Here is a 55192-nt window from a genome sequence, read left to right as displayed (position 1 = left end):
CCGACAGATCCGAGAGTCTGGATCAGCCGGAAATACAGCACGAACGCGAAGGCCGTCGAAAAGACCGCAAGGCCGATCAGGGCCCCGACGGAGCGGATCGAGGGCGACAGCGTCCAGGGCTGATCCACGATCAGGCTGACCGGAATCAAGATGAGAGCCCCCGAAATAAGGGATCCGGCGGCAGGCGCCATCGGGTCCAACCCTTTGAAATTGCGCCCGAAGATCGCGGCTCCCGCATAACAGATCGTCGCCAGAACCACCGCAAGCTGGCCCAAAAGCTCCTGCCCGACTTGCTGAAAGGCTTGCATGCCGACGATGACGCAGGTTCCGGAGAGGCCGATGATCACGCCTGCCATCTTGCGGAACGGGGTCGGTTCGTGGCGGGTCCAGAGCACGGTGATCAGGAAGGTGAAGACCGGGGTCATGGAATTCAGGATGACCGCGAGCCCCGCATCCACCGACTTCTCCGCCCAGGCAATGAGGGTAAAGGGGATGACGCTGTTCAGGCAGGCCTGGAAGGCGAATTTCCGCCAGGTCGCCGCATCTCGCGGCAGTTCGATCCCGCGCAAACGCAGAATGACGACGAGGACCGTGCTCGCGATGATCGTACGTGCGGCGATCAGCGTCACCGGCGGAATGGTCTCGATCCCGAGCTTGATGAACGTGTAGGACGCACCCCAAAGGGTCGCCAGGGCGGCGAGAAGGCATAGTTCGACGGCATAGTTGGGTGTTCGGGTCTCGCTCATGGCGATGGTGTCTCTCGTGACGGGATATGATGCCGCACACTCGCATGGCATGTCCGGTCGGTCCCATGCGAATGCTTCGGTCCCGGCCGAAGCGTCTCCTGCTGATTGTCCCATCCAACTCCGCTAGGATCGCGCCATGACGAATATGGTCTCCGGCATTACGCTCGCGGAAATCGCCTCCCTCATGGGCGACGTAGCGCGAGCGAACATCCTGTCCGCCCTCATGGACGGCCGGGCTCTCACCGCGAGCGAGCTCGCCTGGCACAGCGGCGTCAGCGCCTCGACCGCGAGCGGGCATCTGGCGAAGCTTTCGGAAGCGAGACTCATTTCCATGGCCCGCCAGGGCCGGCATCGGTACTATCGGCTGGCCTCGTCCGAGGTGGCTCAGGCCATCGAAGCGCTGATGGCCGTCGCGTCCGTCGGACCCAAGCGTCACCGCCCCGTCGGTCCGAAGGACGAGGCCCTGCGTCGCGCCCGCACCTGCTACGATCATTTGGCGGGCCGCCTCGGCATCGCCCTGGCCGACACGCTGACGGAGCGCCACTACATCGTGCTTTCCGACAGCGCAGGCGCCGTGACGGACGAGGGACGCCGGTTCTTCTGCGATTTCGGAATCGATCCTGATGCGGGAAGCGGACGCGGACGAGCCCTCTGCCGAACCTGTCTCGACTGGAGCGAGCGTCGCCCTCACCTAGCTGGGCGTCTCGGTGCAGCTTTGTGCGATCGGCTTTTCGAACTGGGTTGGGTCGAGCGGATCAAGGACAGCCGCGCGCTCGCCATTACAGCGTCCGGACAGCGCGGCCTCGCGGAAACCTTCGGTGTGAGGGAACCAAGCCAAGTTTCCGGCGATTGAGCTTTCGGCGGACTCTGCCGCCAGGCTTCGGCGAGGGGAAGATCATGGCCACCAAAGCAACCTTCACACCCGATGAATGGGCACGGATCATGGCCAGCCCGATCGTTGCCGGCATCGCCATCACGGCCGCAGACCCGGGCGGCCTGTGGAGCATGCTGAAGGAAGCCCTTGCGAGCGGCTGGGCCCTGCTTGATGTGAAGAAGGATCCGAATGCCGACCCGCTCGTGAAGGCCGTGGCGGACGATCTCGGCGATCCGACGACGCGGGACGCCCTGCGCCACTCCTTCGAGGGGCGATTCAAGGGCAGCGAGCTGAGCAGCGTGCCCCAAAAGGCAATCGAGGAGTTGCGTGCCGTCGCGGGCCTTCTCGACGCCAAGGCCCCTGAGGACGCGCCGGCTTTCAAGGCCTGGCTGCGCCAAGTAGCGCAGCAGACTGCCGAAGCCGGTAAGGAGGGAGGCTTCTTCGGGTTCGGCGGCGTCAAGGTCAGCGATGCCGAGAAGGCGACGCTCTCGGAGATCGACGCAGCGCTCTCGGCAAGCGGAGTGCCCGCCGGAATCGCGGAGACCTGAGCGGGATTCGATCCAAAACTCGTCACTCCGGGACAGCGCGCAGCGCTGGGCTCGGAATGACGACGGACGGCGACCGTCTTCCTAACGCCCCGCCACCCGACGCGCCGCATAGGCGCCTCCGGCCCAGAGCAGTGCGGCAATGGCGCGGACCGGCAGAAGCGTCGGCGTGTCGTGGCTGACCGGAGCGAACCACGGGATGTCGAGCCCCGTGACGAGCCACGAGAACAGCACGGCGACGCCGAGCGCCGCGATGGCAGCGATGAAAACCTTGCCGAACTGGTCGGCCTTCCAACCGAGCAGGACCGCCGCGATCACCAGAACCGGATCGAACGCACCCCAGAGCCAGACCGCAAGGGGAATGGCGGGAGGCGTCACGCGCCTGCCCACCAGGCGCCAGGCAGCGTCACGCGGCCTGCGGAATCCTCGATGACCTGACCTGCCGCGAAGAGCGTCTCTTCATCGAAAGCGCGGCCGATGAGCTGGAGGCCCAGCGGCAGTCCCTGCGCATCGAGACCGGCCGGAACTGCGATGCCCGGCAGGCCCGCCATGTTCACCGTCACGGTGAAGATGTCGTTGAGATACATCTCGACGGGGTCCCCCGAACCCTTCTCGCCGATGCCGAAGGCAGCGGAGGGCGTCGCCGGCGTCAGGATCGCATGAACGCCCTTCGCATAGACCTCTTCGAAGTCGCGCTTGATCAGGGTGCGAATCTTCTGGGCGCGCACGTAATAAGCGTCGTAATAGCCCGCCGAGAGCACATAGGTCCCGATCATGATGCGGCGCTTGACCTCGCGGCCGAAACCGGCTGCGCGGGTCTTCTCGTACATGGCGACGATGTCCTTGCCGTTCTCGCGGATACCGTAGCGGACGCCGTCATAGCGGGCGAGATTCGACGAGGCTTCGGCGGGAGCGACGATGTAGTAGGCCGGCAGTGCGTATTTCGTGTGTGGCAGCGAGACCTCAACAATCTCGGCGCCGGCCGCGCGCAGCCATTCCGTTCCCTGCTGCCAGAGCTTCTCGATCTCCGGCGACATGCCGTCGATCCGATATTCCTTCGGAATGCCGATCTTCAGGCCCTTCACGCCGCGCGACACCGCCGCCTCGAAATCCGGCACCGGCAGGTCGACGCAGGTGGTGTCCTTCGGGTCGGCGCCCGACATGGAGCGCAGCATAATGGCCGAATCCCGCACTGTGCGGGTGATCGGCCCCGCCTGGTCCAAGGACGAGGCGAAAGCCACCGTGCCCCAGCGCGAGACGCGGCCATAGGTCGGCTTGATGCCGACGGTGCCGGTGAAGGCGGCCGGCTGGCGGATCGAACCGCCAGTATCGGTTGCAGTTGCGCCGAGGCAGAGATGCGCCGCTACCGCCGCAGCAGAACCACCCGAGGAACCGCCAGGAACGAGATGGGTGCCCTCGATGGCACCGGCCGCGCCCGCCGAGACGTTCGAACCCTGTCGGCGCCAGGGAGACACGACCGGGCCGAAGGCGCTGGTCTCGTTGGACGAGCCCATGGCGAACTCGTCCATGTTGAGCTTGCCCAGCATCACGGCGCCGTCGTTCCAGAGATTCTGCGTGACAGTCGACTCGTAAGGCGGCTTGAAGCCCTTGAGGATCTTGGAACCGGCGGTCGATTCCACACCGTCGGTGCAGAACAGGTCCTTGATTCCCAGCGGGATTCCCTCGAGAGCCCCGCCTTCGCTCTTGGCGAGCCGCTCATCCGAAGCTTTGGCCATGGAAAGCGCCTTCTCAGGCGTTTCCAGCACATAGGCGTTGAGCGCCCTCGCCTTCTCGATGGCGTCGATATGGGCCTTCGCGAGTTCGGTCGCCGAGAAGCTCTTGGCCTTCAGCCCGTCGCGGGCCTCTGCGATGGTGAGATGGGTCAGTTCTGTCACGGGACTTGATCTCTTGTGAGCGCCATGGCCGGGCTCTTTCGGCCTTTGACGCCTTGAATCTGGCGGAAATCGGGGGCGAGAAGGCCTTGCGCCTACTCGATCACCTTCGGCACGACGAAGAAGTCATCCTCCCGCGCGGGCGCGTTCATGAGCACCTTCGCAGCATTCTCGCCGTCGGTGATCCCGTCCTGGCGCTTCTTCATGACCATGGGTGTCACGGACGTCATCGGCTCTACGCCTTCGACATTCACTTCGTTGAGTTGCTCCACGAAGGACAGGATGGCGTTGAGCTCGCCCTGAAGATGCGGAACATCTTCCTCCTGGACCGCAATGCGCGCCAGATGCGCGATCCGGCGAACCGTTTTCTGATCGACCGACATGAATGGGCAACCCTTTGATGCAATGGGGCGGGCTATAACACCCGCCCGCCTCGGGCCGCAATGTCGGATATGATCCGAGGGCCAGTGCTCAGATTCTCACGCCCACGGTCTTGTGCGGCACCACCACCTGCGTGCCCTTCCCGTCCAGGGCCGCCACGAACTTGTCCGCTGTCTGGTCGATGATCGGGAATGAGCCGTAATGGCAGGGAATCGCCGCCTTGAGCTTGAAGAAGCGCTCGACCGCGAGCGCCGCGACATCCCCACCCATGGTGAAGCGGTCGCCGATCGGCACCATGGCCACGTCGGGCCGGTGGATCTCGGCGATCAGCTCCATGTCGTTGAAAATATCCGTGTCGCCCATGTGATAGATCGTCGGCTCGCCCGGCGCCTTGACGATGAGCCCGTTGGCGCTTCCGAGCGGGAAATTCACGCCCATCTCTACCAGACCGGCCGAATGGTCCGCCCGGACCATGCTCACCGAGAACCCGTCCTGCTGGATCGTGCCGCCCGTATTCATCGGGTCGAAATTCTCCACGCCCTGCGACACGAGGTACATGCACAGGTCGAAATTCGTGACCACTTTGGCGCCCGTGGCCCTCGCGATCGTGACGGTATCGCCCACATGATCTCCATGGCCGTGGGTGATGAGGATGTGAGTCGCCCCCTCATAGGCCCTCTCCTTGCTGCCCTCGAAGGCCGGGTTTCCGGAAAAGAACGGATCGATCAGCAGGACGCTGTTCGCGAAATCGAGACGGAAGGCGGAATGCCCGAACCAGGTGATTTTCATGACGAGACCCTTCAGGTGACGGGAAAGAGATGGAGCAGCCGCGGCATCCGGCCACGGTCCATCGGACGCGACTCGCTGCGAGATCGGCCCGAAGCTAGGCAATAACCGCGCTGCCGGGAAGGGAGCGTCGGCTGCGGGGGACTTCCCGCCCGTCTTCCTGTAAGGTGAGCCGCAAGAAGGAGGCCGCATTGCTCGCCACGGACCAGGAGCTCATCGCCCTTATGGAGGGGCTTGCCCCGCGCGCTCGCCTGATCGGGATCGACCTCGGCACCAAGACGATCGGCGTTGCCCTGTCGGACGTGGAGCGGCGGATCGCAACCCCCCTCGAGACGATCAAGCGCGTGAAATTCACGCCCGATGCGCAGCGCCTGAAAGCCCTGATCGACCGCTACGAGGTCGGAGGGCTGGTCGTCGGATTGCCGCTCAACATGGATGGGAGCGAGGGACCGCGCTCCCAGGCGACCCGCGCCTTCATCCGCAATCTGAAACCGATCTATCCGGGACCGGTCCTGTTCTGGGACGAGCGGCTTTCCACCATGGCCGTGACCCGCACCCTCCTCGATGCCGACGCCTCGCGGGCGACGCGCGCCGACGTGGTCGACAAGATGGCAGCTGCGTACATCCTGCAGGGCGCGCTCGACCGTTACGAGCGTATTGCAGCGCTGAAAGAGGATGAGGAAGACGAAGCCCGTCTTCGGTCCGAGCTCGACATGGACACGCCGCCCGAAGGCGGCGCGCTGGACGACTAGAATACCAAACACAAGCGTGGAACCCGCTTGCGCAAACAAGTCTTTAAAATCAAAACCTTAAAGCATCGGACGCGAATTCGCGCTCACGTCCGATGCGTAGAGCACCGTCTCGTCAGAAGCCGTTGCGGCGGTTCCAGGAGCGAATCTGCTCCTTGGTCATCTCTTTCTCGGCTCGCTTGTAATCCTTCATGTATTCCTTCGCGGCCTCGCGGTTGTAGTAGCCGCGCGGCGGACCGTAATAGCCCGGAGGCGGCGGCGGAGGCGGCCGGCGATAACCGGGCGGCGGACCGTAATAGCGTGGCGGCGGCGGCGGATCGTAATAATCGGGCCCATCGTAGAAAAACTGAGCTTTGTGCACGATTGCCGGAGAATCACCGGCTCCGAATGGAATCGGTGCCGCCTGTGCGCTCACGGCGCCAAGGCACAGGGCTCCTGCAATTGCCCCCAAGGTCCACCGAGGAACCCTTTGACCTAACGTCATTTTTTGTCTCCTGCCCGGCCAGCGCCATGCACCGACCGCGATAGGAGTCACAATGGTACAGCTTGTTTGAACAATTCCTGAATCGGGTTCAAGCGCGTCAGGCCGTCGTTTCGCCAACCGCCGAAGATCGCTGCAGGCGAGCGAGCCGTGCGCGATGACTCCGGTTCGCGGACGATGAGGCGGGCATTTCCTAAGGATGTTTGGAAGGGTGCTGTGCGTGCAGCATCTCGCTGCCATCTGTGCGGACGGCGACAAATCAGCCAAACATGTGAGAACCGCATGCCCTCACCCGCGTAAATATATGCCGCGGACGCACAGATGGCCGGACTTCGGCCTTTTCGACTGACTGTCAGTATTTCCCGAGAAGAAAGATTGGCTGGGGGACCTGGATTCGAACCAAGACTAACGGAGTCAGAGTCCGCTGTTCTACCATTAAACTATCCCCCACCGTAACCACCTGAAAAACCTGAACTTCTGGCGTTCGGTCCACAAGATTACGGGCGATCCTCAGCAAGGCGCCCTCGGCGGTGACGGTCAGATAGGTCCTTTTCCGTTCTCGGTCAAGCGGTTTGAAGGATGCTTCTCGGCGCAGTTTTGGACAACGACATCTCAAGTAGACCTTGGCCTTCAAAGGCTCAGTTCCAGCCTCTCGCACGGCAAAGGCATTGTCGCCTGCGCTCCTTGGACATCCGCCTGTCATTCGCAATCTGATCAGGGCGCAAGGTCCGCCTCGTGCCGAGGATGATCTTGCGCGCGTTTGCGTCGGGTGGATCAGAGCCAAGCCAGCTCCAGAACGGTGCTCAAAATGGCATTTGCCGCCGCCAAGACTGCAAGAGCGGCCAGGAAACGTGGAAGGAACCTACTTGCACGGTTCGAGCGCGTAGCCCTTATCCATTGCGGCAACGGAACTTCCCCGCTGTTGGAATGGCCTGGCTCCCGTGGGCCCTCGACAGCTGGAATCACGGACGTGGAGGACACATGCCGCACGGCAGCACCGTGAGAGTTGCGACCCGATCTCGTTGAGACCATAGCGAACGAGATCATCCGCGCGACGCGAGTTCCGCCCTCAAAAGGCCCCCGCTCATCGGCATCGGCAAACCAACGCATTTTCTTGTTCGTCATCATGATAAGCCTCCAAGGAAGACAGGACTCCGAAACACCTTCCATTCGAAACGATGGCCTGGGCGCTCGATCACTACGCCGCGTGCCGCTGATGATCTGCGTCGGTCTCGGTTGGCGAACCGTGGCCAGTTCTGATGATCTCGCGGATGATCCCTAGCACCGCGGCTGGACTCGGATGAGCGAGGACGATGTCGCCTTGATGGGCTGGCCGGGCGGCCGGCGCCGCGATCACGGCAGGACGTGTCGGATGAGCATCGTGATACTCGTCGGCCAGAATCCAGCCGTCGATCAGGACAGGCAGGCCGGCTCTGGCGTAGAGCCAATCAACGGGCGACTGCCAATCCCGCAGAATGATGAAGGCACCCTCTCCCGTGGCTGCGGTAATCGCGTCGTATCCTTCGGCGCGGAGCCGCTGGGCAACGGTTTCACGGAAGATTGGATTGCTGTCGGCGACAAGAATGCGCACGCGACGGTTCCCGCCCATGTCAGCCTCCCAGGCACATGCCTCTTTGAAGAATTCCGGTGCTACTCGATTCGAGGCGCCATTCGTCTCGCCTCATGTTTCAGTGACCCGTCCGACTGACCCGTTATTCCCGGAAGGCGCGCCGCGAGCGAACCGCGCATGCCCGGACGTGCTTCATCGCACCTGCGGAGGTACAGCCTGCGGAATTCTCCCGCCGGGCGGGAATAAACCTGGGTCTGGTTCGGTCTGGATAGGCAGCGCAGCATCAGCCTGACCAATAGGAGTGTTGTCAGGCCAACTGCCTGGAGAACCTCCTGAACAGCCATGAAGCCGCCTTAGTCGCACAGGAACGCCTGATGATGAACGGAAACGCGCTCAACGACGGACGCATGTTCTCTCGATGGACCCTGGCGGCCATGGTCATGGTTGGGCCGCGGCTCCGGCCGTGCACTCCGCAATGGTCGGTGGTTTGGCCCACAGCATCCGGAGGTGTGACAGGCCGGAGCGACGGAGGTACAATCCAGCAACGCGCGGAGGAACCTGTGCCGGTCTCCCTGTCGCCTTCATTGACGGCTGGGCAAGCCGCCGCCGCCCGGCGCTTCCACGAGCTGATGCTCCCACATCTGGACGCCGCCTATAATCTGGCGCGCTATCTCCTGCGGGACCCCGTCGCCGCTGAGGACGTCGCACAGGAAGCGTTCCTGCGGGCGTTTCGCGCCTTTGAAGGCTACAGAGGCGGCGATCCGAAAGCCTGGATTCTGGCAATCGTGAGAAACTGCTGTCACACCTGGGCGAAAGCCTCGGCATCGGATCCAACAGTGTCGCTCGAGAATGTCGGAGGAGATCGTGGCGATGCTCCGAGCATTGCGCCGGATAGCGGAGCCGGCCTGATCGATCCCGCGGATAGTCCTGAAATCACGACTGTCAGACACGACGAGATCGCCGCCATGAGGGCGTTGATCGAGAGCCTGCCCCTCCCGTTCCGTGAGACACTGGTTCTGCGTGAGCTCGAAGAACTCTCCTATCAGGAAATCGCCGAAGCGACTGGGACGCCGATCGGAACCGTGATGTCCCGCCTCGCGCGGGCGCGCCAGCTGCTCGCAGACGCTTGGCGCCAGCGCAATGTTGGCAATGCGGAGGCACGGCCATGACCCTCCCCTGTGACGACATGAAGATCCTCCTGCATGGCCATCTGGATGGAGAATTGGACGTCGCTAACGATCTCCAGATCGAAAATCATCTGAGGACCTGCACAGCCTGTGCCGACGAGTATCAGCGCCTGAAGGAGCAGCGGGCAATCCTGCGTCAGGACGGGCTGCGCTACCGCGCGCCTGACGCGCTACGCGCCCGCATTTTGGCAAGTCTTGAACCCGCATCTGCCACTCCGGACATACCGACAACAACGCGCTGGTGGCAGCGCCTGCGGTGGGGCCAGTATCTTGGCATTCCAGCTGCCGCGTTCGCCGCCGGTCTCGCCGTCGCCTTGATCGTGCCGCGTCCATCGCCGGATCTGGAGCAGGAGCTCGTCTCCGAGCATGTTCGCTCCCTTATGGCGAACCACATCACGGATGTAACGACCTCGGACCGGCATACGGTGAAGCCCTGGTTCGATGGCCGGGTCGATTTCGCCCCCCCGGTGATCGATCTCGCGAGCGAAGGATTCCCGCTGGCCGGCGGCCGGCTCGACTACATTGCCGGGCGGGCGGTTGCGGCACTGGTGTACAAACGCCGCGAGCATGTGATTAATCTTTTCATCTGGCCTGTCGAGAAGAATGGGCTCGGCATCGAGCAGGCGCAGTCCTCGGTCAACAATGGATACAACACGCTCCGCTGGTCCGGCAGCGGGATGATCTTCTGGGCTGTTTCGGATCTGAATGTGGGCGAGCTGCAGGAGTTCATGCACAGGTTCCAGGATCGCCTCGCTCGCGAATGACCGATCGTGAACTGATCGGGATAGTCTCACCGGCCCATGCAGATCCAATGGTCCTTATCTGAAGCAGCACATCGCGACTTTTGTGAACCGAAAGTCCGCGCGATGCGTCAAGGAGCGTGAGGAACTACCCTGTGCCGACAAACGAAAGGATGGGCGATGGCCTCGCCCACCCGCATAGCGATCGCTTATTTTCCTTCCAGCGCTTTCGCCAGATCCTCGCGCTCCTCGCATCCGCCTGGGCAGAGTTTGTCCAACGCGGCAAGCTGCTCTCTGGCTTTCCCGACATTCCCGGTTTCGACGTACAACTCACCGAGATACTCACGGGCCGCCTTGAAGTCGGGCTGGAGCTGCAAGGCCTTGTTGTAGTAGGTCAGCGACGTATCAAAGTCGCCCGTCTTCCGCAGCGTGTAGCCCAGCAGATTATAGACATCCGCCTGCTGCGTATCTTCCGCCAGTCCCCGCAGTTCTTCCAGCGCCGCAGCATAATTGGCCGCCTTGATCTTGGCGCGCACCGAACTCAGATCGACCGATCCTGTCGATGTGTCATCGTCGACAGCAAAGGCCGCGCTGCTCATCAGGACTGGCGTGAACACCAGCGTGCCGAGGAGAGCCCAAGAAAGGAATGAGGTTTTAAGGAGTGAAGTTTTCTTGAACATGATTGTTCTCGCTTACTGGTTTAGATCTCTACGGGAGTGAAGGCATAGGCGTTGCCGTCCCTCACGAACGTGCCGCGGCCCGGGAACGGGAAATGGGCACCACAGATCATCATCCCATCAGCAATGACTTGGTCGACGATCTTGCGGCGAGCCGTTATCGCCATAGGCCCATCCTGATCGTAGGCGCCCTGCCACTCGGGATGGGGTGCCAGGAGAGCCGGGACATACATGGTGTCATTCGATACCATCAGTTGGTCGTCGCCTGACGTCACCAGGAAGACGGAATGGCCGGGCGTATGGCCGTAGGCGTCGAGGATCCGAATGCCGGGCGCGACCTCGGATCCGCTTTCGACGAGCCTCCAGTTGTTCCATGTCGGGAAAACGTCGGCGATCCGCTTGCCGGCTGCGCGACGGCCCTCCGGCAGTTTCTCGACGCGCCCCGGCTCCGTCCAGAACTTGTATTCGACGCTGTTGACCACAAGCTCGGCCTCGGGAAACACGGCGGCATTCGTACCCTTCTCCATCAGGCCCCACACATGATCCGGGTGGAAATGGGAGACCAGGATCGTGCCGATCTGGCTACGGTCGATGCCTGCGGCCTTCATGTTGGCCGGCAGATGCGTGGCATTGGCCTGCCACTGGCCGACCCCGGACCCCGCGTCGATCATGATGTGCCGGTCGCCGATCTTCAGAACCAGCACCGTCAGCGGGATCGGCATGAAATCCGTCGTCAGCCCTGCCCTGGCGAGCGCGGCTTTCGTCTCATCGACGGTCACATCCTTGATGAAGGTCGGATCATGAGGCTTGCGCCAAATGCCGTCATAAACGGCGGTCGCCTCGATCGACCCGACCTTGTACTTGTAGAAGCCTATCGTCGGCTCCACGGGAGTCTCCGCGTATGCGTCGGCAACCAAGGCCAGCGGTTTTGGCAAGCCGAAGGCTGTAGCCATGGCCGCGCTTAACAGGACGCCTCGACGTGACATGTTCAACATCACAGGTCTCCTCCAGTCCCTGAATTGAAGAGCAATGTGCGGATGCCGAGCTCCAACACTGCTCCCTAGGGCAAGACCTCGCCGCTCGCAGTTTTATTCCCGGAATGGAGAACTGTGGTTGGCGATCTTCACATCGCTGACCGCAGTGAAGTCGATCGCTGCTACGCTACGTGTGCAGGGGATGACACAGTCCTACGGGCGGTGGAAGATAGTTGCTCGTGCCACGACTGTTTCCTCTATTCGTCCCGATGAGGCGAAAGGTGCAAGCGTTCGTCTCAGATCCTCAGTCATGAGACCAACTTTGTTCCCAAGTCGCTGGGGCGACGAACTGGAATAGGAAAGCGTCCGGCCGATCAGGTCGTCGATGGAGAGCGACTGCTGCGCTGCGACCTCAATCGTCTCGCCGGGCTCGAACGAACTTCCAGCGAAGAAGGCCTTTGGATCATGATTGCGAGACTCGCCCGCATCTGGCGGTGTCCACCGCTGCCGAACCTCCTGATAGGCCGGCAACCACTCATTCTGCTCTTCACGGGTGTCCGGACGGGATGATGCGATGACGATGACACCGCCCGGAGCGATGATCCGGTCGAACACCTGAAGCGTGGCTTGCGGCTCCATCCAGTGCAGGGCTCGTCCGATGGTCGCGAGCTGAAAGTTGCCGACGTCCTGAGGCAAGTTTTCCGTGGTTGCGTGGATCAGGTTGAGCCTCACGCCGGCGCGGGCCGCAGCTTTCCCCGCCGCGGCCAACATGGCCGGTTCGGGATCCACACCGACAATCTCGGTCACGAAGGGCGCAAACCCAATGGCGAGCAAGCCGGGTCCCGTGCCGAGATCAATGAGGCGCTGGCTGCCATCGAGTCCAAGGGTCTGGGAGACCGTGCTGAAGAAGGCAGGTGGATAGATCGGACGGTAGCGCTCGTAAAACGCAGCGCTTGAGGCAAAGCGGCCCATGATCGACCCTCTGACAGCCTGATTGTGTCGAGGAATGCGCGCTCCTTGACACAATCAGGCTGTCAGATCTCTCAGGCCGATGCAACGCTCCTGCACAGTTCCGTACGTCAGACAGCGTTCGGCGTTACGTAGACCCATGCGGCTAAGGCACACTGTACTCGACCCATAGCAGCACGTCCCGCGCGGCGGCCAGACGATCCGCGTCGGTGCCCTTGGTGATCGTCAGGAAGGCAGGACGCGCGGGCGAGCCTACGGCCGCCGCGTTGAGGGGCCGCACGTTCGCCGGATTCCCGTCACTAAGCGCACCCGCATTGGACATCGCCAGCCCGTCGTCGATATCGAACGACGTCGCCGACGCATTGCCGAAGCGCAGCTTGGCGCTAAACTTGCCACCCACCACGCCCGGTATCACAACGGCAAGGTTCGTCATCACCGCATCGGCCGGCAGAGCCAGCCGGTCCAGGTCGAACCGGATCTTGCCCTGCGGCGCGGCGGCCTTGCGCAGGGTCTTCAGGCCGGTGGAATCGACGGCGAGAGCAGAGACGAACACGGCGCGGCTGGCGGGCTGCGCCACCGGAGCAACTGCGGACGGCACCTCGTAGGCGGCCTGGACGTCGAACGTGATCCGGACGTCGGTGATGCGGTTCAAGCCGACGACGTTCGCGGCCTTCGGAAGATCGAGGGTCCAGGTGGTCGTGAAGGCTGCGCCCTCGAACGGCAGCAGATGCTCTCCCGGCAGGCCGTGCAGAGCCATGTCGGCACGCAACCGAAACTCGCTGATGGGATAGGCATCCGCGAAGCGGAGCAGCGGAATCCGCGAAGCCGCCGGTTCGCGCCGGAGCAGCGAGAAGCCGCTATTGGTGAGGATGCCCCGCGCCGGCACCGCCGTGCCGGGCGCCTCCACGCGCACGTCCACCGCCCGGATGCGATGGGCGAAGGTCCCGGGATGGGCAGCCATCAGGTCATCGTCGGTGAGAGTGAAGGTGCACGTCCCACCGGCCTTCAACTGCCCGAATGCCAGCGGCAGATCGCGGGCAAGGGAGTAGGTGACGGTCAGCGGCACGGTCACGCGCGCGGCCGCCAGGCGTTGGGCTTCCAACTCGGCCAAGTCGAGCGCCAGGCGGTCCACGCCGCCAACGTCGCGCATCCTCTGATCAAAGTAGCCGATTCGAATGACTCGAATCGGGGTGGCCAAGCGGTAGGCCAGGGCCCGTTCCGCGAACCATGCCGCCTGCCCGGCCAAGTCGAGATAGCGATGCAGGGAACGGCCCGCGACGCCGGCGAGCGCCTCCCAGAAGTCGCGGTTGAGGAAGCGTTCGTTCTGATAGGTGATCAGGTCACGGGCATAGGCGAGATCGGTGGCCGCGATTTCCCCCTGCAGGTTGGCGATTGTCACGTTGCGCTCCTGCACGCGAACCGCTGCCTGGGCTACCGGCAGCGTCTCGTTCTTGAGCGCCTTCAATTCGCCCTCGCGCTTCGTGTCAGCATCGGCCATGCCCTGCAACGTGGTCGTGCTGAGCACCGCGAAGGCGGCGAAGCCGCCAACCACGCCGAGACCGCCCATGGCGCTGCCCAGGCCGATGCTTTCGGAACCGGCTGCCGCCGCGCCTCCTGCGCCCTGCTCTCCGAGGCCAAGAGCCTCGCCGACGCCGCTGGTGCTGAGCGAAGTCCACCCCTCAGAGGCGCCCTTGCCGATATCGACCATAGAGCTGATGCTCGATTTCATGCCGCTGAAATATGCCTCGAACTGATTGAACAGCGACTTGGCGTCATCGATCTCCGCCTGCTTCGCAGTGATGAGCTTCTCGACGTCGGTAACGAGCTTCTTGGCGACGACAACGCCGGCCTTGGCGATCTCGACCTGTTCCGCGGCGATCGCCACCGTGGCCCGCGCCTTGCGCTCCTGTGCCTTGGCGGCCAAGAGGTCCAGGTCCAACTGCTCGATCCGGCCGAGATAGGACAGATAATCGTTCTGGGCGGACTTCGCACTTGTGGCCCACCGCTGCGCCGCGTTGACCAGAGTGTCGTAGCTTAATGTCGGCACCGCCTCGTCGTTGTAGCCGTAGAAATTGAGACCGGCCTCGAGCTGGTGGAGTGCAAGGCGAGCCCGATCGACCTGGTTACGCACCCGTGGGTTTTCGACCAGGCCGAACCACGGCAGCGTGAGGTGGAACGGTAGGTAAGCACTGGTCCCTGGATCTTCGCCGTGGAGGAAAATCGCGGCCTTGTACAGTTCGCGAGCCCGCTCCAGGCTCGCTGCGTCGTCAGTGCGGTACAGCGCCTCTGCCCAAGCCAGAAGCGCATCGGCCTGCACCATGCGGGCGTACCGCTCCTCCAGTGGATGCAGCAGTGGCGTGTCCGGCTTGAGCACATCGTAGCCGCCGCGCATCTGGGGGGTAAGCGAGAACGGACCGTTCAGGCGCTGCTCTTTGTCGTACATCAGGCGGGCCGTGTAGGGACGGTCGCCCAAGAGGTCATTCCAGCGCAGGCGGCCAGCCACTACCCGTCTGTTCGATGCGAGCGAGTCTGGATGTTTCGCCATGCCGGCCGGCGTACCGAGCATGCCGATGCCGATGTAGAATCCGGTCACCCCCGCCAGCACGTCCACCGTCCCGGCCAAGTCGCCCAGCCCTGCACGAATGGTGGCGCGAAGCATCGGCAGCAGGAAGCGCAGCTGGTAGGTGCGCAGGCGCGTGGCCTGATCAAGCGCGATCCGGAAATGCACCACGTCCAGCCAGAGATCGTCGGGTCGGGCCAGTTCGAAGAACCGCTCGAAACCATCCGGCGAGTATGTGCCGCGTGTCCCCGTGAGCTCGGTGATGTTGGATACTTTGAGCTTGCGGCGTCGGGCGAGGCTCAGTGGGCGTGAGAAGTTCCCAACGCTCATTTCCGGCTCCCAGTTCTCACCGGATCGGGGGTTGGGGGCGGCGGCGTTCAGCAGCTGCTCGGCCTCGTCCGCCAGACGCGCGGCAGTGGCGAACTGGTTCCTGTCGATGGCCTGGACAAGCTCGGTCAGCTTGGCGTCCGCGGCACCGTAGGCCAGCAGGAAACTTGCCGCGCGATGCACCTCGTCCATCGTACCGAAATAGCTGTTGTAGGGGGTGAGGCTGTGGGTGCCGGGCAAGGCCTTGTGATATTCGAGGAATTTCTTGCGCCCTTCCGTGAGCCATGGGCCGGCCAGCGTGCCGATCACTTGGGTGCGAATTGCGAAAAGGTTCTCTGCGAAGAATGGCTGCTGCCGCGCCAGCCACTCGTCGAAGCGCAGGAAGAACGGAGCGGAGCCGACCACTTCGGTCCAGAGGATCGGCTTGCCCTCGACACCGGGCAGTTGCGGCTCGATGACGTTCTCGCGCGGCTCTACCGGCCCCTGCGCCGTGTCGCTGAGAATCCTGGAGAGAGAATGGATATTGAGCTTCACGGGGGTGGAGGTGACGCTGTCCGGCTCGGTGAGAGGCAGACGGTATCTGTTGGTGAATTCTTGGACCGTGACCGGCGCAAGCGCCAGCAATGCGTCCAGATGTTGCCTGTCGGTGCGCGCGCCCTGCGCAGGCAGTGTGCCGGCCGCGATTCCGAACCCGAGGCCCGACCCGGCGGGTGCGGTGAGGATCGCGGTGACCAGCGGCACCAGCAACCGATTGAGAGGCACCTCGGTCCGGTCGGCGGTCCGGAAGTCCTGTTTGAAGCGACGTTCGAGCTGACGCTCGACGATGTCCGGAAACGTCTTCGGATCCGCCCCGACACCGAGCTTCTGCTGATGTGCGAAAAGCACGAAGACCGAGCGCAGGTAGTCGCGGTAGGACTGGTCATCGGGCAGCGCCCAGGGGAAGAGACCCCAACCCAGGCCGGGCTTGATGACGAGGTCGATGTCCCGCAACGGCTTGGGCTTCAGGTCCACGTGCGGTAGATCGCGGAACTTCACGATCCGCACTTTGCCGTCCCGCAGGGCCACCGGATCCAACAAGAGCATGGCGGATGTTCCCTCTGCTGCATCCGCGCGCTCCAGGCTCCGCTCCAGTTCTAAAAGGAGACGTGCACGCTCGCCCGAAGTCAGGACGCGCACGATGCTGTCGGCCGTCGGCGCAGCAAGATCGCTAGCGAGATCATCGACACGCACCCTCCTGGTAGCGACGAGTTGATCGGCAAGCAGCGCGAGGCGATCGGCGTTGAGTTCCGAGGCCGGGGGCACATCCAGGATAGCCGGGACCTCGCCATCCAGTTCGGCGTGGGAGACCTCGATGCCCTCCCCCGGCCCGCCCGACAGCCGAACCAGCAGTCGCTGCCGCCAAAGGTTGTGCGGAATGTCCAGGATGGCGATGCCGTCGGCACCGCTCAGCGTCCGCGCGACGAAGTCCGAACATTTCTGCTCGCCCACTATCGCCTCTACGCCAACGTCGCTGAGAGGTGCTCTCGTAGTGGCGTGAACAGTCTTTACCTGGATCCGCAACGGCTTAGCATCGTTCAGCATCGCCCTTGTTTCCTCTCATGCGCAATTTGAGCAGGCTGGGCAGGTCGGAGCGAAGCATGTCATGGATTGGTTGCCGATCCGAACCCGACGCACATGACGCAGACAAACTCGGAGCAGTTCTCCCGGACATCCGGCACGCGGCCATGTGGAATGCAACGCCCGTCACCGAAACAGACGGCTACTCACGAACTGCTTGGCTTTGAGTTTATTCACATCGGGACCGATGAGTATCGGGTGAAACCCTGAGAACTGGGGCGGCAATCCGCGTGCCCGTTAGGATCTCGGTTCGAGGCGTCCTGATACCGTCGATGCGTAGAATCAATCTGCAAGGTGCTTGACCGCAACGCTCCGCGGTCACCGGAACCGATACCTCCTTCGGCTTACCTATTTCGGCGCATAGCGAATCATTTATCCTGCCCCCTATAAGTAATCCGTCGACTTTAATCCTATCGAGCAGCAGAAAATAAGCTTACCGAAGATTCACAGGACGAGTTCGGCAAATCTCACAGAGGCTTAAGACGGGGGACTGAAGTGGAACCACGTATTGAACATGTGGCTAGAGCATTCTATTGGGCAGAAGCCGGTTTGGATAATTGGAATGAGGCGTCGGAAGCGCTCAAGGATAATTTCCGCACCTACGCTTGGGCGGCGATATCACTCCTCGACGAGGAATCGGACCTGAGCCTCGACCACTTTGGGGAGCTTCCTGACAAGGAATGAAACCTCGCCTGGGGCGGCTCATGCGGAATGGGCAAGCAAATGCCCGGACCCGCCATCAACGTCCCTCTTCCCTGAAAAACAGCAGAGATCGAGAGCGGCGGCTTCGTTAACGAGCAAAACGCGGAGCTGCCGCTCACATCTTGGGACATATGGCCCACGATCGTTCCTTGCCCTAAAGCAAGGTTCCACTCAGGATGGCGAGTGCGACCGTAAAGTAGATGATCAGGCCGGTCACATCGACCAGTGTTGCCACGAAAGGTGCCGATGCGCTCGCAGGATCGAAGCCAATTCGTTGCAGGATGAAGGGAAGCATCGATCCGGCAAGCGAGCCGAAGGTTACGATACCGACAAGTGCCGTACCGACCGTCAAGGCAATGAGCATCCAATGCTCGCCGTAATCGTAAAACCCAAGCTTCTGCCACAACGTGATGCGGACCGCCCCGATCAATCCCAGGATCGTGCCGAGGGTGATGCCCATGGGCAGTTCCCGCAAAGCGACGCGCCACCAGTCGCGCAGTCTTACTTCCCGCAAGGCAAGCGCGCGAATGAGCAGAGACGTTGCCTGGGACCCCGAATTTCCGCCCGAACTCATGATCAAGGGAATGAACAAGGTCAGGACCAGAGCCTTCTCCAACTCTCCCTCGAAGAATTGCATGGCGCTGGCCGTCAGCATCTCGCTTAAAAACAGAATACAGAGCCAGCCGGCACGCTTCCGGATCATCTCGATGAAGCTGATCTGCATATAGGGCTCGGTCAGAGCCTCCATGCCGCCGAACTTCTGCACATCCTCCGTGCTTTCCTGGACGATGGCGTCGATCACGTCGTCGACCGTGACGATGCCGATGACATGGTCACGGTCGACGACGGGAACGGCTAGGAGATTGTATTTCGAAATGATCCGCGCGACGTCTTCCCGGTCGGTGAGTGGCGTGACCGTCACGGGTCGCCGGGGATATGCAACGGACAGGATCGAGGCGTTCGGTTCGCCTGAAATGAGCCTGCGCAACGAGGCCGTTTGAATGAGCCTCTTCGTCCTCGGATCAAGAACATAGATCGCATACACGGTCTCCCGCGTCCGCTCGACCCGACGAATGTAGTCGAGCGTCCGCCCGACGGACCATGTCGAGGGAACGCTGACGAACTCCGTCGTCATGATGCTGCCTGCCGTATCCGGCGGATAAGACAGGAGGCGAAGAACGGAAAGCCGCGTCTCGTCGTCGAGACGGTCCAGGAGGACGGAACGGCGAGGCTCTTCGAGATCGCGGAATACCTCCGCGACCCGGTCCGCGGACATGCCCGACAAGAGCGCCAGCGCTCGATCATCCGGAAGGCTTGCGATCAGGTCGGCAGATTCTTCCAGCTCAGGTTGGTCAAGCACCTCGACCGCCCGGTCGAGAGGCAGGTGACTGAGCACCTCCGACGCGACCTCAGTCGGCTGCTCGTTCAGAATCTCCGCGATGTCGGCAACATGCTCGTTGGCCAACTCCGCAGCAAGGGTGGAGGGATCGCGAACCACCTCGGTCGGGTTGTTGCTGTCTTCCATGGCTCACCTCTTTTCGACCAGCCGTCACGGGCCGGTCGCGGTGAGCCGATCAAGCGATCAGGCGTTCACGCGGGCCGGTGACGGCTGGGACAATCGACTGTAACTGTCGCTTGGCATGGGGGTCTGGGTTCCTGTGGTCCCGCAACCTTTCAAACGGGGTGCGGATGCAAAGCGCAATGCGCCTGTCGCGGTTCCCAGTCAAGCCGAAAAACATGCGCGCTTGGCCGGCGCAGGCATCAGTGGCCGCCGAGCGGCGATGATCGACCCCGGCTCAACCGCAGGCTGACCTTGCAATGAAAGTCACCTCGTTCAGGTGTTATGCCGCTCAAGCTCAGGGTAAACGCTACTGCGTTCGCGCGTGCCGGCACGCTAGGATGGCCGCGTTCCGTGGCTCCGGATCGTGATGCAGGAGTATGGGATGGTGCAGCGCGTTACTTTTTGGGACTTCTCCGAAGGTGCCGACGTCCGATATCGTCATCCTCACGCGGATGCCCTTGTCTGCCGGTCTGCCCTCGACGAGGCGTGCCACATCCTCGAAGTCGTCCGCATCGAGTGGCAGAGGGCAAAGGACCGGCATCTGGTCGTGCGCAGAGGTCTGCACCGCATGCTCGCGCATGCCTATCGCCGCCAATCGTTCGCTCCCCTTAAGATCCTCTTTCATAAGGAGGAAGAGGCGTTGAAAGACCGCGAGGCCGCGGCGCGGCGACTGGCCACGGCGGAAGAACGATGGCGCGCTCTACAGATCGCCTCGGTCTACGAGCAGGAAACAATGACGGTTGGGCCGTTTCCACGCCGCGCGAACTGACGGCGCCGTCGGGAGGAGACGGATTCAGTGTCCGTCGCCGGCGGACCTGCGGTGTTTTCCAAGTCTCATCTCAGGTCTTACCCTAATACCGATCCTTCGTGGCCGCCCTAAAGTGTTCTTCTCGCGGGAATGAAATCCGGCAGGGCCACGCCAGCGCCTCGGATGATCTCCCACAGGGAGGGCTCATCATGAAGCCGGCCACGCTGACCGCTGCGGTAACCCTTTGCCTGTTACCCCTGGCATCATCCACCGAGGCCGCCCCCTTTCAGAGCGCCGGTCCGGTAGCGCACCGGACGCCCAATCTGATCGAAACAGTGCAATATCGCCCTGGCGCGGCGCGCGGTGGTTTCGCCGCGCGAGGACCTCAAGGCGGTGTCGTGGCAGGCCGCGGGGCTGCGGTCGCGCGTCCACCAGGCTACCGTCCCGCAAGACCGATCCCTCCCGGAGCCGCATGGGTCCGCCCACCGAACTACTGGTGGCGCCCCGGGGCCGCCGTCGCGGCGGGGGCGGCTCTCGGCTTCATCACAGCCTCAGCCGCCGCGAACTACGTCGCGCCGCCGGCGCCGGGCCCCGGATATTGCTGGTACTACACGGACCAGCAGCGAACTCAGGGATTCTGGGACGTCTGTCCCCGTTGAGCGGAGCACCTCTCCGCAGGAGCAGGCGATCACCCATGTTGTGAAAGTGCCGACCTTGACGCAGAATCCCTTCAAGTTCCCGATCGCCCGACCAGCGCCCCGAACTGGCGTCCCCTCTTCCGAGACGGACGCCTTAACCGGCAGAAGGACAGGATCAGGTGCCAGATAAGACACAAGTAGTGAGCCGGTTGGACAGCGGGCACCCTGCACATGCCCGGGATGCGATCCTCGACCTTCAGGCACGGGTGAACCAGTCGATTATCGGGCAGGAAAGGGTTGTCGAGCGTCTGATCATCGCTCTGCTCGCCAACGGCAATGTCCTGATCGAAGGTTTGCCTGGCCTCGCCAAGACGCGTGCCATTAAGAGCCTGGCGCAGAATCTCGAAGCGGAGTTCAGCCGCATCCAGTTCACGCCGGACCTCCTGCCCTCCGATGTGACCGGCGGCGAGATCTACCGCAGCGACGGCCAAGGCGGCGGAACCTTCGAGTTCCGTCAGGGACCCGTCTTCGGAAATCTGATCCTGGCGGACGAGATCAATCGCGCCCCGGCCAAGGTGCAATCGGCGCTGCTGGAAGCCATGGAAGAGCGGCAGGTCACGGTGGCGGGCAAGCGCTACACGTTGCCGGACCTGTTCATGGTGCTGGCCACGGAAAATCCGATTGAGCAGGAGGGTACTTACCCTCTTCCCGAAGCCCAGATGGACCGCTTTCTGATGCACGTCCGCATCGATTATCCGAGTGATGGGGACGAAGTGAAAGTCCTCCGTCTGGTCCGAGACGAAAATGCAAGCGGAGGCACTTCCTCCGCGTCCCCACCCAAGATCCCGCAACGGGCGATTTTCGATGCCCGGGCGGAGATCGATCGGATCAATTCGGCAGAAGCTATCGAGAGCTACATGGTCGGCCTGATCGCAGCGACGCGCCGTCCCGTCGAATATGGGGACAAGCTCAAGCAGTGGATCGCCATCGGTGCGAGCCCCCGCGGCTCGCTTGCCCTCGATCGGACGTCGCGCGTCCAGGCCTGGCTTCGAGGACGAGATTACGTTGTTCCGGAGGATGTGCAGGCGGTGGCGCATGACTGCCTACGCCACCGCGTCTCCCTGAGCTACGAGGCGAGCGCCGACGGCGTGAAACCCGACGACGTGATCGACGAGATCATCCGGCAGGTTGCCGTCGCGACCTGACGGAGCACGGAGGCGACGGATGGCTTCAGCAGGAACGCATCGCCACTCTTCTTCCGGCGCCGCCCGGATCACCGTCACGGTGGACGAGTTGATCCGGCTGCGCCACAAGGCCCGTGGCTTCAGCTTCCTGCCGCGCCAGCCGGTTCACAGCATCCTGACAGGGCGTCACGCCTCGCGGCTGCGTGGACGCGGACTGAACTTCGAGGAGCTGCGCCCCTATTATCCCGGCGACGACACGCGCACCATCGACTGGAATGCAACGGCGCGGCTGCGCGATCCGTTCATCCGCGTCTATACGGAGGAGCGCGACCGGGCGGTGATCCTGCTCGTCGACCAGCGGCTGTCGATGTTCTTCGGCAGCCGCCGCGCCACGAAATCCGTCGTCGCCGCCGAGATCGCGGCCGCATCGGCGTGGCGCGTCACGTCCCTCGGCGATCGGATCGGTGCTGTCGTGTTCTCCGACAGCGCAATGACGACGATCAAGCCGCAGGCGCGGGATGCTGGGGCGATGAACGTCATCAACGCGGTCGCCAAGGTGAATCAGCAACTGCCCGGGCGGGTCGCCGAACCCACGCGACCGGAGGCGCTCAACGAGGCCCTGCATCATGCCGCAGCATTCCTGAAGCATGACGGCCTCCTGTGCATGATTACGGATACGGCGGGAGCCGATGCGGAAACGGTGGAACACGTCACGGACCTCACCGCCCACAACGACGTCATGAGCATCTTCGTCTACGATCCGCTCGAGGCCGACCTTCCCGAAATCGGCCCCGCCGTCGTTGCCGAAGCCGATCGTCAGATCGAGGTCGACACGACCTCGTCGGGACTCAGGCGCGATTTCCTGGAGACTTTCGAGGAACGTCGGCGACGGGTCGACGGCTTCTCGCGCAAGCGATCAATCCCCGTTTTGCCGATCCGTGCGGATCTCGACCCGATCGACCAGCTTCGCGAATTGCTGGGACGGCGCATGGCGCACAAGGTTCCGGCGGCCCCGGCGGCGGCGGTGCAACGATGAACGGCGATCCCGCCGACCTCTCCAACCTGCGGGACATAGCGCTTCCGTCCGCCGTCTCGTGGTGGCCGCCGGCACCGGGCTGGTGGCTCATCGGCGCAGGCATCGTGGCGACGGTTCTGGTCGCGTCGATCCGCGCCTATCGCCGATACCGCGCCAATGCTTATCGCCGCGAAGCCATTCGCGAATTGGACGCATTGTCCGACCGGAAAGCAGTGATGCCACTTCTCAAGCGGGCCGCGATGACGGCCTATGGACGAGGGAGTGTAGCTGCCCTGAGCGGTGCGGATTTCCTGACATTCCTTGATCGGACAGGCCGCACGGAGGATTTTACGTCAGGCCCGGCCCGACTTCTTCCCGCGCTGGCGTATTCGCGCGAAACAACGATGACGCCTCTGGATTTTGCAGCCGCTGTCGCCGCCGCACGGCGTTGGCTGCAGATCCACGAAGCGGAAGGGCGATAGCATGCTGACCTTCGCCTATCCCTGGCTCGCATTGCTGCTCCCCCTACCCTGGTTCGTCTACCGGTTCACCCCACCGCATGCGGAACGCAGAGCCGGCGTGAGAGTGCCGTTCTTTCACACGTTGGTATCCCTCACCGGACAGACGCCGGGGAGCAGGACCGTCACGGCAAACCGGGGCACTGGTCGCATGACGATCCTCATTGCGTGCTGGGCTCTTTCCCTTGCAGCGCTAATGCGTCCGCAATGGATCGAGCCGCCTCTGCATCGCGATCTCCCCACGCGAGACATGCTCCTTCTGGTGGATCTCTCGGCATCCATGGACACGAAGGACTTCGTGGACGCGCAAGGCAAGACGGTGGATCGGCTCACGGCGCTCAAACAGGTTCTCGACGACTTCGTCGCGCGCCGCCAAGGAGACCGGATCGGCGTCGTGGTCTTCGGCGATGCGCCGTTCACGCTGGTGCCGTTCACGACGGATCTGACAGTGGCCCGTCAGCTCGTTCAGGACACATCCGTCGGCATGGCCGGCCCGAGAACCGCCTTCGGGGATGCGATCGGTCTCGGCATTTCGCTATTCGACAAGTCGACGGTGAAGGCGAAGACGATGATTGCCCTGACCGACGGCAACGATACCGCCAGCAAGGTGCCGCCGGCAGAAGCCGCCGGGGTCGCAAAGGATCGCGGCATCGTCATCCACACGATCGCCATCGGCGATCCGGCGGCGGCCGGCGAGGAGAAGCTCGACGAGGCTGCTCTCAAGGAAGTGGCAGGCACGACAGGCGGCAGCTTCTCCCGTGCTCTCGACCGGGAGCAGCTTGCCGGAATCTATCGACGTCTCGACGAGATCGAGACCCGCCGCATCGAGACCGTCTCATTCCGTCCGAAAACCGATCTCTATTGGGTGCCACTTGCGGCTGCCGTGCTGCTGAGCCTGGCAGCCGCTTCCCTCGTGCTGGTCCGCGGACGCCGTTCGATTCCGGCGCCGGCACGACAGGAGGCCAGCGCATGAATACAGCCCTCGGCGCGTTTCATTTTCTACGTCCGTGGTGGCTCCTGCTGCTTCTCCCGGCGCCGTTCCTGTGGTGGCAATTACGGAATAGAACGGATGCGACAACGCGGTGGGCATCCGTTATCGATCCGGCCATTCTCCGGGCCCTGACGATTGGCGGTGAAAAGCCGTCACGCCTTTCGCCTCATGATCTTCTGTTTGCAGCCTGGATCATCGGCACCCTTGCCGTCGCAGGTCCGACATGGAAGCGGGAACTCTCGCCCTTCGCCGATGCCCGTCCCCCGGTCGTGGCAATCATCCGGGTCGCCCCCTCGATGAAGGCGGAGGACCTGCCGCCGAGCCGTCTCGAACGGGCCGTCCAGAAGCTCACGGATCTGGTAACGACACGGGAAGGTGCTTCAACAGGGCTCATCGCCTATTCCGGGTCGGTCCACCTCGTCCTGCCTCCGACCCCGGATAAGGACGTTGTCATCACCATGGCCCAGGCGCTTTCGCCGGAGATCATGCCGAGGGAGGGCGACAATCTCGTGGAGGCTCTCCGCCTTGCATCGCGTGTGCTTCGGGACGGCGGCAAAGGGGGATCGCTCCTGGTGATGACCGATACGGTAGCACCGGACCAGGTCACGCTCCTACGCACGGCACGAAACGACATTCCCTTCGAGGTCGCCTTGTGGGCCGCGCTGCCGCCGGCACGCCTCGATGCGGCGCAGGATCTGCACTCAGCCGCCTCGTCCATCGACGCATCGCTCGAAGCGATGACGCCCGACCGCACGGATGTCGATGCCATTGCCGGAGAACTCGACCGTGCGAGCACGACGAGCGATGTAGCCGGAGAAGGCGAAAGATGGCAGGAGGCCGGCTATTGGCTGACGCCCCTGATCGCCCTCCTCTCTCTGGCGTGGTTCCGACGTGGCTGGGTCATCGGAGCTTGAGGCCATGACGATTTCGATCCGCAATATGGTCCAGAGGCTGCCACAGGTTCTGAGCCGGTATGCCTACGCGGCAATTGCGGGCATCACGCTGGTCGGGCTGGTGGTTCTTGGTATCATGACGGGCTGGCGCGATCTCTTGCTGACGCCGGACCAGCGCGGGGCATGGGCCATGCATGCAGGCCGTTATCAGGCAGCAGCCGCGGCATTCGCCGATCCGGTGTGGCATGGCGCTGCGCTATTCCGGGCAGGCACGTTCAAGGACGCCGCTCAGGCGTTTGCCGGGGTCGACACCGCCGAGGCTGCCTACGACCAGGGGAATGCCCTGGTGATGCTGGGGCAGTACGAGAATGCCGTGGCCCGATACGACCGGGCCCTCGCACTCCGGCCCGGCTGGGCGGAGGCCGAGGCGAACCGTGCGCTGGCGCAGATCCGGGCCGAGCGCCTGAAGACGACGGGCGGGGATACCGGCAACACCGATTCACGACCCGACGAGGTCGTCTTCGATCCGAACAAGCCTAAGACCAATGAAGGGAAGGACACGCAGACGGAGGGTGGCACGCCGATGTCGGACGAGGCCGTTCGGGCCCTGTGGCTGCGCGGGGTCCAGACGAAACCCGGCGATTTCCTGCGGGCGAAGTTCGCTTATCAGCTCCAGAACCTGTCTCCCGCGCCCAATGGAGGAACGCCGTGAGGATCGTTCTCTTCGTCCTCGGCACCCTGCTTGTCGGCGCGTCCGCCGCCTTCGCCCAGGCGCCGCAGCCGCAGGAGGTCGTCGTCAGACAGAGCCTGCAGGCGGCGGAACCTCCGGTCGTCGGCCAGAGGATCGCGCTCTACGTCGACGTGCTCTTTCCGGGGACGATGCCGCGTCCGCCGCGGGTCTCCATTCCGGACACACCCGGGCTGCAGACGTTCCGTTTCGAGTCCCAGGGCACGACGATGGGCGACCGGATCGATGGCCGGGCCTATGTGGGTCAGCGGTTCGAGTTCGCGGTCTTTGCCCGTCGCGGTGGAACCTTCACCATTCCGGGCGCCATGGTCACCCTTCTCGACAGCGCCGGCGATGCTATCGGCACCGCTACCGGCTCACCGACGGCACTGACGATCCGAGTGCCGCCAGGCGTCGACCCATCAGTGCCCGTCATCGCCTCGACCTCCGTCAAATTGACGGAAGAGTGGTCGGGACCAGCCGGTTCGACCCTCGCAACGGGCGATGCGATCAAGCGTGTCATTCACCGCGAGGCCGAGGACGTTCCGGCCCTTGCCATGGAGCCGATTTCCGCGGAGGCTCCCGATGGCGTGAGGGTCTATGCTGGCCCTCCCCTTTCCGAGGACCGGATCGTCCGTGGCAACCTGACCGGGCGCCGAACCGATACGCTGACCTACGTGTTTGAGCGCTCCGGCTCGTATGCCCTGCCCGCCATTGCGCAACCGTGGTGGAACCTTCGTGAATCTGCGCTCAAGCGGGAAAGCGTGGCAGGCCGCACGATCTCCGTCGCAACCGCACCCGCCGCAAAGGCTTCGAGGCGCTTCCTCGACCTTCGAAGGCTCACGTGGACGCAGTTGGGAGCGGCACTTGCCCTGATCGGCCTCGCCTGTCTTCTGATCGGGCTGGCTCGGCGTCTCGCACCTCGCCTGCTCATCTGGTGGCAGCGCGAACGGCAGCGACGCGCCAATTCCGAGAAGGCCGCCTTCAGAACCTTGCTCAAGGCGGCGAGGTGGGGTGATCCGGCCAGCACCTACCAGGCATATCTCCCGTGGCGGGCACGGCTGCCTGCCAGCGAACGGGCAGCGGCAGACGCCGTCGTCCGCGGTCTCGAAGCCTTCTTGTATCGGCCACACCCGGCCTCCGCCGCATGGTCGAAGCCCGAGGGACGAGACCTAGCCGCACGAGCCAAGCGGTTCAGAGCGGAGATGCGGCGACGCGCAAGCCTCTCCCGCAAACCCAATCCCCTGCCACCCCTCAACCCGGTGCCGCACACATGAAACACGCAGCCGCTTCCTCTAAGCCGACAGTGGCCGATGGCATGATCTTCATCCCGGGCGGCACCTTCGCCATGGGCTCGAACGACCATTATCCGGAGGAAGCACCCGTTCATCGCGTCACCGTCGACGGGTTCTGGATGGACGCGACCCCGGTCACGAACCGCCAGTTCAAGGCTTTCGTGCGTGCAACGGGCCATGTCACGACCGCTGAGACGATCCCCGACGCCAAGGACTATCCCGGAGCCAGGAAGGAGATGCTGCGGGCCGGATCGCTGCTATTCACGCCTCCCGGCCACCCCGTCGACCTTCGCGACTGGAGTCAGTGGTGGACCTTCGCCTTCGGCGTGAACTGGAAGCGTCCGCAGGGGCCCAACAGCAACCTCAAGGGACTGGAGGATCATCCGGTCGTCCATGTCAGCTACACCGACGCCCTCGCCTATGCCCGCTGGGCCGGCAAGGATCTGCCCACGGAGGCGGAATGGGAGTTTGCGGCGCGCGGCGGCCTCGAAGGTGCTGAGTTCGCCTGGGGCGACACGCTCAATCCGGAGGGGCGGCAGATGGCCAATACCTGGCAGGGTCAGTTTCCCTTCCAGAACACGATGCTCGACGGCTACGAGCGCACGTCTCCGGTCGGATCCTTCCCAGCAAACGGTTACGGCCTCTACGACATGATCGGAAACGTCTGGGAGTGGACGAACGACTGGTTTAGCCCGAAGCATCGGGAAGATGCGCCCAAAGCCTGCTGCATCCCAGAGAATCCTCGCGGCGGGCATGAGGAAACGAGCTACGATCCGCAGCAATCGGAGGTCCGAATCCCGAGGAAGGTCGTGAAGGGCGGCTCGCATCTCTGCGCACCGAATTATTGCCGCCGTTACCGCCCCGCTGCCCGACATCCGCACCCGATCGACACGTCGACGAGCCACATCGGCTTTCGGTGCGTTCGGAGATAGCGCGACGTAGGCCAATGGCGGGCAGCCTGTGAAGCGCCCGCCATCCAAGGCGATCAATCAGTTCTTCGGCGTCAGTTTCTGCATCACCTCGTCGAGATTGAAGCTCGCTGGCTTCTGTCTGATCGGGAACTCCTTGAAGCTATCGAGCCACTGTGCGACCACCACCTGAGACGGTACGACGATGAAAGCGCGATCGAAGAACCACTTCTCATATTCGATGGAGGAGTCGCCGCGCTCGAACGGATCGGCGCGGAGGTTGAATAGCTTCGGCGCGCGAAGATTCGTGAACTCGCGCCGCCAGATCTCGATGCCCTCATGTTCCATCGGCTTGAAGACGACCTTCCAGTCGCCGACGCGGAGCGAGACCAGCGCGCCGTCATCGTTCCAGTAGAGGAAGTCCCGACGGGGAGAATCCTTCGCACTGCCCGTGAAGAACGGCATCAGGTTGTAACCATCGAGATGCACCTTGAAGGTCTTCGTCCCGGCCTGATAGCCGGTCCGGCACTTGGCGACGATGTCGGGCTCGCCGCCGGCGGCACAGAAGGTCGGGATCAGGTCGTAGTGTGCGAAAATGTCGTTGTAGATCGTGCCGGGCTTCACCACGCCGGGCCAGCGGATCAGTGTCGGCACACGGAACCCACCCTCCCAGTTGGTCGCCTTCTCGCCGCGGAACGGCGTCGTCCCGCCATCGGGCCAGGTCATTACCTCGGCGCCGTTATCGGTGGTGTAGACGACGATCGTATTCTCTGCGACCCCGAGATCGTCGAGCTTCTTCAGCAATAGCCCGACATGTCCGTCGTGCTCGACCATGCCGTCCGGGTAGAGCCCTTTGCCGGTCTTCCCGTCGACTTCCGGCTTCAGGTGCGTATTGACGTGCATACGGGTCGAGTTGAAGTAGCAGAACCAGGGCTTTCCGGCCCGGTGCTGTCGGTCGATGAAGTCGAGCGCCGCGGCCGAGGTCTCGTCGTCGATGGTTTCCATGCGCTTGCGGGTCAGTGGTCCGGTGTCCTCGATCTTGCCATCGGCGGACGACCGGATGACGCCGCGAGGGCCGAAGCGCTTACGGAAATTGGGATCCTTCGGATAGTCCGGATTCTCCGGCTCCTCCTCGGCGTTGAGGTGATAGAGATTGCCGAAGAACTCATCGAAGCCGTGATTGGTCGGCAGGAACTCATCCTTATCGCCGAGATGGTTCTTGCCGAACTGGCCGCACATATAGCCCAACGGCTTGAGAAGTTCCGCGACCGTCGGATCCTGAGGCTGGATCCCGACATCGGCACCCGGCAGACCGACCTTGGTCAGTCCGGTGCGGATCGGCGATTGTCCGGTGATGAACGCGGCGCGGCCCGCCGTGCAGCTCTGCTCGCCGTACCAATCGGTGAACATGGCGCCCTCGTTGCCGATGCGGTCGATGTTCGGCGTCCGGTAGCCCATGATGCCGCGATGATAGATGCTCGGATTGAACCAGCCGATGTCATCGCCCATGATCATGAGGATATTGGGCTGTCGGCCGCTCGCGGGAGCCGACGTGGCCTGCGTCTGCTGTGCCTCGGCTGATGTCCCGGCAATCGTGGCCAATGCGACGGCAGTTCCGGAAAGCAGAATGTCGCGCCGGTTGATGGCCGCACGGCCTGCATGATCCTTGTCGGACTTCCCCGAGTTGTGGTCACTCATGATCGGCTCCTTCGCGGTTGTTAAGAAACACGTGCTGATCGATGGGGGCCTATAGGCCCGCTATGGCTTGTAGATCGTCCTCCAGTCGTTCTTCATGTCGACGACGAGCCAGCCCCGGCGCGGCGCCTCGTCCAGAGCCTTATCGAGCTTGCCCACCAGGGATTGCCGATCGTAGGCGTATTCACGCTCCGCGTCGGTGTGGTGGACGATGAGAGCAAAGCGCGGACCCGTATTCAGGGTCGTCCATTGCAGCATCTGCAGGTCGCCATCCGAATTGCCTGCCGCGAAAACCGGGCGGCGCCCGATGAAGCGGTTGATGCCGACCGGTTTTCCAGGGCCGTCGTCGACGAAATCGACCTCCGGAAGCTTCTCGATGACCGGCGTGTCGCCATCGAGGCGATAACGCGTCTTCCCGCTTGACCCGATGACTTGTTCAGGCGGAATGCCGTAGGCCTTCTCCGTCCAGGGCCGCACGAATTCGATGCCGCCACCGGAAACGATGAAAGTCTTGAAACCGTTCGCGCGCAGATAGGCAAGCAGCTCGACCATCGGCTGATAGACGAGGTCGGTATAAGGCCTCTGAAACCGCGGATGCCGCGCCGTTGCGAGCCAATCGCTGACCGCCTTGTCGAATGTCTCGGTATCCATGCCGCTATGGGTTGCGATCATGAGGTCCGCAAGTCCCTGCTCGCCGAGGGATGCCAGCGCCGCCGTGTCGCCGTCCACGATCGCCTTGAACACCGGCTGCTGCGCGAGCTCCGGATGCTCTTTCACCATCTGCTTCGCACGGTCGAGGATGAAGGCCGCCTGGACATACATGGGCTGTTCCGTCCAGAGCGTTCCGTCGTTGTCAAAGGTCGCAATTCTCTCCTCGACCGGCACGAAGTCCGAACCGCCCTGCTGCGTCACGCGCCCCACGAACGCAAGGATCGCGGATTTCGCATTCCCGTCGTTCCAGGAGGGAAGCGGATCGGCCTGCGCCCACGCCCCGGATGCAGCGGGGCCGAGGGCCAATAGCGCCAGAGCAACGATAAAGCCTCGACGGGTGTGCCCGATCATGATGTACAATCCATTTTTTGCGACGTGCCCCAAGGTCTTACATCCCTGAGCCTCGCTCAGTCGCACCGGGTGAAAGTCGTCTCGAGTTCGGGAAAGTCGGGATCGAACTTCACGATCGTATTCGGATCGGGGACACGAAGCGTGACGGGCAACGGACCAACCATCATGCGGCTCGCGCAGTTCAGGATCACCTTCAGGCCTTCAGGTGTCTGTTTCTCCGATCCGAGTGTACAGGTTGCCCGAGCTCCCTGGATGCGCTTGCCGTCGATGATGAAGCTCGTGTCGATGAAGCGGGGATTGGGCCGAAACGCGATACGTCCGTTCTTCTTCGCAAAGGCTCCGGAACACGTGGCGGAGTTAATGACCCATGCCCCCTGAAGCTCCGAGATCGTTGCTGCGGCAGCAATCTCGGGAGTACTGACAGTTGCGGTCAAAGCCATCAGAGCGGTCACACCAAGGTTAGGATTGAAGAACCTTGCGAAGAGACACATCGAAAATCCTCCTGCCTGGAAGCATCTTTCACGATAGGATAAGATGCAATCCCGGCATGACCGGAATAACCCCTGAGATCTTCGGGAAAAAACCCTGATCTGGCCATCAGGGAAAGCACCCGATACGCGAATACTACGGCTCGACGAGCCTGTTTCGAATGGCGTACCGCACCAGTGTCGCGGTGGAATTGACATTGACTTTGCGCATGGCCGACGCGCGGTGGCTTTCGACGGTCTTCAAGTTGAGACCGAGGACCTGAGCCACCTCCTTGTTGCTGTGTCCCTCGGCAATGAGTTGCACGACGCTTCTTTCCCGCGCCGTTAGGACACCGTCGCTCGCATGGCCCTTGGTCAGGTAGGTATTGAGGAGCGTTTCGGAGACGCGTCCGGTAAAGAAGGGCTTGTGGCGCGCGAGAGACTCGACGGCCGCGATGAGAAACTTGCGGGCATCGGATTTGAGCAAGTAGCCTCTGGCCCCTGCCTCGAGCAATTCCCGGATCAGGGGCTCGCTCTCGTGCATGGTGAAGATCAGTACCTCGGTCTGCGGCTGGTGAGCGCGGATCTCTCGGGTCGCATCGACGCCGTTCATGGACGGAAGCTGATAGTCGAGGATGGCGACATCCGGCCTGGTCTCGGCGGCGAGAGCGACGGCTTGGCGTCCGTCCTCGGCCTCGGCCACCACCTCCCATCCTGGCTGGCCACTCAGGATCGTGTGCAGCCCGGAACGGACTACGTCGTGGTCATCGGCAATCAGGATTCGCGTCATCGCCTGGGTGCCTTTCCGAAACATTTTCCATAACCCGAAAGCCGAGTCGCGGCACTTGGTATAAACCCTGAAACTTTGCCGGGAAAACCCGCTCCACGCGTTCGGTCATCATCCAGTTTCGTCGACGGGACCAACGGCGAGGTTGAAGCCGACAACGCGCCCACCTTCTCGCGGAATGAGAGCGCGAACGACGGTCCCCCGACGGCTGCTTCGGATCCGCAGCCGACCGCCATATTGGTGCAGTCGGATCCGCATGCCTGGAATGCCGACCCCAAGGGTCGGAGGGCTGGAGGAAACGCTCGGCCGCCGCATCCCATGCCCATCATCCCCGATGCACAGGATGACCGCTCCGGGCGTCATACGCAGGTCGACAACGACGCGCTCGGCCCGGGCATGTCGATGCGCATTCGTCAAACCCTCCTGAACGATGCGAAGCAATGACCGCTGAAGATCGAGAGGAAGGTCGTCCGCTTCTTCCGTCAAGCGGGTGACGACCGGAAGGGCCGTCCGCTCCGAGAAGCCGGAAGCAAACGAGCGGATCGCGCCGGTCAGCCCCTCACTTTCCAACTCGCGTGGATGCAGCAGATAGGTGAACACGCGCAGTTCCTTGAGCGCCTGATCCAGGGACCGATCGATCTCGTCCAAGATGGGCCGCGCATCGTTCCGCGGCAGAAGCCGCTCTACCTTCATGAGATTCAAGCCTACGGCGACCAGATGTTGGGCGGTCGAGTCGTGAAGCTCCGCCGCGATACGCTGGCGCTCCTCCTCCTGAAGCGTCAACAGCTTTTCGGACATCATGTTGACTGCTGCCTTGGCATCGATGAGGTCGGTCACGTCCTCATGGGCCACGATGATGCGGGCATGGTCTCCTGCCAGAAAACGCGTCGCCTGCAGTTGGAACCAGCGATGATGCTCGGAGGCATCTCGGCGATAAATGCTGCGAAATCGATTGCGCTTACCGGCAAGTACGGTCTGCATGCCAGCAAAGACCAGCTCCTCTTCCATGCAGGAATCGAGATAATTCGCACCGACGCCATGGGACGCGTCATCATATCCATGGTCCTTCGCGAATCGGTGCCAGGCCCGATTTACCGAGAGGATAGTGCCTCGATCGTCCAGAACGGCCACATGAGCCGTCAGTGCATCCAGGGAAGACTGAAGGAGCTCACGCTCCTCCCGAACCGCCTCATGCGCCTCGTGCCGATCGGTCACGTCGCTGAAGAAGACGCTAGCACCCTCCGGCGAAGGATAAATGCGATAATCGACGTAGCGCCCGGGATGATAGATCGATGGCAGCTCCCCCTGAAATACGCGTCGATGATCGACCGCTCCCGCCAGGGCGACATCGAATGCGGAATCGTGCCCCATCACCTCGAAGCAGGAACGGCCGATGACCGATCCGCGCGACAGATTCCACCATCGCAGGGCGGCGGCGTTGACATTCGTGATCCGGTACCCCTCGTCGAGCGTAAAATAGCAATCGCTGACGCTCTCAAGGATCCCGTTCAGACGCGCGTTCGTCGCCGTCAGTTCGCTTCGCGTCGCCACCGCATCGCGCTTCAGATCCTCGACGGGGCCGACATTCCGCATGAGCAGGGAGGCGGAACCTCCTCCGACGAGGAGGAGAAGAGCACCTGCGAGAGCGATGTGGTACGCCGCCGTTGCCACCGGAGCGTCCACCAGACTCGCGGGAGCGACCGAAATGGCCGTGTATCCGGAAATGGCGGAACGACAGAAGGCGACGAGGATGGCGCTCGATCCAGTGCCGACCCGGAAGTGGCCATTGCGGTCCGGCCCAGTCAAATGCTCCTGGTATTCGCGCGTCAACGGAAAGGGCACGGGGCGGCGGTCCGCATTGGCACCTGTCAGCTCCTGAAGAGAGCGATCGAGGATGACCGTCTTCCAGCCGGCCACAGCTTCGCCACCGTAGACGGCTTTGCTGAACTGATCGTCGGGGATGACGAGCGAGAGGATACGCATCATCTCGCCTCGCGCATCATCCAGCCGCAGACTGACGGAAATCGTCCATGCGCCGGCCGTCCGATTGTCAACGCGATCGGACAGACTCAGGCGCTCCCTGCGGATCACCGGAATCCGATCCCTGACGGTAGGAAGATCGGCGATGCGGAGCAGCGGCGAACCATAGGGACGCTTTGTGTTGAGGATCTGCTGGTCGAGATCCCAGAGAATGAACGAAGCCTGCTCCGGATGCGGAGTGGCGAGCAACTGGTCATAAAACTCCTTTAGGTCACTTCCGCGGAGGTATGGGGAGCGCGAGAGGCCCTTCAGCAAGTTTCCCAAGGATTGAACTTCTCGATCCAGTGCATTGGCGGCTGCGATCGAAGCGGAGAGGCCGCGGTGAACCAATATGTGCCGCTCATGAAGCGCATGCGAGAAGAGGACGGCGGCTGCGATCAGGAAGGACAGGATAGCCGTCATCGAGCCCGTCAGCATGACCCAGCCGCGAATTCCAGCCGAACGGGACAAGCTCCGGCCAAGACACTTGATGGAGCTCACGTTATGCATGGTACGGCTTTTGCGGGATGATCAACACGCCCGGCCCCTGTCCAGCATCGCACTTTGCCGCAACGTTAACACAGGTTAAAGCCAAGGCGAAATCCGAGCTATCCGGGTTCTCATAGGCCGATATCCGCATTCGCCGCACACGTGCCTCAGGGTTTAACCCGATAGTCCGATTGCGGCCCGTTCGACATGGTAGGAACGGAGTTTCTCCAACGGCAGCAACGGACCTTCATCCCGGAAACCGCCGTCTCTGCACTCCCCGGAGGTTCTGATGAGAGCCCTTCTCCTGCTTGGTGCGACCCTGTGCATCGCGGGCTGCATGTCCCGCTCCGACCCGCTCACCCGAGAGCCGAACTACGTTGCCGCGCAGATCTATCAGAACCCGGCCCAGGGCAACGACACCTTCGGCGGCGGAGCGCTTCCGCCCCGTATTGGTGGGCCCATGTAGGGATGAGATTCACCGCAGGTGGATCGAAGCTCTGAGCGAGAATACGGCGCAGCCGGCGATCAGTGCGGATCGGAAGCGTGGCTGTGGGCTGCAAGGTCCGCCAAGGTCTCGACGATCTGCTCCTCGCGGCTCGGCTTCTCAAGCCAGGGAACCGTCTGCACCTCCCTGGGAAGGCGCCTGCCGTGAGGCATGGCGGAATAGACGGCAAAGGGGATTCCACGGGCTCTCAGCGCCCGCGCGATTGGAACGCAGGAGCCATCACGCAGCATGAAATCGAGCAAGGCGACGTCGGGCTGATTCCGGTTGAGCCAAGCGAGAGCGCTCATGTTGTCGGGGAAGGCACTGACAATTCCAAAACCAGCGCCAGACAGGAAGGTCTCGAGGTTGAAACCGATCAGCGCCTGATCTTCGACGATCATGCACAGGGGCTGCGTAGCCATATGAACACCTCAACCTCAGGAGAGCGCAGCGGTCATCCGGAACGAGCGCTCTCGGGAGGGTTCAGCAGATCACCCCACGCAATCAGTATACCATCATCGTTTCCCCAACTCATTATCTCTTGTGTGGCCTGGCTTCGCTCGGCCCTAAGAACGATGCTCCTTACCCCCCTCGGTGTGCCTTATAAGCGAGGATATCCAGACGCTTTATTTCCGGCGGCTCGACGAAGAGCTCGGGCGCCTGCTGGATCAGGCTAACAGCGATGTTTCCGGCAAGATGTGCGTCGCGCGACGCCGCATCCGGAAAAGCATCGAAGATCGCGAAGGTGTTGTGGTCGAAGCGAAGTGCATACCATGTCACGGTGCCCAGCTCAGCCTCCGCAAGAGGCAATAGCGAACGGAGAAATTCAGCGGCTTCCTCCTCTCGTCCCGGCTTGGCTTCCAGGGGGACATAAAGAGCGAGCTTGGTCATGGTGCGGTGTCTTCCTCAAGGCGCAGATATGTCAGGCGGCATATGGTGCAGTATTCGACAAAGCCCAGTTCTAGACACATCGGTCGCGTCTGCCGGAAAGCTCCTCTCGATGCTCACTTGGTTTTCGGAGCGGCTGGGCAAGCGAAGGTGAATTCCGAATGCAGCGGGGTAAGCCTCTCGCCTGCAACCACACGGCAATTGGGGCGATTGGCTGCGAGATACTCGTAAGCCCCTTCCTCATAGGCGACACCGGTCACGAGCGGGATTGGTTTCGGAGGGTTCTTGAAGCTCTCGCAGATCGGCCGCGCGATGTTTCCAGCATAAGGCGTGACCATCAGCTTGAGAGCACTCGGATGAAGCGCCACGAGATAGCCGCCACATCGCGTCTTGACCGTCACGCCACTACCCGGCTTGTAATCCCAGAGCGAGCCACCGGTCGAGGAGGATGCGCAGGCTGCAAGCCAAAGCGCCAAAGTCATCAGCATCCCCACCCGATTCAGATACGCCATGACTGCCCTTTCGGTTTCCACTGCGACTTTGCCTGACCTGAAGAAGTCGGCGCACACTGACCATAGGGCAGCAACAAGCTGGGCCTAGACCCCGCCGTTGTTATCAGGAAAAGAGAATATGCCGGTGCGGCGCTCGATCGCCGTTACCAACACAGTGCAGCCGTCACCTGATATTTGGTCTTGCAGGACAGGCCATCGCCGCTCTGAAGTTGATCGACGGAGCGAGGACGACATGAATTGACGCTGGCCGTATCGATCGCCTGACCGGCATCATAGCCGCGAGCTTTGCAGATCCTTATGGCGGCCTCGCCGCAATCCGCGTCGCCGCTCGCCGAGATGGTGCATCGATCGGAGCCCTGGACGATGCGCGACATTCGGGGCAACTCAGGCGTTGCATCCTGTATTGCACGGATTCCGGCCTTCAGTCGCGCGCCCATCGTCCCTGTCCAGGTCGGCTCCTCAACGGCAGCGCTCTCCGGTCCCGCGCAACCGCCGACCATCAGAACCGTGGCCAGGATCGGTGTTCTCAGTCGGCGCCGTGTCGATGGCGTCAATGCTCTCTCCAGGCTTTTCACCTCTGAAAGAGCAAGGCATCCCATAGCAGTCCAGCCATTGCAAGTCGGCCAGAGACGCTCCGGCGCGGTATCTTAGGGCTCTATGCGCGATGCTGGTTCTTCTTGAGTTTGCCAGGGCCAAGCCGTGGCTGTTCAAATGGCGTCGCTGCTTGAGACCGATCTGAGCACGTCTTTCAAGAACTTCAACAAGAACACGGCCTGCAGGCTTCCTTGCAGGTCGTGTCGCTTGGATCGTACGATGTCACTCTCCAGGCACGATAATTGTGGACCTGGCAGCCTCTCTCTGAGCCCTGCTCCGGTTGCGATAGCGCCTTACGAGGGCGTATCCGCCCGCCAGGAGAAGAAATGGAAGACCGGCTCCGGCAATTGGTCCGGGGGCGCCCCGATTGCCGCCACCGCCAGGCGAACCACCGGGTGAGCCGCCGGGTGAACCTCCGGGCGAACCACCATGCCATCCACCAGGGGACCCGCCGGATCCGCCATGGTCGTTATGATATGCCCACCAAGCCTTCCAACGGCCCATGGCCTCAGCAGGGGGAGCGACAGTGCTCGCAACGGCAAAGAAGGCCGTGGCGGCGATCAGGATCTTCGGCAGGGCATGCATGAAATTCTCCCGTGACATTCCAACGCATGTTAACGCGTGACATCGGGAAACGAACGGCGCCTTATCCGTAATGTAAGATGCTTAATCCTTCAGGGTTACAAAAAAGCAAAGGTGCTTAAATTTTCGCTGATAGCGCCTAAGCAAGCTTCAAAATAATCACCAAGTTGTAAAGAATTGTTACAATTTGTTCTTCTTGCATCCGACTCCGCTGATCCTGGAAATCGGCACATGTTCGTTTTCGTCCGGCGAAGCTCGCTGCCGTAAGGTAAGCTCAACATATAACATAGATGAACCAGGCCTCAGTCGTCACGCTCCAATACAAAATCGACCGGGGCAGGACAAAGCAAGCCCAGCTGACCTGAATTGGCTGAAATGCGCACTATTCGCAGATGCGCTCACGGCGAACGATCACGCGGCCCCAATCGTCGACGAAGCGACGGCGCACCATGTAGCAATCCTGTTCTCCATAACGCGAGACGCCACGATAATAGCCGTCATCGGCGTAGCGCGGGGCACGCGGTGGGCCGTAATAGCCCGGTCCATAAGGGCCTTCGACCATCCCGTTGCGCCAAGTCCCAGTGCCGGCACCAGCCTGCGCAGGGACCGCGCCACCAAGCAGGATGGCAGTCAAAACGCCTCCAATGGCAGCTCTTAGAAGCACACGACTCCTCCATGGAAGACCAACATCAGTAAAATGACGGGCCTGGACCTTTTTTGTTCCAATGCATGGGGAGTCTATTTGCGTCGCAAAAGAAAAAGCGCCGATGACGGCGCCATGAGGTGAACTCAAATCAACAAGGAGGTTCTTTTCCGGAATTCCTTTCGACTGCCCCTCTCGAAGACCTTCCGTCGCTATCAGATAATATGCCTAGACCCGCGTCGCCGGCGACACCTTGATTTCGATCATCTCTCCGGAGATCGGATCGAAGATAAACATCGGCAATCCTTTCCCTTCGAAGGAGAAGACCCTCGTCGTACGACGCGATGAAGAAAAACCTGAGACGCAAGAAAACAGGGCGTTGTGCGCCCTCTTCCCATGCAGAGCGGAACGGTACATCCGCGTCCCGTCTGCATCTTGGGAAGATTGCCGACCTTTATGAAAGGTCAACGACAACATGGTCGCCTTGATATGGTTAACAAATCGTTAACGCGAGGAAATTTCCTCTACGTCATCCAATGACGCAATTCTTGGCCGAACTAGGTCTGTCCAGGTCTCAAGGCTCCTCCGCCTTGTGCCGTGTGAGGCGGTAGAGCTGCTGATCAAAGGTCAGGAGGACATCGGGGTTCGGAAAACTGACATAGTAATGGCTCGCATCCACCTCCCCGATCGCCTCCGCCGAGCCGATGATAACTGCCTTGCCTTTCGCCATTTCTGAAAAGACGAACTCGTCATCCCAGCTCTCGCTCGCTCCGTCGTCCGTCACTCGCCCGTCGGCGCCATAGAGGACGGATCTGGTTGCCCGATAAAAGAGTCCCTCGACCTGCTCCGCGCGCTCGACGACAATGGTTTCGTGGAGGATGGCCTCCTCGAAGCAGAGGTGTTGTCTCCTGTCGATCTCGGAGCCCGCCTCCGCCTCCCTGACCAACCCCTCCCTGACCAGCGCGATCACACGCGCACGAAACTCCTCTTCGAAGAGCTCCGGCGCGACGATGTCCTCTATGAGCTGAGCATCCTGCTGCTGCTCCCCGTCGGCATCGGAGGCCGTCGCGTCAAGGACGGCGGCCTGGATCCTGGCCGCGATCTCCCGCGTCGCTGCAACATTTGGATCGAACTCGTCCCCGGAGCCTACCGCCTCGGGAGCAGCGATTGTCTTCTGTTGTGAGAGCAGGTTCTCGAAGCTTTCCAGGACATCCTTGCCTGCGAGCCCACGTCTGATTTTCGGCGGGTCGGAGGCCATGTCTCACTCCCGATACGGCTGCACGGCGACATTCATTGTCCGCGCGGCGGAATGGGATCTCCTCAGCGTCATGCCTCGGGAACTCCCTGCAACGTTGCACGAGAACACGAAGCTTGTGAAGAGGGCGATGCAGCACGATCCGTCCGGGTGGGTGATCGGGAAAGCCGCCCTACCATTCACAGAGGCGCCGGGATCGGACATCGCCTGCCGTCAATGTGGAGGAAACCATGGCCGGATCCGAGAAGGATGTCACCATCGGCCCGCTCGGCCTCAAAGGATCCCTCGTCGGCCCCGAGCCCGGGCTTGGCCTTGTCCTGTTCGCCCACGGGAGCGGGAGCAGCCGACTGAGCCCTCGCAATCGCTTCGTCGCGAGAGAACTCCAGAAGGCCGGCCTCGGAACGCTTCTTTTGGATCTCTTGCTCGCCGACGAGGCCGAGGACAGAGAGAATGTGTTCGACATCGCGCTGCTGGCGCAACGCCTCGCACTCGCAACGGATTGGGTGCGTATGGACGGGATGCCGGATGTGACGCCGATCGGCTATTTCGGCGCTAGCACAGGCGCTGCCGCAGCCCTCGTGGCGGAGACCATCACGCCTCATCCGGTTGCCGCCATCGTCTCGCGCGGCGGCCGTCCGGATCTCGCCGGGTCGGCTCTCGCTAAGGTCCATGCATCGACGCTTCTGATCGTCGGGGGCGACGATCCCATCGTGATCGATCTGAATCGGCGAGCCTTCAACGAACTCGGCTGCGAAAAATCCCTCGAAATCGTCCCGGGAGCCGGACATCTTTTCGAAGAGCCCGGAACTCTCGAGCGCGTGGTTGCACTCGCCCTCAACTGGTTTCCTTTCCGCCTGCGCACAGGCCAAAGGACCGAATGACCGTGTCGTAGGAAGCGCAAGTCAGGCTACCAGATCGCGATACTCCCGGTGGCGCCGAAACCATACGTTCGCATAGCTGCAGAGTGGCGTCAGGGTCCGACCTTCTGCCCGGGCGATCTGTGCGACGCCGCGCATGAGGGTATCGGCCGCTCCCGTTCCGCGCAGCGGCGGCGGAGCTTCGACATAGCGAATGATCAGGGTCGACCCACGACGTTCATAGTTCGCGAAGACGACCTGACCATTGATATCGAGTTCGAAGCGGTTTCGCGCGGAATTGTCGTGAACGGCACTGTTCATAATAACCTCTCCGGATGCTCCCAAGGGGAACGTCGTCCTTTGACATCGCGTTCCTTGGCAATGACATCGCTGCCGTCAAAGGCCTTATCTCCGGAATAGCCCGGGACGTTTCTAAGGAATGCGCTGTCCGATCTCTGCGGCCGGCTGAACGGTCTCGCTCTTCGCCGGATCTCGACGCATGAGCAGCGTTATCCCCTCCCGATAAGTGGCGCGGACGAAGGGCCGGTAGTCGCATTTCTCGGCGACGCGTAAGGAAGGCGTGTTCTCCGGCGCAATCAGGCAGACTGTCGGAACCGGACCGAAATGCGCATCTCCCCACTTGAGGACAGCTTGAACGGCCTCGGTCGCAAGGCCCCTGCCCTGCGCCGACGGCGCCAGGACCCAGCCGATCTCCGGCTGACCGTCTATGGGTGGTTCGATGGTGCGCCTGAAATCGGCAAAGCCCGTCTCCCCCAGAAAGGCGCCCGTCTCCTTGTCCTCGATCACCCAATAACCATAGCCAAGCAGATCCCAGTGGCCCACATAGCGCAGCAGTCGCGACCACACCTCTTCCTGAGTTGAAGGCCGCCCACCGATGAACCGTGTCACCTCGGGATCTGTCCAGAGGGCGAGGCAAGCAGGAAAGTCCTCCGCGCGATGCCCCCGCAGCCGCAGGCGCTCCGTCTCAAGAACGGGAACGAGACCGGGCGCGCCGGAGGAAAGGGAAGTCAATTGTCGTTTCAGAGGCATTGAGAACTCGCAGAATCGGATGGGTAGCGCAGGTTAACGGAAATCCGCCCCGTTACCCCTCTCCTTTCCGCGGCGGGGTACCCATCTATGGGAATCCGAGCGCTCCCGGCGCTGAGCTATTGTCGGATCTGTTCGCAGCGCCTTTCGAACGGGAATCGCGGCGTCAGTTCAGTATGGAGATGGCGACATGGCTTCGGATCTGCACCTCCCTAACGCGATGCCTCTCGGCGAAGCCGAGTTCGCCGCAGGAGGTCTCTTCAGGCTTCTCAGGAATGCGCTCGGAGACGCAAACCTTGCCAGCGACATCACCGCGGCGATCGAACGGGTCATCGATGCCAAGATTGCGGCGCATCGCGAATTCGACAAAGACCGGAAGTCCATCTTGCCAGACTTTTTCGACGTGACCTGATGCCGTCGATCGGGTCCGGGCGGGCTCTAGTCTTCCGTTTCGCTTCCGCTGCAGGGCCAGCTTGCCGGACGGGTCAAACCGGACGGCAACTTGGTTTGCGACGTACCGCAGGCGATCTCGATTTGATTCTGCGTCAGGCCTGTCGTGGTCGTGAGGTCGGCGGCTCCAAGCCGCGTCAGGAAAAGATACGAGCCGGTCAGGTTGACACCTTTGAGATCTGCCGTGCCGAGATCCGAACGAGACAGGTTCGAGTAGCTCATGTTCGCGCCGGACAGCTTCGCGTTCTGAAATGAAATCCGTGCCAGCTCCGACTTGGAGAGATCCGCTCCCGACAGATCCGCCCCGCTGAAATCCGACCGATTGAATTCGGACTTCGACAGGCTTGCGCCCGTCAGCAGGGCCTTCGCGAAGTTCGTTCGGCTCATGTCGGCTAAGGTGAAGTTCGCTCCCTGCAGATTCGCGCCAGCGAAACTGGTGCGCCAGCCCGTAGCCTTGCTGAAATCCGCCTTCATCAGATTGGCGCCGTCGAAGCGTGTTCGACTGATCTCGGCACCGATCAAGCGCGCTCCTGCGAGGCCAGCATTGGCAAAGTCGCTGGCTCCGAGAGCGGCACCGCTGAGCACGGCACCGGCCATATTGTCACCGTTGAGCATGATCCGGGCCTTCGAGCAGTTCGCCCAATTGACTCCTGGACCGGGCGCATCCTGACATCCGGCCTGCGCAGATTCTGCAAGAATCATCATGGCCAGGAAGCTACCGACAGCGACCAACCTGGTCGTTGTGCCGAACCTTAGCCCCCCGCTACATTCTCCGAGGCTTTTCCGCTTCCGACGCATCACTTCCACCTATGCCTATGTACCTCGTCACGCCCTCGATTTCAGCCGGATTCTACGGCGGCTTCGAGACGGGCATCGCGAACTGGGTGCACTGCAGCCGTGAAAGAAAAGAAAAAGCCCTGCCGCAGGTGCAGCAGGGCTAAGTTCTCTCCTCAAGGCAAGTTCCCAGTGTCTCTGGAAAATCGCTTGTGTATTGGCGCACAATAGAAGGGGGTCGTCAACTTGATAGTCTTTCATAATATTAATATTATGGTCACGTAACTCAGTTACATGCAACTGTATTATTTTAGCTTTTGTTAGTAGTGTTGCAAAACGGCAATATCCAAACAGTGTGACTCTGAGTAATGTGCGCCCTCTCAACTCAAGCAAGAGGAAGCTCTCAATGCGTTCGTCTCTCCTCAGCCTGCTCGCCGGTACGGCAGCTCTGGCTATCGCCGCCTCGGCCGCACAGGCCGCGGATCTCCCGTCCCGCGCTGCTCCGGCTCCGATCATCGCTGCCGTTCCGGTCTTCACCTGGACCGGCTTCTACGTCGGCGTGAACGCTGGCTACGGCTGGAACACCAACGACAACCACCGCTACTATGACCCGCTCCTGGGTTACTATGGCGGCGGCGGCAGCAACGGCGGCTTCGTCGGCGGCGCTCAGATCGGCTACAACTACCAGGTTGGCCAGTTCGTTCTCGGCCTCGAGACCGACCTTCAGTACGCTGACATCGGCGGCGGCAACCAGAACTACTACTTCGGCGGCTACTACCGCGACAAGAACAACGGCAACTGGTTCGGCACCGTCCGCGCCCGCGCCGGTGTTGCGTTCGACCGCGCGCTCATCTACGTGACCGGCGGTTTCGCCTATGGCGACATCGCCAACGGCGCGAGCGCTGCCTACTATCCGGGCCTCGCCTACTACTACGGCTCGGACAACGGCACGAGCACGGGTTGGGTTCTCGGCGCCGGTGTCGAGTACGCCTTCACGAACAACCTGACCGCGAAGGTCGAAGGTCTGTACGTGAACCTCGACACGAAGAACAACTACTACGGCTACTACGGCGACCGGAACAACGCCGAGTTCGGCGTGATCCGCGCCGGCCTGAACTACAAGTTCTCGTCGTACTAAGATCGATCGCTCACGCGACCGATACGGGCCCGGTGGAAACACCGGGCCTTTTTCGTATCCTGGTCCCCGCATTCGCCGAAGGCTTGTTGATCACGACAGGCGAACGTGGCGATCACGAGAGGCTGGCCCGATGGTTCATCATCACTCCTCACGCCCCCGAATCATCCAGAAGCGGCATATCCACATCGCGTCGGCGATTGCGCTGATCCTGATGATTCTGGCGCTCATCCTCTATGGCTATCAGTTCTGGTGGAGCGAATAAGGCGTTGCCAGCCAAGCCGGACTCGACATCCAAACCCGATGAATTAGCTAAGCTCACGTCAACAGCGGAACAGCACCATGCGTATCCTGGCGTCCATTCCCGCCATCCTCCTTCTCTCGGGCACCCTTGCGGCCTGCAGCACCAACGCTGCCCCACAAGGCGTCCTGCCCCGCACTCCCGTGCCGCCGCCGCCCTCGGTGACCGGCAATAACAAGGCCACTTCGGCCCGCCAGACGGCAGCCGAAACACGGCGCCGGTCCATTGACGTCCCGGACCGGCTGGACACGCCGTCCCCGGCGGCCCCTGCCTCGTCTCCTGCCATCGAACCGGTCATGACGGGACGTGGCGTCGGAGCCGGCTTCCGCTTCTAAGCATTGAAATGGGAAAGGGCCGGCGGACGCCGCCGGCCAGTCACTTCACGAAGGTCTTCGACAGTCCCACGGTCCGGTCGACGATCATGACGACCCCGAGCGTCAGGAGAATCAGCAGGACGGAAACGCTCGCCACCAGCGGATCAGCGCGGCTCTCCACGTGATGGAAGAGCTCGACCGGGAGGGTTGTCAGGCGGGGGCCGGTCAGGAAGAGCGTGATCACCACCTCGTCGAACGACACCAGGAAGCACAGCGCCGTGGCGGCGACGATGCCTGGCGCCATCATCGGCAAGGTTACGCGTCGGAAAACCGTGAACGGCCGGCCGCCGAGCGTGGATGCCGCCTCTTCGCAGGCGAGCGGAAGGTTGCCGAGGGTCGTCGCCAGCACGCGCAAGGCATAGGGCAGCGTGATCACCAGGTGTCCGATCACCAGGCCCCAGAACGAGCCTAGAAAGCCCGCCGATGCGAAGACGATCAGGATGGCGAGACCGAGCACGATGGTCGGCAGCAGCAGAGGCGCGGTGAACAGGTTGTAGAGAAAGCCCGAGCCCATCGTTCGCATCCGGACGATCACATAGGCGGCCGGAATGGCCGCGGCCAAGGACAGAACCGTTACGATGGCTCCGAGCATCAGGCTCGTCCAGAAGGCCGAGATGATGGCGGAGTTCTGCGCAAGCGCAATGTACCAGCGCAGCGACCAGCTCTGCGGCGGGAAGGACAGGATCTGCTCGCCGCTGAACGAGATCGGCACCACGAGGATCACTGGCGCGAGCAGGAAGAGGAAGAGAAGCGCCACGAGGATCTTCATGGGCAGCGAGGTCTGATTCGTTTCCATGACGGTCTCCTAGTCGATAGCCCGCAGGATTCGGGCGTAGACGGCAAGCGCCGCCCCGAAGATGACGAGGACGAGGATCGAGAGTGTCGAGGCCAGCGGCCAGTTCAACGTGACGATCGCCTGGTCATAGATCTCCGTCGCCAGAAGGAACACGCGTCCACCGCCGAGGAGTTTCGGCGTAATGAAGGACGAGACCGCCAGCACGAAGCAGAGAAGGCAGCCGAGCGCGATGCCCGGCAGCGTAAGAGGCAGGACGACGCGCCAAAACGTCTTGACCGGCCGCGCGCCCAAGGTCATGGCCGCCTCCTCGACCCGTGGATCGAGCCGCCCGAACCCGGCGAGCAGGGACAGGATCATATAGGGCATCAGGATCTCGACGAGGCCGATGACGACGCCGGTCGTGTTGAACATCAGCCTCGGGGGCGCAAAGCCCAATGCCGCAATCGCGCTGGTAATGGGTCCCTGGTCCGCCAGGAGCGCAATCCACCCATAGGTGCGCACCACAGCCGACGTGAGCAGCGGAGAAATGACGAGCACTGTCAGGAATGTCCGCCACCGTCCGGAGCTGCGATGGAGGTAGAGCGCGATCGGATAGGATAGGACGAGCGTCAGCGCGGTGATGGTGAGGCTGACCACCACCGAATTGAGAATCAGCTCCAGATAGAACGAATCGCCGGCGAGACCGACCCAGTTCGCCAGCGTGAAGGTTTCGCGGATGCCGCCTCCCGACAGGGCCTCGTTGAAGGACATCCTCAGGAGATTGAGCACCGGAAGAAGGAAACCCACCGCATTGACCAACGCGATCGGCAGGAGCAGCAGAGTGGCCGTGCCGACGCGCCCGAGTGCCGGACGCGGGACCGGAATGACGGATTCGGCGACCGCGACGCTCATGCTGCTCTCCTGAACACCATGGTGTCCTCAATGCGCCAGCTGAGCGTCACCGGCGTGCCCACGGCGCGGAAAAAGCGCCCATGATCGGATGCCGCTTCGACGATCAGTTCCGCGCCGTTCACGTCTACATGATATTGCAGAAGATCGCCCACGAAGGTCACGCGGGTCAGACGGCCATCGAGGCGGTTGGTCCCCTCTCCTGCCGGACTTGCATCCACGTCTGCAAGCCGGACGCGGTGCGGCCGCATCATGATCTCGACCGGGCCGTTCGGGCGGCCAGGAACCCGTAACGTCGCACCGCCGACAGAAACGGTACCGTCGCCCCTGGCCGCGCCTTCAAGCCTGTTGGTGCGGCCGACGAACGAAGCGACGAACGGCGTTTCCGGACGCTCGTAGACATCGACGGGCGTGCCCACCTGTTCGAGCTTTCCGCCCTTCATGACCACGACCTTGTCGCACATGCTGAGTGCCTCGACCTGATCGTGCGTCACGAAGACGGCGGTGATCCCGAGCTTCTGCTGGATGTCGCGAATCTCGTTGCGCATCTCGTCGCGCAGCTTCGCATCGAGATTCGAAAGCGGCTCGTCGAGCAGCAGGATCGAGGGCCGGATCACCAGCGCGCGCGCCAGCGCGACACGCTGCTGCTGACCGCCGGACAGCTCGCGGGGCTTGCGCCCCGCGAGGGATTCGAGCCGGACCATGGCGAGAGCTTCGGTCACCCGACGCTCGATCTCGGGCTTCGGCACACCCCGCATTTCGAGGCCGAACGCGACATTCTTCGCGACCGTCATATGCGGAAACAGGGCATAGCTCTGAAAGACCAGACCCATGTCACGCTTGTAGACCGGCATCCGGGTGATATCGCTTCCCCCAACGACGATGCGTCCGCCGCTGGGGGTGATGAGACCTGCGATCATGCGCAGGGTCGTGGTCTTGCCGCAGCCCGAAGGCCCGAGGAGCGCCACGAGTTCGCCTTTGGGGACATTAAGGTTCAAGGCCGCTACGGCGTCGGTGTCGCCATAGCGCTTCGTGAGACCGTCGAGACGCAGATGCGCATCGCGGTCGGTCAAGGCGGTCAGGGTCCCAGACAGGATCTTCTGATGCATCATGACGCGCTCCATCAACGTTGTCGGACAGCGGCTGGCGAGATCAGCGGCTGAGAGGAATGACGCGCCGGCGCCATTGCTCCGTGATCTTATCGCGGACACCGGCGACCGCGACCCAGTCGATGTCGATCATCTTGTCCATCGAACCGGCGGCCGTGCGTGCCAGCGCGGCTTGCGAGATCTTCGCCTTGGTATTGGTGGGCGCGTAGAACATCTCCTCCGTAAAGGCCGCCTGCGTCTCGGGCTTCAGCGCATAGTCGATGAAGGTCTTGGCAGCCTTGCTGTTCGGCGCGTTCTTCACGAGATTGATGGTGTTGATCTGGAAGCCACTGCCCTCCTGCGGCAGGACCACGCCAAGCTTGCCGCCGGACGTATCCGCATAGACTTGCGCACGCGCGTTCCAGCCGATGCCGAGTGCAGCCTGTCCGTTGGCGATGGGCGCGTAGACATCGGGCTTCGGGTCCCAGGTCTGAACGTTGGGGGCAAGCTCGGCGAGCTTCGCGATACCGGCATCGACGCTCTTCTTGTAGTCGTCCCCACCCGCCATCTTGTTGGCGATGATGGTCAGCGTCGTTCCCTGAATGTCGGGCACGGCCGGAATCGCGACCTTACCGGCATATTGCTTGTCCCACAGCGCATTCCAGGAGGTCGGCGCGGTCTTCACCTGGTCCTTGTTGTAGAGCAGGACGAGATTGTCGAACGTGACGGCGACGCCATTAACGCCCTGTGCCTTGGCGGCGGGGTAGAGATCCGCAACGTTGGGCGACACACTCTCGTCGACCTTGTCGAACAGCCCTTCGTCTGTTCCAGCCTTCGAGACCGAGACGTCCATGATTACCACGTCAATCTGCGGCGCAGCTTTCTGCGCGCGCAGGGTGCCAAGCATCTGCGCCGAGTTCGGCATGCCGTAGAACTCGACCTTGATGTCCGGATGCGCCTTCATGAAGGGCTCGACGACGGCCTTCATGTAATGATCTTGGAAGATACCGCTATAGGCCGCCAGTGTGACGGTCTCCGCGCAGGCTGGGCTGGAGACCGCGAAGGCGATGGCCGAGACACCGAGTAGGGTCCGCATTTTTGTCATGGTTCGTTTTCCCTCTGTTGCGTGACTTCCCAATGCCTTCGCGTCAGGCGACGCGAAGGGCCTTTTCTTCAACGATGCGGGTGGCGCCCGAGATGTCCGGCAGCTTTTCGCCCTTGCGCAGGCGCTCGAGCAGCTTGATCTCGTTTTCCTGCATGCCAATGGCGCGCTCGGCTACGGCACGCGCTTCGGAAGGATGCAGCACGATGACGCCGCTCTCGTCCGCCAGGATCGCATCGCCCGGCTCAACGACCTGACCGCCGACCGTCACCGGCACGTTGATCGCGCCTTCGAGCCCAAGGATCTTGGTGGTGATCGGCGACGGACCGCGGCACCACATGGGCATCTCAACGTTGCGGATCTCAGAGAAATCGGTCGCGGGCCCGTCAACGATGCCGGCCTTGACGCCGCCGAGCTTCATGGCGTGCGTGACGACGCCGCCCCAGCAGGCATGGCGGGTATCGCCGCAGCGATCGACCACGACGATATCCCCCGGCCGCACGAGCTTGGTCAGATAATGGAGGATCGTGCTGTCGGCATGCGGCAGCCGAACGGTGACAGCCGTTCCGGCGACGCGCTTCTCCGGCAGTACGGCGCGCAGCTCGCGATCCACGAAACCGGAATGCAGGAAGTGGCCGACGGTGGCAGTCTCGACCCGTTCCAGGAGAGTCACGAGTTCCTGGGAGATCTGCTTCGGCATATCATTGACGATGAACATCGAAAGGCCTCCTCAGGACAGAACGTGATGCTGCGCAACCGGCACGTTGCGGCGAACGTGCTCGATATAGTCGAGCTCGAGGCGCGCAGCCGTCGCGCTGACCCGGTCCGTGCACTGCGCGACGATATGGCCCCACGGATCGATGACCATGGAGTGTCCCCAGCACCACTTCTTGCCGCCGGAATTCGACTGCACCTGTCCCACGGCCAGGAAATAGGTCTGCGTTTCGATGGCACGAGCCCGGGCGAGCGTTTCCCAGTGATCTTTTCCGGTCATGAGGGTGAAGGCGGCCGGAAGGACGATGACGTCGGAGCCTGCATCGCGCAGCTTTCGGAACAGCTCAGGGAAGCGGATGTCGTAGCAGATGGCGCAGCCCACGGTGACGTCGCCGACCTTGTAGGTCACCACGTCCTCGCCACGGCTGATCGTGTCGGATTCGCGGTAGCTTGTGCCGCCCGGGATATCTACGTCGAAGAGGTGGATCTTACGGTAGCGCGCAATCTCCTTGCCGGTCGGGCCGAACACGACCGTCGTGTTGTAGTGATTGTTTCCATGGCGCTCGACCACGCTGCCGGCATGGATCGTGACCTTGTGACGGGCGGCAAGGTCGGACATCAGGCGGTAGGCCTCGCCGTCCGGGAACGACTCGGCGCTGGCATGGATGTTCTCGCGCCCCTCGCCGAGGAAGGCGTAGTATTCCGGCAGGACGATGAGGTCAGGCGCCTCGTCCTTGACGGCTTTTTCGATCATCGCAGCAGCGGCTTTCAAATTCCCCGCCTTATCGTTCTGCGAATTCATTTGGATCAGACTGACTTTCACGTCCGGCCTCCGTTGGAACTAAGGCTGGAATGTGAGCGCGGCCTCCAAATCGTGACAAACGTGAAATACTTTCCCTGAAGGGCAAGTTTTGCTTGTTCTGCACTGCACAAGGAAAACTTTCAAAGGCTTAGCGCCTTCTCACCACGACGCTCCATCTAGCTGTGCCTGCGAAAACTCGTGTGCGACCTCCTGCGACATTCGTGCGATCACGGCGGAGATGAGATTGCCCGGGTGGTCAGAATAAACCGCATGGAAGGTGAGCGGTTGAAAGGCCGGCGTGACATCGAGCGCCACCAGCGTACCCGCCTCAAGGTGCTCCCGCACAATGACGGTCGGGAGCGGCGTAATACCGATGCCATCCTTCGCGAGCCGCATGATCGTGGCGAGCGAATTGGAGTTGTAGATGGTGGGATTCTCGATTCCCTCGTCCGCCAGAAGGCGCTGGATGCGAAGGTGGGCGATGCTCCCGCGGGAATAGGCCAGAATGGGATGATGAGCGATCTCCGCAAGGCTGAGCGGTCCCGAGGGCAGCCCGAGGCTCGGGCTAGCGAGCCATGAGCAGGCGAAGGTGCAGAGGTCGAGATTGATGATGCCCGGCGACGTGACGGGCCCCAAGATCAGCGCGAGATCGGTTTTGCGGTCGATGACCTCCCGCCCGAGACTCAGACTCGTATCCGTGTTGAGGTCGATGGCGACGCTTGGATAGCGCTTGTGGATCTTCTCCATGAGTTGCGGCAGCCAGGCATAGACGATGGAGTCGATCGTCCCGATCCTGATCGTCCCGCGCAAACTGCCGGGGTCGCTGACCGCATCGCGGAACTCGTCCGCAACACGAACCAGCTCCTCGGCCTTTGGGATGATCTGCTGACCGAGCGTGGTCAGGCGCACGCAACGCACCTCCCGCTCGAACAGCTGGATGCCTAAGTCACGCTCAAGGGTGGCAATTCTGTTCGAAATGGCGGCTTGGGTCGTGTTGAGCCGATCGGCCGCTGCACTGAAGCTCCCCAGACGGGCGACCCAGAGGAAGGTTTCGACAAACCTAAGGTTCATCTCGTCTCAATCTCCGCACTCTTGCCAAGCTTCGCGATGATGCGCGGGATCGAGAAATAAAATATCAACACAAAACTCGACTTTATCCATATTGGAAAGATTAAAACTTTCGGGACGAATGATCCATACCTAAGGGGTTAGCGGGAAAACTATCCTGGCCATCGCGAAATGTGCGACAACGCATATCAACCTGACATTGTCATCGAAATGTTATACGTCACCTGCAAGCAACGATGAGGATGACATGACCTGGGTGGAAGCCATTGGTTGGCTGGGAGCGGCATTGGCCATCACCGGCAGTGCGATGCGCACGATCATTCCGCTGCGCTGCATCGGTATCGCCACGAACGTCGTTTCGCTGAGCTATGCCAGCCTCATGCATCTCTATCCGAGCATGACGGTCAACCTGATCCTGCTGCCGCTCAACGGCTTCCGCCTCTATCAGATGCTCCGGCTGATCCAGAAGGTGAAGGTCGCCTCGAAGAGCGACCTGTCCATGGACTGGCTGAAGCCGTTCATGAGCCAGAGTTCCGTCAAGGCCGGCGAGATCCTGTTTGCCAAGGGCGATGCCGCCAACTGCATGTACTATACGCTGTCCGGCCGGTTCCGGCTGCGGGAACTCGGAATCGACCTGCCCCAGGGGCGCGTCGTGGGCGAAATGGGCTTCCTGTCGCCCGAGAACAGGCGCACGCAGACGCTGGAATGTCTGGAGAGCGGCGACGTTCTCAGCATCACCTATGATCAGGTCCGTCAGCTCTATTTCCAGAACCCGGAATTCGGCTTCTATTTCCTTCGCCTGACGACCGAGCGCCTCTTCACCAATATGGAGCGCATGGAGAGCGAGATCGCGCGGCTCCGCAGCCGGGCAGTGAACCCGGCCACCTCAGAAGAGGCGATCTCAGCTTAGAAAACTTATAATCTGCGCCAGTTTAGAACTCCTATAAACCATTGAAATCACAGATATTTTCGTTGACGCATCGGTAGTCGCATGGTTCTTCGGCCCTCAATGCGGGATGCATAGTCCCGTCCGACAAGCCGTTGAGGATTTCATGACGATGAACACGATGTTTGCGCGCAGTTTTCTGGCTGGTGCCGTAGCCCTCGGCACGCTTGCGGGATCGAGCCTCTCGGCCTCGGCCCAGGGTGTCGTGAACGTCTATACCAACCGTGAGCCGGGCCTCTACTCGGCCACTCTCGACGAGTTCACCAAGGCGACCGGCATCAAGGTCAACGCCATCTTCTCCGAGCAGGGCCTCGCCGAGCGCATCAAGGCCGAGGGCGAGAACAGCCCGGCGGACGTGCTGATCACCGTCGATATCGGACGGATCCAGGAGGCGGTCGATCTCGGCATCACGCAGCCCGTGAAATCGGAGGCGCTGAACAGCGCCATTCCGTCCCAGCTGCGTGATCCGGAAGGACGCTGGTTCGCCCTGTCGATGCGGGCCCGCTCCGTCTATGCCTCGAAGGATCGGATGAAGGACAAGGCCATCACCTACGAGGATCTCGCCGACCCCAAATGGAAGGGCAAGATCTGCACGCGCTCCTTCCAGCACCAGTACAATATCGCCCTGACGGCGGCGATGATCGTCAAGCACGGTGAGGCGGCAACCGAGGAATGGCTGAAGGGCGTGAAGGCCAATCTCGCCAAGAAGCCCTCGGGCGGCGATCGTGATGTTGCCAAGGACATCCTCGCCGGCGTCTGCGATATCGGCCTCGGCAACACGTACTATGTCGGCCTCATGACCAACGGCACCAATCCGGACCAGAAGAAGTGGGCCGAGGCGATCAACGTGATCCTGCCGACCTTCAAGGGCGGCGGCACGCACGTCAACATCTCCGGCATTGCCATGATGAAGAACGCGCCGAACCGCGAGAACGCCCAGAAGCTCATGGAATACATGGCGACCCCGGCGGCCCAGCACGTCTTCGCTGACGTGAACTACGAATATCCTGTCCGCGCCGGCATCGAGATCAACCCACTCGTGAAGTCATTCGGGCCGCTCCGCATCGAGGAAATGAGCCTCGCCGACATCGCCAAGAACCGCGCGAAGGCCAGCGCGCTCGTCGACAAGGTTGGGTTCGACCGCTAAGGGCAAGGCCTTCACTTAGCGAAGGCCTTTCCTCCTTCGGCCAGAGACATGAGCACCATCGCCTCCGCGCAGCCCCTGCCCCTCACGACCCTGCGGCGTGCCCTCAACGGCGCGCCGCTCTGGTCCGTCGCGGTGGTGGTGAGCATCGCCGTGCTGGTGCTCGCCCCTCTCGTCTCGTTGCTGCGGATCGCCGCCCAGGGAGAGGCGACGCTCTGGGCCCAGGTGACGGCCGACGTTCTTCCTGCCGCCCTTCTCGATACCGGGATGCTGCTCGCCGGCGTCGCGATCCTGGCCGGAACCGTTGGGATCGGCACCGCGTGGCTGGTCACGGCTCATCGCTTCCCAGGACGCCGCGTCCTTGCTGCGATGCTTCCCCTGCCGCTCGCGGTGCCGACCTACATCACGGCCTATATCTACGTCGAAATCTTCGATGCGGCGGGGCCGGTCCAGATGGGCCTCCGCAGCCTCATGGGCTGGACCTCCCGCGGCGATTACTGGTTTCCGGAAATCCGCTCAGTCTATGGCTGCATCTTCGTGATGTCGGCCGTTCTCTATCCTTATGTCTATCTCGCGGCGCGCGTGATGTTTCTCACGCAGAGCGCCAGCATGATCGAGGTGGCGCGTACGCTCGGAGCGAGCCGCCTCAGATTGTTCCGCGTCATCGCAATTCCGTTGGCCCGCCCGGCCCTCGCGGTCGGTCTCTCGCTCGCCCTGCTCGAAGCTCTGAACGACATCGGCGCCAGCGAATATCTCGGCGTGCGCACGCTGACCGTCTCGATTTTCACCACATGGCTCAATCGCGGCAGCCTCGCCGGCGCGGCGCAGATCGCCTGCGTGATGCTGGCGATCGTGATCGGCCTGATCGCCATCGAGCGCTACGGGCGACGTGAGAGACGCTACGCCCTGTCCACGCGTCGGCCGCGGGTTACGCAACCCGTGAGGCTCTCCGGCGGAGCAGGTTGGCTGGCGACCCTGTTCTGCGCCCTTCCGGTACTCATGGGGTTCCTCCTGCCCATCAGCTTCCTGGCGCGGGAGGTCCTGCGGCGCGGCTTCGCGGAGCAGGTGGACGACGCCTTTCTCAACCATCTTCTGACGACGATCGGCCTTTCGGGCGCGGCAACCGTGGCGACGCTGGCCTTCGGCATCGTGCTCGTGACCGCCTCCCGCCTCGCCCGTCTCCACCTGACGAAAATCGCACTCGCGATTGCCGGGATAGGCTACGCCGTTCCGGGGACCGTGCTTGCCCTCGGCCTGCTCACGCCTCTCGTGGCCATCGACACGAGCCTTGGGACCTTGTGGCAGATGCTGACGGGGGAACGGGTCGGGCTGATCCTCATGGGCTCCGCAGGCGGCATCGTCATCGCGTATCTCGTCCGCTTCCTGCCGATCGCCACGGGCTCGCTGTCGGCGGGTCTCGCACGCGTTTCCCCTGGGATCGAGGATGCCGGCCGGATCCTCGGTGCGAAACCACGGGAACTCGTCCTGCGAATCCAGATTCCCCTGCTGCGCCCGGCTCTCGCGAGCGCCGCGCTTCTGGTCTTCGTCGATTGCATCAAGGAACTGTCCGCGACATTGCTGCTGCGCCCGCTGAACACCGAGACGCTGGCGACACTCGTCTACGGACACGCTTCGCGGGGCGCCTTCGAGGACGGCTCGCTTGCCGCGCTCGTGATCGTCCTGGTCGGCCTCCTGCCGGTCATCCAACTGGTGCGAAGCGCCGAGGCAGGACCGAAGAAGGCAGCAAGCACGTCTCCGTCGGGCTCATAGAACCGATAGCGCCATTCCGGGGCGCCGCTTTCGCGGCCCCGGAATGACGTATCAGCACTGATTTCAAAAGCGGCCCGTCAAGCAGCGTTTGACTGTTTGCTGTTGAGGTTGACCTTGAAGGCGGCCTGGGTCTTGGCCGTGATCTCGTCCAGGGTGACGCCGTCGGCGAGCTCGATCAGGGTCATGCCGGAGCCGCCCTTCTTG

General features: G+C 62.2%; 59 protein-coding genes, 1 tRNA gene and 1 pseudogene (1 of these 61 cut by a window edge). 25 read left to right on the top strand and 36 right to left on the bottom strand.

Annotation, left to right across the window (positions count from 1 at the left end):
* A protein-coding gene (locus K9B37_RS00300; protein WP_224310800.1) for a DMT family transporter crosses the window boundary here: on the bottom strand, positions 1–746 show its 5' portion. It extends 172 nt beyond the left edge of the window; the window shows 746 of its 918 coding nt (coding positions 1–746); its start codon is at positions 744–746; its stop codon lies off the left edge, out of view.
* Between the two features lie 136 nt (positions 747–882).
* Here K9B37_RS00300 and K9B37_RS00295 point away from each other — a divergent pair, with 136 nt between their 5' ends.
* Positions 883–1599, top strand: coding sequence for an ArsR/SmtB family transcription factor (locus K9B37_RS00295; RefSeq protein WP_224310799.1), 717 nt, complete (start codon positions 883–885; stop codon positions 1597–1599).
* 44 nt (positions 1600–1643) lie between these two features.
* The gene (locus K9B37_RS00290) at positions 1644–2168 is read left to right on the top strand and encodes a hypothetical protein (protein ID WP_224310798.1); all 525 of its coding nucleotides are present in this window, start codon (positions 1644–1646) and stop codon (positions 2166–2168) included.
* Positions 2169–2249: 81 nt separating this feature from the next.
* Here the strand turns inward: K9B37_RS00290 and K9B37_RS00285 are convergent, their stop codons facing one another.
* The 4 genes from K9B37_RS00285 to K9B37_RS00270 all read right to left on the bottom strand — a co-directional run bounded on the left by K9B37_RS00285 (position 2250) and on the right by K9B37_RS00270 (position 5227).
* Positions 2250–2543: a hypothetical protein gene (locus K9B37_RS00285; RefSeq protein WP_224310797.1), complete on the bottom strand. Its 294-nt coding sequence runs from the start codon at positions 2541–2543 to the stop codon at positions 2250–2252.
* On the bottom strand, positions 2540–4060 hold the full coding sequence (gatA, locus tag K9B37_RS00280; protein WP_224310796.1) for an Asp-tRNA(Asn)/Glu-tRNA(Gln) amidotransferase subunit GatA: 1521 nt from the start codon (positions 4058–4060) through the stop codon (positions 2540–2542). The genes K9B37_RS00285 and gatA overlap by 4 nt, the downstream gene beginning before the upstream one ends.
* Before the next feature lie 92 nt (positions 4061–4152).
* Positions 4153–4440, bottom strand: coding sequence for an Asp-tRNA(Asn)/Glu-tRNA(Gln) amidotransferase subunit GatC (gene gatC, locus K9B37_RS00275; protein WP_224310795.1), 288 nt, complete (start codon positions 4438–4440; stop codon positions 4153–4155).
* 88 nt (positions 4441–4528) lie between these two features.
* On the bottom strand, positions 4529–5227 hold the full coding sequence (locus tag K9B37_RS00270) for a metal-dependent hydrolase (RefSeq protein WP_224310794.1): 699 nt from the start codon (positions 5225–5227) through the stop codon (positions 4529–4531).
* 221 nt (positions 5228–5448) lie between these two features.
* Here K9B37_RS00270 and ruvX point away from each other — a divergent pair, with 221 nt between their 5' ends.
* A complete protein-coding gene (ruvX, locus tag K9B37_RS00265; RefSeq protein WP_224311178.1) occupies positions 5449–5976 on the top strand; it encodes a Holliday junction resolvase RuvX in 528 nt (175 codons plus the stop codon).
* A 112-nt stretch (positions 5977–6088) separates the two neighbouring features.
* Here ruvX and K9B37_RS00260 read toward each other — a convergent pair whose 3' ends face one another.
* The 3 genes from K9B37_RS00260 to K9B37_RS00250 all read right to left on the bottom strand — a co-directional run bounded on the left by K9B37_RS00260 (position 6089) and on the right by K9B37_RS00250 (position 8063).
* Positions 6089–6457, bottom strand: coding sequence for a hypothetical protein (locus tag K9B37_RS00260; protein ID WP_224310793.1), 369 nt, complete (start codon positions 6455–6457; stop codon positions 6089–6091).
* A gap of 373 nt (positions 6458–6830) precedes the next feature.
* Positions 6831–6904, bottom strand: a tRNA-Gln gene (locus K9B37_RS00255).
* A 748-nt stretch (positions 6905–7652) separates the two neighbouring features.
* Positions 7653–8063 carry a hypothetical protein gene (locus K9B37_RS00250; RefSeq protein ID WP_224310792.1) on the bottom strand — a complete coding sequence of 137 codons (411 nt, stop codon included), beginning with the start codon at positions 8061–8063 and terminating at the stop codon, positions 7653–7655.
* Between the two features lie 335 nt (positions 8064–8398).
* On the opposite strand from K9B37_RS00250, the gene K9B37_RS00245 reads away from it, so the two are divergent.
* On the top strand, positions 8399–9193 hold the full coding sequence (locus K9B37_RS00245) for a sigma-70 family RNA polymerase sigma factor (RefSeq protein ID WP_224310791.1): 795 nt from the start codon (positions 8399–8401) through the stop codon (positions 9191–9193).
* Positions 9190–9975: an anti-sigma factor family protein gene (locus K9B37_RS00240; protein WP_224310790.1), complete on the top strand. Its 786-nt coding sequence runs from the start codon at positions 9190–9192 to the stop codon at positions 9973–9975. Before K9B37_RS00245 ends, K9B37_RS00240 begins: the two co-directional genes overlap by 4 nt.
* A 185-nt stretch (positions 9976–10160) precedes the next feature.
* Here the strand turns inward: K9B37_RS00240 and K9B37_RS00235 are convergent, their stop codons facing one another.
* The 4 genes from K9B37_RS00235 to K9B37_RS24825 form a co-directional block, all read right to left on the bottom strand.
* Complete coding sequence (locus K9B37_RS00235) at positions 10161–10550, bottom strand: tetratricopeptide repeat protein (RefSeq protein WP_224311177.1); 390 nt, start codon at positions 10548–10550, stop codon at positions 10161–10163.
* A gap of 101 nt (positions 10551–10651) precedes the next feature.
* Entirely contained in the window at positions 10652–11623 is a 972-nt protein-coding gene (locus tag K9B37_RS00230; protein WP_224310789.1) for an MBL fold metallo-hydrolase, read from the bottom strand.
* Between the two features lie 192 nt (positions 11624–11815).
* Complete coding sequence (locus tag K9B37_RS00225; protein WP_224310788.1) at positions 11816–12574, bottom strand: class I SAM-dependent methyltransferase; 759 nt, start codon at positions 12572–12574, stop codon at positions 11816–11818.
* 142 nt (positions 12575–12716) lie between these two features.
* Positions 12717–16946 carry a Tc toxin subunit A-related protein gene (locus K9B37_RS24825; RefSeq protein WP_224310787.1) on the bottom strand — a complete coding sequence of 1410 codons (4230 nt, stop codon included), beginning with the start codon at positions 16944–16946 and terminating at the stop codon, positions 12717–12719.
* A gap of 624 nt (positions 16947–17570) precedes the next feature.
* Between K9B37_RS24825 and K9B37_RS00215 the strand changes: the two genes are divergently transcribed.
* Complete coding sequence (locus K9B37_RS00215; protein WP_224310786.1) at positions 17571–17759, top strand: hypothetical protein; 189 nt, start codon at positions 17571–17573, stop codon at positions 17757–17759.
* 172 nt (positions 17760–17931) lie between these two features.
* Here K9B37_RS00215 and mgtE read toward each other — a convergent pair whose 3' ends face one another.
* On the bottom strand, positions 17932–19302 hold the full coding sequence (mgtE, locus tag K9B37_RS00210) for a magnesium transporter (RefSeq protein WP_224310785.1): 1371 nt from the start codon (positions 19300–19302) through the stop codon (positions 17932–17934).
* Between the two features lie 418 nt (positions 19303–19720).
* Here mgtE and K9B37_RS00205 point away from each other — a divergent pair, with 418 nt between their 5' ends.
* The 10 genes from K9B37_RS00205 (at position 19721) to K9B37_RS00160 (ending at position 28279) form a co-directional block, all read left to right on the top strand.
* Positions 19721–20107 (top strand): hypothetical protein, encoded by a 387-nt coding sequence (locus K9B37_RS00205; RefSeq protein WP_224310784.1) that lies wholly within the window; start codon positions 19721–19723, stop codon positions 20105–20107.
* A gap of 188 nt (positions 20108–20295) precedes the next feature.
* On the top strand, positions 20296–20745 hold the full coding sequence (locus K9B37_RS00200) for a hypothetical protein (RefSeq protein ID WP_224310783.1): 450 nt from the start codon (positions 20296–20298) through the stop codon (positions 20743–20745).
* Between the two features lie 179 nt (positions 20746–20924).
* Positions 20925–21929 (top strand): AAA family ATPase, encoded by a 1005-nt coding sequence (locus K9B37_RS00195; protein WP_439651650.1) that lies wholly within the window; start codon positions 20925–20927, stop codon positions 21927–21929.
* A 19-nt stretch (positions 21930–21948) separates the two neighbouring features.
* Positions 21949–22944, top strand: coding sequence for a DUF58 domain-containing protein (locus tag K9B37_RS00190; protein WP_224310782.1), 996 nt, complete (start codon positions 21949–21951; stop codon positions 22942–22944).
* Positions 22941–23405, top strand: a complete 465-nt coding sequence (locus K9B37_RS00185) for a DUF4381 domain-containing protein (protein WP_224310781.1) — start codon at positions 22941–22943, stop codon at positions 23403–23405. The genes K9B37_RS00190 and K9B37_RS00185 overlap by 4 nt, the downstream gene beginning before the upstream one ends.
* A 1-nt stretch (position 23406) precedes the next feature.
* The gene (locus tag K9B37_RS00180) at positions 23407–24414 is read left to right on the top strand and encodes a VWA domain-containing protein (protein ID WP_224310780.1); all 1008 of its coding nucleotides are present in this window, start codon (positions 23407–23409) and stop codon (positions 24412–24414) included.
* On the top strand, positions 24411–25346 hold the full coding sequence (locus K9B37_RS00175) for a VWA domain-containing protein (RefSeq protein WP_224310779.1): 936 nt from the start codon (positions 24411–24413) through the stop codon (positions 25344–25346). The genes K9B37_RS00180 and K9B37_RS00175 overlap by 4 nt, the downstream gene beginning before the upstream one ends.
* Positions 25347–25350: 4 nt before the next feature.
* On the top strand, positions 25351–26037 hold the full coding sequence (locus K9B37_RS00170; protein ID WP_224310778.1) for a tetratricopeptide repeat protein: 687 nt from the start codon (positions 25351–25353) through the stop codon (positions 26035–26037).
* Complete coding sequence (locus K9B37_RS00165) at positions 26034–27329, top strand: COG1361 family protein (RefSeq protein ID WP_224310777.1); 1296 nt, start codon at positions 26034–26036, stop codon at positions 27327–27329. The genes K9B37_RS00170 and K9B37_RS00165 overlap by 4 nt, the downstream gene beginning before the upstream one ends.
* A complete protein-coding gene (locus K9B37_RS00160) occupies positions 27326–28279 on the top strand; it encodes a formylglycine-generating enzyme family protein (protein WP_224310776.1) in 954 nt (317 codons plus the stop codon). The genes K9B37_RS00165 and K9B37_RS00160 overlap by 4 nt, the downstream gene beginning before the upstream one ends.
* A gap of 57 nt (positions 28280–28336) precedes the next feature.
* On the opposite strand, the gene K9B37_RS00155 is transcribed toward K9B37_RS00160, so the two are convergent.
* The 5 genes from K9B37_RS00155 to K9B37_RS00135 form a co-directional block, all read right to left on the bottom strand.
* Positions 28337–29953 (bottom strand): arylsulfatase, encoded by a 1617-nt coding sequence (locus K9B37_RS00155; RefSeq protein WP_224310775.1) that lies wholly within the window; start codon positions 29951–29953, stop codon positions 28337–28339.
* A 60-nt stretch (positions 29954–30013) separates the two neighbouring features.
* A complete protein-coding gene (locus K9B37_RS00150; RefSeq protein ID WP_224310774.1) occupies positions 30014–31012 on the bottom strand; it encodes an HAD family hydrolase in 999 nt (332 codons plus the stop codon).
* Between the two features lie 56 nt (positions 31013–31068).
* Positions 31069–31503: a hypothetical protein gene (locus K9B37_RS00145; protein ID WP_224310773.1), complete on the bottom strand. Its 435-nt coding sequence runs from the start codon at positions 31501–31503 to the stop codon at positions 31069–31071.
* Between the two features lie 133 nt (positions 31504–31636).
* Positions 31637–32269 (bottom strand): response regulator, encoded by a 633-nt coding sequence (locus K9B37_RS00140; RefSeq protein ID WP_224310772.1) that lies wholly within the window; start codon positions 32267–32269, stop codon positions 31637–31639.
* A 108-nt stretch (positions 32270–32377) separates the two neighbouring features.
* Positions 32378–34795, bottom strand: coding sequence for a PAS domain-containing protein (locus K9B37_RS00135; protein WP_224310771.1), 2418 nt, complete (start codon positions 34793–34795; stop codon positions 32378–32380).
* Positions 34796–35063: 268 nt separating this feature from the next.
* On the opposite strand from K9B37_RS00135, the gene K9B37_RS00130 reads away from it, so the two are divergent.
* Positions 35064–35240, top strand: coding sequence for a hypothetical protein (locus K9B37_RS00130; protein ID WP_224310770.1), 177 nt, complete (start codon positions 35064–35066; stop codon positions 35238–35240).
* A gap of 59 nt (positions 35241–35299) precedes the next feature.
* Here K9B37_RS00130 and K9B37_RS00125 read toward each other — a convergent pair whose 3' ends face one another.
* The 7 genes from K9B37_RS00125 to K9B37_RS00095 form a co-directional block, all read right to left on the bottom strand.
* A complete protein-coding gene (locus K9B37_RS00125; RefSeq protein WP_224310769.1) occupies positions 35300–35680 on the bottom strand; it encodes a response regulator in 381 nt (126 codons plus the stop codon).
* Between the two features lie 160 nt (positions 35681–35840).
* On the bottom strand, positions 35841–36149 hold the full coding sequence (locus tag K9B37_RS00120; RefSeq protein ID WP_224310768.1) for a putative quinol monooxygenase: 309 nt from the start codon (positions 36147–36149) through the stop codon (positions 35841–35843).
* Positions 36150–36262: 113 nt separating this feature from the next.
* Positions 36263–36658, bottom strand: coding sequence for a hypothetical protein (locus K9B37_RS00115; RefSeq protein WP_224310767.1), 396 nt, complete (start codon positions 36656–36658; stop codon positions 36263–36265).
* Positions 36659–36801: 143 nt separating this feature from the next.
* Complete coding sequence (locus K9B37_RS00110; RefSeq protein ID WP_224310766.1) at positions 36802–37212, bottom strand: hypothetical protein; 411 nt, start codon at positions 37210–37212, stop codon at positions 36802–36804.
* A gap of 333 nt (positions 37213–37545) precedes the next feature.
* On the bottom strand, positions 37546–37716 hold the full coding sequence (locus tag K9B37_RS00105; RefSeq protein WP_224310765.1) for a hypothetical protein: 171 nt from the start codon (positions 37714–37716) through the stop codon (positions 37546–37548).
* A 500-nt stretch (positions 37717–38216) separates the two neighbouring features.
* Positions 38217–38498, bottom strand: coding sequence for a hypothetical protein (locus tag K9B37_RS00100; protein ID WP_224310764.1), 282 nt, complete (start codon positions 38496–38498; stop codon positions 38217–38219).
* 553 nt (positions 38499–39051) lie between these two features.
* On the bottom strand, positions 39052–39735 hold the full coding sequence (locus tag K9B37_RS00095; protein WP_224310763.1) for a hypothetical protein: 684 nt from the start codon (positions 39733–39735) through the stop codon (positions 39052–39054).
* Between the two features lie 227 nt (positions 39736–39962).
* Between K9B37_RS00095 and K9B37_RS00090 the strand changes: the two genes are divergently transcribed.
* Complete coding sequence (locus K9B37_RS00090; protein WP_224310762.1) at positions 39963–40613, top strand: dienelactone hydrolase family protein; 651 nt, start codon at positions 39963–39965, stop codon at positions 40611–40613.
* 21 nt (positions 40614–40634) lie between these two features.
* Here K9B37_RS00090 and K9B37_RS00085 read toward each other — a convergent pair whose 3' ends face one another.
* Both K9B37_RS00085 and K9B37_RS00080 read right to left on the bottom strand, forming a co-directional pair.
* Positions 40635–40910: a GNAT family N-acetyltransferase gene (locus tag K9B37_RS00085; RefSeq protein WP_224310761.1), complete on the bottom strand. Its 276-nt coding sequence runs from the start codon at positions 40908–40910 to the stop codon at positions 40635–40637.
* Between the two features lie 111 nt (positions 40911–41021).
* Entirely contained in the window at positions 41022–41639 is a 618-nt protein-coding gene (locus tag K9B37_RS00080) for a GNAT family N-acetyltransferase (protein WP_224310760.1), read from the bottom strand.
* 187 nt (positions 41640–41826) lie between these two features.
* Here K9B37_RS00080 and K9B37_RS00075 point away from each other — a divergent pair, with 187 nt between their 5' ends.
* Positions 41827–42048: a hypothetical protein gene (locus K9B37_RS00075; protein WP_224310759.1), complete on the top strand. Its 222-nt coding sequence runs from the start codon at positions 41827–41829 to the stop codon at positions 42046–42048.
* Positions 42049–42074: 26 nt separating this feature from the next.
* Here the strand turns inward: K9B37_RS00075 and K9B37_RS00070 are convergent, their stop codons facing one another.
* Positions 42075–42701 (bottom strand): pentapeptide repeat-containing protein, encoded by a 627-nt coding sequence (locus tag K9B37_RS00070; protein WP_224310758.1) that lies wholly within the window; start codon positions 42699–42701, stop codon positions 42075–42077.
* A gap of 565 nt (positions 42702–43266) precedes the next feature.
* Between K9B37_RS00070 and K9B37_RS00065 the strand changes: the two genes are divergently transcribed.
* From K9B37_RS00065 to K9B37_RS00060, 3 genes are all read left to right on the top strand, one after another.
* Positions 43267–43998 (top strand): outer membrane protein, encoded by a 732-nt coding sequence (locus K9B37_RS00065; protein WP_224310757.1) that lies wholly within the window; start codon positions 43267–43269, stop codon positions 43996–43998.
* A 130-nt stretch (positions 43999–44128) separates the two neighbouring features.
* Positions 44129–44260, top strand: coding sequence for a hypothetical protein (locus K9B37_RS24540; RefSeq protein WP_255616308.1), 132 nt, complete (start codon positions 44129–44131; stop codon positions 44258–44260).
* 77 nt (positions 44261–44337) lie between these two features.
* Positions 44338–44631 (top strand): hypothetical protein, encoded by a 294-nt coding sequence (locus tag K9B37_RS00060; RefSeq protein ID WP_224310756.1) that lies wholly within the window; start codon positions 44338–44340, stop codon positions 44629–44631.
* Between the two features lie 40 nt (positions 44632–44671).
* Here K9B37_RS00060 and K9B37_RS00055 read toward each other — a convergent pair whose 3' ends face one another.
* From K9B37_RS00055 to K9B37_RS00025, 7 genes are all read right to left on the bottom strand, one after another.
* Positions 44672–45466 carry an ABC transporter permease gene (locus K9B37_RS00055; RefSeq protein WP_224310755.1) on the bottom strand — a complete coding sequence of 265 codons (795 nt, stop codon included), beginning with the start codon at positions 45464–45466 and terminating at the stop codon, positions 44672–44674.
* A 9-nt stretch (positions 45467–45475) separates the two neighbouring features.
* The gene (locus K9B37_RS00050) at positions 45476–46357 is read right to left on the bottom strand and encodes an ABC transporter permease (RefSeq protein ID WP_224310754.1); all 882 of its coding nucleotides are present in this window, start codon (positions 46355–46357) and stop codon (positions 45476–45478) included.
* Positions 46354–47466: an ABC transporter ATP-binding protein gene (locus K9B37_RS00045; protein WP_224310753.1), complete on the bottom strand. Its 1113-nt coding sequence runs from the start codon at positions 47464–47466 to the stop codon at positions 46354–46356. Before K9B37_RS00045 ends, K9B37_RS00050 begins: the two co-directional genes overlap by 4 nt.
* A gap of 40 nt (positions 47467–47506) precedes the next feature.
* Complete coding sequence (locus K9B37_RS00040; RefSeq protein ID WP_439651649.1) at positions 47507–48547, bottom strand: ABC transporter substrate-binding protein; 1041 nt, start codon at positions 48545–48547, stop codon at positions 47507–47509.
* 43 nt (positions 48548–48590) lie between these two features.
* On the bottom strand, positions 48591–49262 hold the full coding sequence (locus K9B37_RS00035; RefSeq protein WP_224310752.1) for an RraA family protein: 672 nt from the start codon (positions 49260–49262) through the stop codon (positions 48591–48593).
* A 12-nt stretch (positions 49263–49274) separates the two neighbouring features.
* On the bottom strand, positions 49275–50081 hold the full coding sequence (locus tag K9B37_RS00030) for a carbon-nitrogen hydrolase family protein (protein WP_224310751.1): 807 nt from the start codon (positions 50079–50081) through the stop codon (positions 49275–49277).
* A 138-nt stretch (positions 50082–50219) separates the two neighbouring features.
* Positions 50220–51131, bottom strand: a complete 912-nt coding sequence (locus K9B37_RS00025) for a LysR family transcriptional regulator (RefSeq protein WP_224310750.1) — start codon at positions 51129–51131, stop codon at positions 50220–50222.
* A gap of 244 nt (positions 51132–51375) precedes the next feature.
* Between K9B37_RS00025 and K9B37_RS00020 the strand changes: the two genes are divergently transcribed.
* From K9B37_RS00020 to K9B37_RS00010, 3 genes are all read left to right on the top strand, one after another.
* Positions 51376–52038: a Crp/Fnr family transcriptional regulator gene (locus tag K9B37_RS00020; protein WP_224310749.1), complete on the top strand. Its 663-nt coding sequence runs from the start codon at positions 51376–51378 to the stop codon at positions 52036–52038.
* 142 nt (positions 52039–52180) lie between these two features.
* Positions 52181–53221: a Fe(3+) ABC transporter substrate-binding protein gene (locus K9B37_RS00015; RefSeq protein WP_224310748.1), complete on the top strand. Its 1041-nt coding sequence runs from the start codon at positions 52181–52183 to the stop codon at positions 53219–53221.
* A 48-nt stretch (positions 53222–53269) separates the two neighbouring features.
* Positions 53270–54988, top strand: a complete 1719-nt coding sequence (locus tag K9B37_RS00010; protein WP_224310747.1) for an ABC transporter permease — start codon at positions 53270–53272, stop codon at positions 54986–54988.
* A 77-nt stretch (positions 54989–55065) separates the two neighbouring features.
* On the opposite strand, the pseudogene K9B37_RS00005 reads toward K9B37_RS00010, so the two are convergent.
* Positions 55066–55192: pseudogene (locus K9B37_RS00005) on the bottom strand (succinyl-CoA--3-ketoacid-CoA transferase); the annotation flags it as partial.

The sequence above is a fragment of the Microvirga puerhi genome, from assembly GCF_020089865.1.
GTDB classification, from domain to species: domain Bacteria; phylum Pseudomonadota; class Alphaproteobacteria; order Rhizobiales; family Beijerinckiaceae; genus Microvirga; species Microvirga puerhi.
This window is presented reverse-complemented; position numbering and strand designations above follow the sequence as displayed.

Excerpts from the sequence above, each read along its gene's own strand:
- K9B37_RS00225 (WP_224310788.1), bottom strand. The coding sequence starts at position 12,574 with ATGGGCCGCTTTGCCTCAAGCGCTGCGTTTTACGAGCGCTACCGTCCG.
- K9B37_RS00120 (WP_224310768.1), bottom strand. The coding sequence starts at position 36,149 with ATGACCAAGCTCGCTCTTTATGTCCCCCTGGAAGCCAAGCCGGGACGA.
- K9B37_RS00150 (WP_224310774.1), bottom strand. The coding sequence starts at position 31,012 with ATGATCGGGCACACCCGTCGAGGCTTTATCGTTGCTCTGGCGCTATTG.
- K9B37_RS00075 (WP_224310759.1), top strand. The coding sequence starts at position 41,827 with ATGGCTTCGGATCTGCACCTCCCTAACGCGATGCCTCTCGGCGAAGCC.
- K9B37_RS00260 (WP_224310793.1), bottom strand. The coding sequence starts at position 6,457 with ATGACGTTAGGTCAAAGGGTTCCTCGGTGGACCTTGGGGGCAATTGCA.
- K9B37_RS00080 (WP_224310760.1), bottom strand. The coding sequence starts at position 41,639 with ATGCCTCTGAAACGACAATTGACTTCCCTTTCCTCCGGCGCGCCCGGT.
- K9B37_RS00130 (WP_224310770.1), top strand. The coding sequence starts at position 35,064 with ATGAGAGCCCTTCTCCTGCTTGGTGCGACCCTGTGCATCGCGGGCTGC.
- K9B37_RS00070 (WP_224310758.1), bottom strand. The coding sequence starts at position 42,701 with ATGCTCAACGGTGACAATATGGCCGGTGCCGTGCTCAGCGGTGCCGCT.
- K9B37_RS00085 (WP_224310761.1), bottom strand. The coding sequence starts at position 40,910 with ATGAACAGTGCCGTTCACGACAATTCCGCGCGAAACCGCTTCGAACTC.
- K9B37_RS00090 (WP_224310762.1), top strand. The coding sequence starts at position 39,963 with ATGGCCGGATCCGAGAAGGATGTCACCATCGGCCCGCTCGGCCTCAAA.
- K9B37_RS00180 (WP_224310780.1), top strand. The coding sequence starts at position 23,407 with ATGCTGACCTTCGCCTATCCCTGGCTCGCATTGCTGCTCCCCCTACCC.
- K9B37_RS00145 (WP_224310773.1), bottom strand. The coding sequence starts at position 31,503 with ATGTGTCTCTTCGCAAGGTTCTTCAATCCTAACCTTGGTGTGACCGCT.
- K9B37_RS00170 (WP_224310778.1), top strand. The coding sequence starts at position 25,351 with ATGACGATTTCGATCCGCAATATGGTCCAGAGGCTGCCACAGGTTCTG.
- K9B37_RS00295 (WP_224310799.1), top strand. The coding sequence starts at position 883 with ATGACGAATATGGTCTCCGGCATTACGCTCGCGGAAATCGCCTCCCTC.
- K9B37_RS00240 (WP_224310790.1), top strand. The coding sequence starts at position 9,190 with ATGACCCTCCCCTGTGACGACATGAAGATCCTCCTGCATGGCCATCTG.
- K9B37_RS00175 (WP_224310779.1), top strand. The coding sequence starts at position 24,411 with ATGAATACAGCCCTCGGCGCGTTTCATTTTCTACGTCCGTGGTGGCTC.
- K9B37_RS00015 (WP_224310748.1), top strand. The coding sequence starts at position 52,181 with ATGACGATGAACACGATGTTTGCGCGCAGTTTTCTGGCTGGTGCCGTA.
- K9B37_RS00230 (WP_224310789.1), bottom strand. The coding sequence starts at position 11,623 with ATGTTGAACATGTCACGTCGAGGCGTCCTGTTAAGCGCGGCCATGGCT.
- K9B37_RS00205 (WP_224310784.1), top strand. The coding sequence starts at position 19,721 with ATGGTGCAGCGCGTTACTTTTTGGGACTTCTCCGAAGGTGCCGACGTC.
- K9B37_RS00025 (WP_224310750.1), bottom strand. The coding sequence starts at position 51,131 with ATGAACCTTAGGTTTGTCGAAACCTTCCTCTGGGTCGCCCGTCTGGGG.
- K9B37_RS00065 (WP_224310757.1), top strand. The coding sequence starts at position 43,267 with ATGCGTTCGTCTCTCCTCAGCCTGCTCGCCGGTACGGCAGCTCTGGCT.
- K9B37_RS00040 (WP_439651649.1), bottom strand. The coding sequence starts at position 48,547 with ATGACAAAAATGCGGACCCTACTCGGTGTCTCGGCCATCGCCTTCGCG.
- K9B37_RS00055 (WP_224310755.1), bottom strand. The coding sequence starts at position 45,466 with ATGGAAACGAATCAGACCTCGCTGCCCATGAAGATCCTCGTGGCGCTT.
- K9B37_RS24540 (WP_255616308.1), top strand. The coding sequence starts at position 44,129 with ATGGTTCATCATCACTCCTCACGCCCCCGAATCATCCAGAAGCGGCAT.
- K9B37_RS00050 (WP_224310754.1), bottom strand. The coding sequence starts at position 46,357 with ATGAGCGTCGCGGTCGCCGAATCCGTCATTCCGGTCCCGCGTCCGGCA.
- K9B37_RS00010 (WP_224310747.1), top strand. The coding sequence starts at position 53,270 with ATGAGCACCATCGCCTCCGCGCAGCCCCTGCCCCTCACGACCCTGCGG.
- K9B37_RS00035 (WP_224310752.1), bottom strand. The coding sequence starts at position 49,262 with ATGTTCATCGTCAATGATATGCCGAAGCAGATCTCCCAGGAACTCGTG.
- K9B37_RS00160 (WP_224310776.1), top strand. The coding sequence starts at position 27,326 with ATGAAACACGCAGCCGCTTCCTCTAAGCCGACAGTGGCCGATGGCATG.
- K9B37_RS00135 (WP_224310771.1), bottom strand. The coding sequence starts at position 34,795 with ATGCATAACGTGAGCTCCATCAAGTGTCTTGGCCGGAGCTTGTCCCGT.
- K9B37_RS00045 (WP_224310753.1), bottom strand. The coding sequence starts at position 47,466 with ATGATGCATCAGAAGATCCTGTCTGGGACCCTGACCGCCTTGACCGAC.
- K9B37_RS00270 (WP_224310794.1), bottom strand. The coding sequence starts at position 5,227 with ATGAAAATCACCTGGTTCGGGCATTCCGCCTTCCGTCTCGATTTCGCG.
- K9B37_RS00115 (WP_224310767.1), bottom strand. The coding sequence starts at position 36,658 with ATGGCGTATCTGAATCGGGTGGGGATGCTGATGACTTTGGCGCTTTGG.
- gatC (WP_224310795.1), bottom strand. The coding sequence starts at position 4,440 with ATGTCGGTCGATCAGAAAACGGTTCGCCGGATCGCGCATCTGGCGCGC.
- K9B37_RS00140 (WP_224310772.1), bottom strand. The coding sequence starts at position 32,269 with ATGACGCGAATCCTGATTGCCGATGACCACGACGTAGTCCGTTCCGGG.
- K9B37_RS00020 (WP_224310749.1), top strand. The coding sequence starts at position 51,376 with ATGACCTGGGTGGAAGCCATTGGTTGGCTGGGAGCGGCATTGGCCATC.
- ruvX (WP_224311178.1), top strand. The coding sequence starts at position 5,449 with ATGGAGGGGCTTGCCCCGCGCGCTCGCCTGATCGGGATCGACCTCGGC.
- K9B37_RS00155 (WP_224310775.1), bottom strand. The coding sequence starts at position 29,953 with ATGAGTGACCACAACTCGGGGAAGTCCGACAAGGATCATGCAGGCCGT.
- K9B37_RS00245 (WP_224310791.1), top strand. The coding sequence starts at position 8,399 with ATGATGAACGGAAACGCGCTCAACGACGGACGCATGTTCTCTCGATGG.
- K9B37_RS00060 (WP_224310756.1), top strand. The coding sequence starts at position 44,338 with ATGCGTATCCTGGCGTCCATTCCCGCCATCCTCCTTCTCTCGGGCACC.
- K9B37_RS00250 (WP_224310792.1), bottom strand. The coding sequence starts at position 8,063 with ATGGGCGGGAACCGTCGCGTGCGCATTCTTGTCGCCGACAGCAATCCA.
- K9B37_RS00200 (WP_224310783.1), top strand. The coding sequence starts at position 20,296 with ATGAAGCCGGCCACGCTGACCGCTGCGGTAACCCTTTGCCTGTTACCC.
- mgtE (WP_224310785.1), bottom strand. The coding sequence starts at position 19,302 with ATGGAAGACAGCAACAACCCGACCGAGGTGGTTCGCGATCCCTCCACC.
- K9B37_RS00190 (WP_224310782.1), top strand. The coding sequence starts at position 21,949 with ATGGCTTCAGCAGGAACGCATCGCCACTCTTCTTCCGGCGCCGCCCGG.
- K9B37_RS00105 (WP_224310765.1), bottom strand. The coding sequence starts at position 37,716 with ATGGCGGATCCGGCGGGTCCCCTGGTGGATGGCATGGTGGTTCGCCCG.
- K9B37_RS00095 (WP_224310763.1), bottom strand. The coding sequence starts at position 39,735 with ATGGCCTCCGACCCGCCGAAAATCAGACGTGGGCTCGCAGGCAAGGAT.
- K9B37_RS00290 (WP_224310798.1), top strand. The coding sequence starts at position 1,644 with ATGGCCACCAAAGCAACCTTCACACCCGATGAATGGGCACGGATCATG.
- K9B37_RS00235 (WP_224311177.1), bottom strand. The coding sequence starts at position 10,550 with ATGAGCAGCGCGGCCTTTGCTGTCGACGATGACACATCGACAGGATCG.
- K9B37_RS00125 (WP_224310769.1), bottom strand. The coding sequence starts at position 35,680 with ATGGCTACGCAGCCCCTGTGCATGATCGTCGAAGATCAGGCGCTGATC.
- K9B37_RS00185 (WP_224310781.1), top strand. The coding sequence starts at position 22,941 with ATGAACGGCGATCCCGCCGACCTCTCCAACCTGCGGGACATAGCGCTT.